Consider the following 57,671-nt stretch of genomic DNA (forward strand, 5'->3'; position numbering starts at 1 on the left):
GGCATCCTGGAGGTCCGCCAGGGCGACGGCACCTATGTGCGCGCCACCAGTGAAGTGTCCGGGGCGGTACGTCGGCTGTGCGGCCCCCAGCTGCGCGACGTACTCCAGGTGCGACGCTGCCTGGAGGTGGAAGGGGCGCGGCTGGCTGCCGCCGCCCGCACTGAGGAGGATCTGGCCGAGCTGCGCGCATTGTTGGATCGCCGCGACGGCCACCAGCAGGAGGGCAGCCACGACGAGTTCGTCCGGGCCGATACCGATTTTCATCTCGCGGTGGTCCGCTGCTCGCACAATCCGGTGCTGACCGAGTTGTACTGCGGGCTTACCGAAGTGCTCATGGCCAGTGTCGCCACAACAAGCGCAAAACCGGTGCAGGCAGACCAGATCCGGCACCGGGGCCTGGTAGAGGCGATCGCCGCGGCCGACGTCGACGCGGCCGGGCGTGAGGCGGGCGGATTCCTCGACGAGCTGCTCGAGCAGCTACCGCCCCGCTGAGCCGCTCAGTCGCGCCGAAGCCCCAAAACTCGGAGCAGCTCCGGTCGCCGCAGGATCAGGCCGACCCACACCAGCACGCCGACATAGACACCAGAGAGCACAAAGCCCGCCAGCGGCTTGTCCGCGTGCAGGTTGATCGTCACCGCCCCGCCCAGGTAGGCGGTCAGGCCCAGCGCACCCAGCACGGCGGTGCGTGGAATCAGGAAGACGACCAGGCATACCAGCAGCACCCAGCCGATCACTGCGGTCTTGTCGGGAGAAAAGCCGAGCGCCTCGGTGCCCTCCCGGGCAAACGACACACCCAGAATCTTCGGGATGGCATCGAACGCGAAGAACAGCCCCAGCACGGCGGTGATCACGGCGCCGGTGATCCACGCCCGGGAACGGCGCGGTGTGGCGGGGTCGGCGTTGCTACTCATCATGTACTCCCTGAGGTCAATGATTCACGGGCGTGCAGGAATATCACGGTATAGCCGAAAAGGATCACCGCGGTGGCCACCAGCATCATCAGTGCGACCGTGTAGTTGTTGTGCACCGGATCGTAGGTGGCGCCCATCACCAACGGTGGGAAATAGCCGCCCAAACCGCCGACCGCGGCCACGATCCCGGTAACCGAACCAATCGAGCCGGCCGGAACCCGCCGCGATACCCAAGCGAAAACCCCGCCGGTGCCGATACCGAGCGCGACAGCGAGCGGTATGAACGTCAACCCGGTCCACAGATCCGCCGGCGGGTGGAGTACAGCCATGACTGTCTGCGCCGCGATACCGGCCAGTGCGGCCAGCACCACGTACTTGGGCGCGATGTGGTCGGCCAATGTCCCGCCCAGCAAGCGGGCGAACACCGCCGCCATGGCGAACGCCGCGGTGCGTTCGCCGGCGTCGACCGCGGAGAAGTCGTAGATCGTCTTGATGTAGATGGGCAGGTAGTTGCAGAACGCGACGAACCCGCCGAACACCAGCGCGTAGAGAATCGACATCTCCCAGGTGACCCGTAATTTCGCGGCGGCCTTGAGTTTCGGCAGCGCACTGGCGGTGTTCGGCACGAATTGCGGGCCATTGCGCATCACCACGAAACACAGCAGTGCGGTGGCCGCCAAGGCCACCGCGACGATCAGATGGGTGGCGAACAGGCCGAACCACTTGACGAACCGCGGGGTGAAGAACGCCGACGCCGCGGTCCCGGCCATCCCCATCCCGAACACCCCGGTGGCGAATCCGCGACGCTCGGGGGCAAACCAGTTGTTGGCGAATGGGATTCCGATGGCGAACACGGTGCCGGCCACCCCGAGAAGGAACCCGGCACCCACCATCAGCGGGTAGGAGCCGATCTTCGCCGCGTAACCCACGACGAGCACCGGGACGATCGAGGCCAGCGAGACCCCGATGAACATGGTGCGGCCCCCGAAGCGGTCGGTCATCAGTCCGGTGCCGATTCGGCCCAGCGCCCCCACCAGGATCGGGGTGGCCACCATCAACGCCTGCTGGTTGGGGCTGAGCGACATCTGCGTGGCGTACTGCGTCGACAGCGGGCCGACCAGATTCCACGCCCAGAAGCAGATGATCGACGTCCAGGTGGCCAGGAGCAGCTGCACCAGCTGCTGGCTTCTAGTGCCCGGTTCGGCAGCGACGGTCATCCGGGTATGTAAGCACGGTGTCGGGAGACGGCGGGGTCATTCCGCTGCGAATTGCGCGTGCCAACTCGGGCTGACTGGCGGTCTCGGAGTTCCGCCAGATCAGGAGGATCCGCACTGGCCTTTCGCAACCTCATCAACTACATCGCCCGATCACTGCCGCGACACTTCAAACCGCTTAAAAAACGAAGCTCGGCCATATGAGAATCCCACCGAACTAATAAATCACCAGCTCCCTAGACACCCCCCTCTGCTGAAAGTCTTCAATTCCAGAAGCATGGGGCGACGATAGGATGTCCGTGCCGTACAAAATCTCCGAGTAATCATCATAATCGAAGTGAGCGCAAATCCCAACGAATTCACAGAGCTGAGAATGGATCTCATGGTCAGCATAATCGTCATCAATTCCGGGAATAGTCCACAAGGAATTATTGGCCCCTACCATCGTGAGTGGTATCGGATCACCATTGGTTATCAGTGTTATCGCAGGGATCCCTCCTATGCCCTCGCTTCGCACTGCCGATCCAAACGTAACTATCTGCTGCACGCTAGTCAGAAGAGGTAAGCCGTCATCACCTTTAGCAGCCGCAAGATTCTGCACATCCATCCCGCCTTGGCTATACCCCACCAACATAACAGGAGCGGTTCTGATATCAGGGAATTCCTCGAGGATACGATCTACTGCGATCTCATCGAGATCGCCTTTTACCGCCGGGATATTGTCTAATAATGTATTCGCATCCCAGTTGACCCAGTCGCTAAAATTTGTGCCCTTTACATAGATGACGTAACTGACAGCTCCGTTACGGTCGACTAATTGCTGCACCAGATACCCAGTTGAATCGTTAGGAATATCATGGAGTTTATCCCAAAATTGTTCCAGTGAGTACGAGGCAGCAGTGAGACCACCGCTTCCGTAGTCGCCGAGCGCTACAGTCCCGGGACCCGCACTGCTCGCAGATCCGCCCGCGCCAGCCGCACCTTCGCCAAATCCACCGTTCCCGCCGTCGCCGCCGTGGGCCGAACCCCAAGAATCACCGTTGTCAACGGTAGCGTTACCGCCGCGTCCACCATAACCTCGGTAATAACCACCGTTGCCGCCGTCGCCGCCGCGTGCGTTTCCTGCACCATTGGTGTACGCGTCACCCCCCGTACCACCGGTGCCGCCGGTCGGCTGGCCGTCGCGGTCATAGTCGCCATCTCCACCGTCTCCACCGCGACCCCCGACGGCGTCTCCAAGTGCATGTTCGTTGGTGATCGTGGCGTCTCCGCCGCGACCGCCGCGGCCATCTGTCCCCCCACGGCCGCCGTCGCCGCCTTGGGCTCCCCCTAATCCATTGGTCGTGGCGTTCCCGCCATAGCTGCCCCCGTAACCGCCGCTGGTGTCGCCGCCGTCGCCGCCGACAGCGTCGCGCACGTTATCGCTGTTATGGATCCCTGCACTTCCGCCGCCGCCACCTATATAACCGTTGCCTCCGTAGCCACCGATGGCAGCTCCGGTGCCGTAGGAACTAGCGCTACCGCCGTCGCCGGCCCTGCCCCCACCGCCGTAACCTCCAGTGCCGCCGATGGCATCGCCCACGCCGTAGGAGACGGCCACACCGCCGTGGCCGCCGCCAGTAAGGCCGTCTTGTCCGTCGGCACCGATAGCTCGCCCGGTCCCATAAGTTGTCGCACCGCCACCGCTACCACCGGAGCCGCCCCGCACCTGGCCGACGCCATAGTGACCCCCTTCACCGCCAACCGCGTCATGAGGATTGGCTGTGTTTGTAATCAGCGCTGCCCCGCCCAAGCCACCGGAACCGCCGTACTCGGCCGCTTCACCGCCGCCACCTGCACCGCCCCGGCCGGGAGCAACCTCCCCGATTCCTGAGGTGGATGCGTTACCGCCAAAACCACCGTCCCCTCCGCCGCTCCCCTCGATATTCGGGTTACCGTAACTGCCGTGACCGCCTTCGCCGCCTGTTGCAGTCGCCGCCGAGGTGCTGTTCGCGATAACCGCGTCTCCGCCACTGCCGCCGCTACCTGAAATTAACCGCCCATAGGCATCTACAGCGGTGGTCGCATTGCCGCCTGCACCGCCGCTTGCGTTACCAGACCCATATGTTGTCGCGTTCCCACCGCGGCCGCCGTCGAGTGTGTCCCGCTGGTAGAAATCGGTACCCCCAGTGCTGGCACCATCACCACCACGGCCACCATATGCATCATTGATATTGCCGGTATTCATTATCAATGCATTTCCACCGGCACCGGCCAGCAGTTTCTCGTGATAAACACCTAGCCATGACATATCTGACAACGCCACGCCACTGTAGGAACCGTCGCCACCGTTCCCGCCTGTCGCGGTGCCAAATCCCCACGTAATAGCCGATCCACCGTCGCCAGACGCGTATAATTCGTTTAGACCCAGGGTGGAGTCTGCATCTATTTCATGGGCACCGTAGGCGGGCGTTCCTCCATTGCCCCCAACGGCCGCTGCGGCGGAGTTACCGTTCATGACCCACGCAGACCCACCCTCGCCGGCGTACCCATTCCCGGCACCACCGAGAGCATTCCCAGTCCCGTATGTTACCGCACCGCCACCCGATCCGCCGTTAGAGCCGCCATCAGCACCCACCGCATCATTTGTATTCGAAAAATTTAATATCTGTGCCCAGCCTCCTGAGCCATCCGAATGGCCGGTCGGCGCCCAGCCACCATTTAACACGTCGTCTAAACTGGAGCCTCCCCTTCCGCCATTTCCAGGGTTCACCGCTCCCAAACCGGACGTAGTCGCGTCGCCGCCCGAACCGCCTGATCCACCCGCACCCTGGTAGCCTGCGCCGCCATCCCCGCCATTGCCGGCCTTGGCCGTAGCGGAGTTGGAAATTGAATTTGCATAAACTAGGTCGCGCACTTCTTGATATTTCTGAAGCTCTTGCTCATACGAAATATTGTCGTAGGGATTAGTTCGATAGAGTCTCCGGGAATCTACCGCTCCGATAGTCGCATCTCCACCACGACCACCGTCGCCGCCCACTCCAAAGTCACTGTCGCCACCGCTACCCCCAGCTCCGCCGGTAGCCGCCCCGAGCTGCCAGGCTTGTGCATCTCCACCAAAACCGCCGAGGCCACCGTTCCCCTCTGGCACATGGCTGCTACCACCCGCTCCACCGTTACCGCCGAGAACGGTACTCACAGTTCCAGCATCGTCGGATCGGTGGGAAACGCCGTTGCCGCCGTCGCCGCCCCAGCCGCCGTCGGGATGTTCGGCATATCCCTCGCCGCCGTCACCACCGCCGCCGCCGTTGCCCTCGTAGTAGCCGCCGTTCCCGCCAGCCCCGCCGTCGGCTCCGAGGCCACCATCGCCCCCGTTGCCCCCGTTGCCGATGAAATAGGCGTTGCCGCCGGCACCGCCATCGGCGCCGACCTGGGTGCTGTTCCAGCCGTCGCCACCGTTGCCGTAGATGAACCCGCCAGCACCGCCGTCGGGGTGTAGTTCCGTTCCGGTCGAGCCGTTGCAGACATAGCCGCAGACTTCGCCGCTGGCGGTCAAGCCGGCAACGTAGTTGTCGATGAATGCATCCCAGCTCTGTGGGTTTGACTCAGTCCAGCCCAGCGCGTAGGCACGATCATTGAGTGCGGCGATCTGGTCGCTGGTCAGATCGCGACCACCGAGAGCATGGATCTGCTGGTTGAACTCCGCGATGCGCTCCGCACTGAACGCGCCCGCCCCGCCGTCACCACCGCCGGGGTTATCACCACCGCCGGGATTGTCACCGCCACCGGGCGTGACACCGCCGCCGGCACCACCAGCACCGCCGACAGATCCGTCGTGTTGAGCACCGACACCACCGGGGGCGCCGGGCAGCGTTCCGACGTATCCGCTTGCACCACCGTGACCGCCGTCTCCTCCGACACCATTGCTACCACCGTCACCGCCGGACCCGCCCGAACCACCGGTGCCGCCGAGGCCGATGGAGCCGACTGCGGCGAAGATGCCGCCGGCACCGCCGGCGCCGGCGTTGCCTCCATTACCACCATTACCGCCGTTAGCGCCGTTGCCGTCATCGGTGGTGGCACTGGCGCCGGCTCCGCCAACGCCACCGGTGCCACCTGCGCCGCCTACGCCACCAGCACCGGCCAGCCAACTGCTGGCACCGCCGGAGCCACCGTTACCACCATTGCCGCCGGTGCCGCCCACTTGGCCGTCGGCGGCCGAGGATAGGCCCGCACCGCCACGCCCGCCGGCGCCGCCGGCGCCACCATTGCCGAACAACACGCCGATACCGGCACCGCCGGCGCCGCCATGGCCGCCGTCGAGGCCCGGCAGCCCGGCACCGCCCGCACCACCGTCGCCGCCGACACCCATCAGCCAGCCGCCGGCACCGCCATCACCGCCGTTCCCGCCATCAAGACCCGCACCACCGGCACCGCCGTTGCCGAACATGCTCAGCACCGAGCCGCCCACGCCACCAAACCCGTCAGCGCTGGTGCCGCCGGCGCCGCCGTCACCGAACCACAACCCACCGTTGCCGCCGGCAGCATCGGCCAACGTGCCGCCACTGATCCCATCGGCGCCATTGCCGATCAGATCCAAGCCGAACAGCAACTGCGGCAACGGGTTGATCAGGTTGTCGTCGACCCACGCCCCGAAATCACTGGTGATCCAGCTTTGCTGCAGATCATGGATCGGCAGGTAGATCCACGAGTTGAACAGATCGGTCAGGGGGTCGAGGTCCGTCGCCGGGGCCGCCGACGCATCAGCCGAACCCAGCAGGTCAAACCAGTCGAAGGCCTCGGCCTGCGCGGCGGGAGCAACCGCCACCGGGGCCACCCCGAACGCCAGAAATGCGCCAAGTGCACCAACGGCACCCGATGCTCGCGAACCCGCCTTACCCACCCGACCAGGACAACGCTGCCCGTGACGACGCCCCATCGAGATAACCCCTCCCCGAAATTTCTTAACTTCAACTGTGACCACCCTAGGCATTTTGCTACAATCCTGAGGAATTTACCACGGCTAATTCGGAAAAATGCGGACTATTGTCCCGGTCCCCAGTACTAGTGATTGCGGAAGGACCACTCCCTCGTGGGCTAGGTGTACTGACCTGATATGTAGGCACTCTTTGTCAAGAGGCAGGTGAAAGCCGCCCCGGTTTCATGCCGGGGCGGCTTTCGTTTGATCGGTGCCAGTCAGTCGGTACGACGGCGGTCGTTGGTCAACGACGGTGGTGTCAGACTGATATACGCGGGTTGGTTACCGCAAGACGATGGTTCGGCGCGAACGGTGGCTGCTCTCTAGGGACGGGCGTCACAACGGCATTGCGCGAATGCTGTTGCTGCTCATAGCTGTAACGCAGGTCTAGTTCGCCTACCTCGCCGCCGACCGGCTGGCTCCGATCAAGTTTGGTTAACCGACGCTCAGGTCAGCGTGGACAGCGACCAGCACCACCCGGCGAGTTGGCGGGCGACCGCGACGTTGGCCACGACATGGGGCTTCTTGCGTTCGTTAAACCGGCACCACTGCTGGTGCAGGCGCTGGTTTCCGGCATGACCTCGGGCCTTGAGCGCCGGGGCGACCTTGGCCCAGCGGGCGCGCATTGTCGAACCGGGATTTCGGTACGCGGTGCGGTGGTGCCAAGCCGATTCGATCAATAACCGGCGTACGTGGGCGTTGCCGGCTTTGGTGATCGAGCCCTGCACCCGGGAGGCGCCCGAGGAGTACTCAGTGGGCACCAGGCCGACGTAGGCGCCGATCGAGGACCCGGTGAACCGGGTCCAGCCACCGATCTCCACGCTGAGCGCCAGCCCGGTCAGCGCCGAGATGCCACGCAGGCAACCCAGCCGGTCGACCTGGTCAGCCCAGCGCGGTGAGGCCGCGACCATGACGATCTGCTCGTCAAGACGATCTCTGGCCGCGGTTGCCGACAGGACCGCGTCAAAGTGGTGGTCGAAGGCGGCCGTGGTGTGGGCATCATCGAATCGTTGCCGGCGCAGCCACGTTTCGTGCACACCGGTCCAGGCATGCCCACCCGAATACACCCGGCCCTGGCGCAGCAGCAGTTTCGAGAGCCGGTGTCGTACCCGCATCAAATCGGCACGGGCGTCCTCACGGGCCCGGACCAGATCGCGTACCGCCTCCACGTCGGCGTCGGGCACAGTCACCGAGGTGACCTCGCCCAACCGCAGCAGCCGGGTCAGATGCGCGGCATCAGGAGCGTCGGTTTTGACCCGATCCCCGGCCGGGCGGATCAACTTCGACGGTGCCGCGACCACGCAGTCGATCTCGGCGGCAGCCAACGCCCGGGCCAGTCCGAACCCGGTTGGCCCGGCCTCATAGGCCACCCGCACCGGACCTCGCAACCGGTGCAACCAATCCAGGATCTCGCCGTGATCAGGACACAACCGTGCCCGATCGACCCGACCCGTTTCTTCATCGACGGCATGCGCAACCACTGAAAGCGCGTGCACATCTAACCCGACGCTCGTACCGTTGAAACTCACCGGAGGCCTCCTGATCTGCAACTGTGGCTCTACCAGTGCGAGTGTTCACTCGTAACCGGCAACCCACTGAATCGCCCCGGTGAGTCCGGAGGCTCCACTTCTTGTGAAGGATGGAGTCATGTCAGAAGGTTCTCCGCGTAGGTACCCGGCCGAGTTGCGTTCTCGTGCGGTGCGCATGGTTGCCGAGGTCCGTCACGAGTATCCGTCGGAATGGGCAGCGATCGAGTCGGTGGCGTCCAAGCTGGGGATCGGGACGGCGCAGACGTTGTTGAGCTGGGTCCGCAAGGACCAGGTCGATGGGGGCAAGCGCCCTGGTGTCACCTCCGAGATGGCGGAGGAACTGCGGAGGCTTCGAGCCGAGAACCGGGAGCTCAAGCGGGCTAACGAGATTCTGAAGTCGGCGTCGACTTTTTTCGCGGCGGAGCTCGACCGCCGGCCTCGTTGATCTGCACCTATATCGACCAGAACAAGGATCGCTTCGGTGTCGAGCCGATCTGCCGGGTGCTGAGCGCGCACGGCGTCAAGATCGCACCGAGCACCTACTACGACGCCCATGCCCGGGGCCGCTCGGCCCGAGCTGCCGCCGACGAGGACCTCAAACCCCAGATCCGGCAGGTGTTTGAGCGCAACTACCGCGTTTACGGGGCCCGTAAAGTGTGGCTGGCCCTCAACCGTGACGGTGTGGCGGTGGCCCGCTGCACTGTGGAACGGCTGATGCGCGACATGGGCCTGCGCGGGGCGCACCGGGGCAAGGTGCGGCGCACGACCATCCCTGATCCGCAAGGCGTCAGGGCCCGTGATCTGGTCCTGCGCCAGTTCAACCCGCCCGCACCGAACCGGCTGTGGGTGGCCGACATGACCTACGTGTCGACCTGGTCAGGGTTCGTCTACGCCGCGTTCGTCATCGACACCTACTCCCGGCGGATCGTGGGGTGGCGCACCTCGACCACGATGACCAGCGCGTTGGTGCTTGATGCGATCGAGCACGCCATCTGGACTCGCCAGCGCGATGGGATCAGCGACCTGACCGGCCTGGTGCAACATCACGACAGAGGCAGTCAATACACCTCCATCGCCTACACCGAACGTCTGGCCGCAGCCGGAATCGACGCCTCAGTCGGCCGGGTCGGTGACAGTTACGACAATGCCGTCGCCGAAACCATCAACGGCCTCTACAAGACCGAACTGATCAAGCCCCGCGGCCCGTGGCGCACCATCGACCAGGTCGAAGTCGCCACCCTGGAATGGGTGGACTGGTTCAACCACCGCCGCATCAACAGCTACTGCGCCGACATGCCACCGGCCGAATATGAAGCCCTCTACTACAGTCAGCACCGAACCCAGAAAGTCACTGAGTTCTCAAACCCGTGAGCGTCCGGAAACTCCGGGGCGATTCACACGTCCGATTGCAGCCCGAGGCCTTCGGCCTCGAGTCAGCCCCCATACCAACTTGTTCAATGGCGGTCAGGTCATCGTGGTCTGCAGCCACGATGTCCCAGGTGCCGGTTCGGGATCGCCCGCCTTCATACCTGTCGCCCGTATGGGTTGGCTCTTAGACGGCTTGTGTCCCGAACCGGCGCCGTCGGCTGGGAGTGGCTGAAGAGAGGCCTGCAAAGCCGAAAGTTGGTGTGCCCTCCCGCTACTCATTGACCAATCGAGCGCAGGAGGAAGACCACCCCGTGACTGAAGCACCACCGCCCAGCGATCGCGTCGTGATCGCAGTCGACCCGCACAAGGCATCGTGGACCGCTGCTGCCCTGAACGCTTCGCTGCGACCGCTGGGCGTTATCCGCGTTGCCGTCAGCTCAGAGGGCTACCGGCAGCTAAGACGGTTCGCCCGGCGTTGGGACGATCCTGGCTGGGCCATTGAAGGCGCAGCCGGTCTGGGCGCCCCACTGACCCGACAGCTCAGCGTCGACGGCATCGAGGTGACCGATGTCCCAGCCAAGCTGGCTGCCCGGGTGCGGATGCTGTCCACCGGCCACGGCCGTAAAACCGACGAGGCCGATGCGGTCTCGGTGGGCATTGCTGCCCTGACCGCCAGCCGGCTCAACACCGCTTCGGTCGACGCAGCAGTCACCGCAATGCGGGCGCTGGTCGAACATCGTGACGACCTGGTCAAGACCCGCACGCAAACGATCAACCGGCTGCACGTGCTGCTCACCCACCTCAAACTCGCCGGCGCCTCGCGGGGTCTGACCGCCGACCGCGCCGCCGACATCTTGCGCCAGGTCCGACCACGCGACCCCGCGGCCAAGACGCTGCGCAGCCTGGCGGTCGACCTCGTCGCCGAGATCCGCCAGCTCGACAGGCGCATCGCGAAAGCCGGTCGCGACATCGAAGCCGCCGTCGAAACATCGGGTAGCGCCCTGACCCAGCTCTACGGCATCGGCACTCTCAACGCCGCCAAGATCCTGGCCCGCGTTGGCTCAGTGCATCGCTTCCGATCGGCAGCTGCGTTCGCTTCTTACACCGGCACTGCCCCGATCGAAGCCTCTTCGGGCGAAGTCACCCGGCATCGTCTCTCTCGCGCCGGGGATCGCCAGCTCAACTGCTGTCTGCACACCATGGCAATCACGCAAATTGCCCGCGACACCCCAGGGCGAACCTACTATCGAAAGAAACGAGCCGCCGGCAAGAGCCATCGAGAAGCGCTGCGCTGTCTCAAGCGACGCCTCTCCGACGCCGTATATCGCCAGCTCCTACACGACGCGACGAAACAAGCAGGGGCAAGCCCGGTGGGACATACGGGGGCGACTCTCGTGTCCAGCGCGGCTGGCTTACACCCCTTCGCCAGCACTTCGGACCAGTCACTCACCGGGCCAGCCAACCGCCACCCTACAACCGGTAAACCGGACGCTTGACACAGAGAGGCGCCGTCTAGGTCAGTGTGGCCAGACGCGGAGGTGGGATTCCGGCGCCAGATGCTGTTAACCACGCTCGCCTCCACCGGGGAGAGCCAGTCCCGAGGCCTGGAGTTTCCCAGCGTCCGGAACGACAATCCAGTCCGGCGCAGCCTGCGCTATTGAACGACTATTCGGCCTGGCCGATGCGCTTGGGGGTTCCGGCTGGCGAACTGATGCAGGCCCCCATGCACGCCGACCGACGTCGGCCGCAATGAGGCGATACTCCCCGCTAAATCAGAAGTCCCAGTCGTCGTCTTCGGTGATCACGGCCTTGCCGATCACATAGGACGAACCCGACCCGGAGAAGAAGTCGTGGTTCTCATCGCCGTTGGGTGACAGCGCCGACAGGATCGCCGGGTTGACATCGGTCTCGTCGCGCGGGAACAGCGCCTCGTAGCCCAGGTTCATCAGCGCCTTGTTGGCGTTGTAGCGCAAGAACTTCTTGACGTCCTCGGTCTGGCCCACCCCGTCGTAGAGATCCTGGGTGTATTCGACCTCGTTGTCGTAGAGCTCGAACAGCAACTCGTAGGTGTAATCCTTGAGCTCTTGCCGCTTCGCTTCGTCGACCATGGCCAGGCCACGCTGGTACTTGTAGCCGATGTAGTAGCCGTGCACGGCCTCGTCGCGGATGATCAGCCGGATCACGTCGGCGGTGTTGGTCAGCTTGCCCCGGCTCGACCAGTACATCGGCAGATAGAAGCCGGAGTAGAACAGGAAACTCTCCAGCAGGGTGGAGGCCACCTTGCGCTTCAGCGGCTCGTCGCCCCGGTAGTACCGCATGACGATGGCGGCTTTGCGCTGCAGGTTGGGGTTCTCCTCCGACCAGCGGAACGCCTCGTCGATCTCACTGGTCGAGCACAGAGTGGAGAAGATCTGACTGTAGCTCTTGGCGTGCACCGATTCCATGAACGCAATGTTGGTGTAGACCGCCTGCTCGTGCGGGGTCAGCGAGTCGGGAATCAGGCTGACCGCCCCGACCGTGCCCTGGATGGTGTCCAGCAACGTCAGGCCGGTGAATACCCGCATGGTGAGCTGCTTCTCGCTGTCGGTCAGGGTCCCCCACGACGGCAAGTCGTTGGAGACCGGCACCTTCTCCGGCAGCCAGAAATTGCCGGTCAGGCGGTCCCAGACCTCAGCGTCCTTGTCGTCTTGCACCCGGTTCCAGTTGATCGCCGAAGTGCGGTCGATCAGCTTCACATTTTCGGACACCAGAACCTCATTTCACCCGCCGAAATCTAGGCCTTTGACACTACCCCTGGGGGCCGACAACCCGCGCCAACACAAGAAGTTGTGGTCTGCGTGTCGTGTCAGCCCACGCCGGAAAATCGGTACTCGCCCGCCCGCAACGAGCGGGTGGACCGCCAATACTGCCAGGTCATCCCACTCCACAGCGTCCGGTTGACACCGTGCTCGTCGAGATACCAGCTATTGCAGCCGCCGGTGATCCACACCGAACCGGCGAGCTTGTCCTGCAACTCCGCGTTGTAGCGGTCCTGGGCCGCGCGGCTGGGGGCCAATGCCTGCGCACCGACCTTGTCGGTCACGGCGATCGCCTGCGCGACGTAGCGGATCTGCGACTCGATCATGAACACCACCGAGGTGTGGCCGAGCGCGGTGTTGGGACCGAGCAGGAAGAACAGATTGGGCATGTCGGCCACCGCGATACCGTGATGCGCGACCACTCCCTCACGGTTCCAGCGGTCCACCAGATCTTCGCCGTGCGGGCCCTTCACGTCGACGTAGGTATAGGAGTCGGTGACGTGAAAACCGGTGGCGCCCACGATGACGTCGACGGGTCGCTCGACGCCGTCGGCGGTGACGATTCCGGTGGGAGTGATCCGGGTGATCCGCTCGGTGATCAGCGTTGTCTTCGGGTCGGCTACCGCCTGATAGTAGTTGGGCGAGTACAGGATTCGTTTGCAGCCGGCGCGGTAGCTCGGGGTGAGCCGGCGACGCAGCTCCTTGTCGCGCACATTGCGCCTGATGTTCCACTTCGCCACCAGTTCGACGGCACGCAGCAGGCTGGGGCGCTTGGTCATCGCGTAGCCCAGGCCTTCCAGCCACCAGTAGATCCCCCAGCGCACCGCCCGCCGCAGCCCTGGAACCGTCGCGAACGCGGTGAGCAACGCCCGCGGGAAGGGTGAATTGGGCCGCGGCACCACCCACGGCGGGGTGCGCTGATACAGCTGCACCTGCGCGACATCGGCGTTGCGCACCAACTCCGGAACGATCTGGATGGCGCTGGCGCCGGTGCCGATCACCGCGACCTTCTTGCCGGCCAACTCGACGGTGTGATCCCACCGGGCGGAGTGAAACATCGCGCCCTCGAATCGCTCTATCCCCTCGATCTCGGGCAGGCGTGGGATGTGCAGCCCGCCGGCACCGGAGATGACGAACTGCGCGACGTACTCCTGCCCGGAGTCGGTGAAGACATGCCAGCGGTATTCGCCGTCGTCCCAATGCGCGCGCTCGACGCGTTCACCGAACCGGATGTGGCGGCGCAGCCCGTACTTGTCGGTGACGCCCTTGAGGTAGTCGAAGATCTCCGGCTGCGGCGAAAATAGCTTGCTCCAAGTGGCTTTCGGCTCGAAGGAGAACGAGTAGAGATGCGACGGTACGTCGCAGGCGCAGCCCGGGTAGGTGTTGTCCCGCCACGTCCCGCCGATTTCGTCAGCTTTTTCCAGGATAAGGAATTCCACGCCCTGCTTCCGCAGCGCGATGCCCATGCCCAGACCGGAGAACCCGGTGCCGATGATGAGTGCCCGAGTATGGATCGGTGCACGTTGGCCAGCATTCTCGATGGTGGGATCGGTCAGCGTCATCGCGCATGCCTCCCTTTAGGGGTATCGATGTTTCAGTGTGTTTCGCCGGACCTGAGTCCGTCAACGGCATGGCGCCTCGCCTACAGAGTGTCTTCGGCTTGACCCGAAATTTCTCCCGCATCGGCGATACGCTCACCCCCACCATCACTGTCGAGGCGGTCCTGTAGGTGATATCCGTGCGTCGCATCCAAACAGCCCTCGCCGCGGCCATCCTGGCCGTCTCAACCCTGACCGGCTCCGCCAGCGTGCCTACGACCAACCCCGTCGCCGCACCGTCAATCGCAGCGGCGCAGGTGATCCACCTCGAGACGATCACCCTCGTCAACGCCGAGACCAGCGACGTCACCACCCAGGTTTTTGGTGTGGCCGACTCCGACCTGTACAACCTGGACCAGTCCGACCTCGTCGCCCAACTCAGCGAGATCCGCGACCTCGGGGTCACCGATCTGCGCCTGGGCGTGCCGTGGCTCTACATCCAACCCACGGCCACCAGCTATGACTGGGCCCAGATGGACAACGTCATCAACACGGCGCATTCCATGGGCTTCACGATCACCGCCGCCATCACAGGCAACCCCGCCTGGGACGGCGCCCTCATCTCGGGCGCACCCGACCCGACCGCGTATGCGAATTTCGCCGCCGAGGTCGCCGAACGCTACGGCAGCGAGATCTCGGCCTACGAGATCTGGAACGAGCCCAACGGGGTGATCTTCTACTCCCCGGTCAGCGCCGAGACCTACACCGCCGTGCTGCAGGCGGCCTACACCGCGATCAAGTCGGTCGACCCCGACGCCACCGTGCTCGCGGGAGCGTTGGGCGCCACCACCACCATCGCCGGGCTCAGCGTCAGCCCCCAAGAGTTCCTGGAGCAGATGTACGCCAGCGGGGCCCACGGCTATTTCGACGCGGTGAGCTACCACCCCTACCACTACACGCTGCCGTTCTCCGCAGGCCTGGGTGTGACCAACTCACCCCTGGAGCAGGTCGAGGCACTGAATGCGATCATGGCCGCCAACGGTGACGGCGATCTGAAAATCTGGGCCACCGAGTACGGCAATGCCACCACCCCGGTGTTCGGTGTGAGCGAGACCGTGCAGGCCAATTTCCTCGAGGACTTCCTGGTCGCCTGGTCCAAGCTCCCGTTCGCCGGGCCGGCGTTCGTCTACAGCGCGCAAGACTTGGCGACCGGGGTGCTCAACCACGAGGCCAACTTCGGGCTATTCACCGACGACGGCACGCCGAAGCTGGCTGCTGAGGTGCTGGCCAACCTGATCGCCGCCAACGCCAACGGCGCCCTGCCGGGCTACACCGCCCCGCTGCTGCCCGATGCGGAGGTGGTCTATCTCCAGCTGGCCACGATGGTCGCGGGCGTGATCAATCAGGGGCTGATCATCCCCAACGCCATCATCGCGGCCATCTACGAAGTTTTGCCAGAACCGCTGCAGCAGGCGTTCACCGCACTGTCCGACTTCATCACGGCGACCACGACCCAATTCCTGGAGGCCACCAAACCACTGATCGTGGACACCATCAGCGTGTTGCTCGACCTCGACTTCTAAAGGTCCGCTCGGGTCAGCCGAACAGACCCGCCAATTCCGCCTGAATCTGGGACGTCGCGTGCATGATTCCGATCAACTCAAAGCCCGCCGCCAGCGACCCCAGCCCGGTGGCCGCGGCCAGTGGAAGGCCGATCGCATCGACGAGGTCCCCCTGGGAGAGCTCGGAGAAGAAGACCTGAGCCATGGCGGCGGGCAGGGTGGTAGTCAGTGCGGTGAGGATGTCCCCGGTCACCATCAACGCCCCGTTGATCGCGGAGAGCGAGCCGCCGAGTGCGTTGCCGATATCGACGAGGCTGGGCATCGTGAACGCCGCAATATCCACGCCCGTGTCGGGCCCAACGGCCGACGACTGCGAACCCAAGTCTTGGACGAAATCCTGCCAGCCCTGTTGCGCGCCGTTGACCAGCGCGGTCAAGACTTCCATGGGGTTGATATCCGGGAACAACCCCATCGTGGTGGGTACGTTTGCCGGCCCCGCGTCCCAGCCGTGTTCGATCTGCCCGTAGCCCAGGTTGACCAGCACCCGCAGGGACGGCTGTACCAGGTCGGCGATCGCGTTCCCGAATGGGCTGCCGCGGAACGGCTCCAGCAAGGGAAGGTTCCCGGTCGGGATCATCCAGTAGTTGGTCGCCGTACTCGCCGTCACGCCGTCGGGCAACTCACCGACATAGTCCACCGATCCCGGCAGCAGAATCGCGTTGGCGAGCTGGCCATCAGGTGTCATCGGCAGCATCGGGTACTGGTTGTGGGTATAGAGGATCCCAGCTACCGCATTGAGGTTGGAAAGCAGATTCAGTGAGTAGCGCGGAAAGTCGGCAAACCCGTCGTACTCCAGCGTGTAATTGTCGGTCGCCCAAGGACCATCCGGGGTTGCGCCGTTGAGGGTCAAGCCCAGTGAGGCGATGGGCACCGATCCACCGAACTCCGGCAGATTGAAGATCTGCATCAGCCCGCCGTTGGGGGTGTTGGGGTTGCCCAGGAACGTGAACGTCAGCTGATCCGCGTCGGGCCGTTGATCGGCGGGCAACGCGAGATACTGCCTCATCAGCAGCGTGTCGATCGAGGCGCTTTGCGAGTAGCCGTAGAGGTTGACCGCGTGACCCAAGTCGAACTGCTTGTCGACGGCGAGCTGCAGCATCGTCAATCCCTGCGCCATCGAAACGTCCAGCGGCAACGTCTTGACACCGGTAAACGGCTGCAGCCCCTCCGGGGTGAACAGGGCCTGCGGGGTGAACCCGGGATGCAACGGCTGAATGAAGCGTTCGTTGACCGCGTCGATGTAGTCCTGGTGGGGTATCGGAATGCCGCTGCCGCCGAACACGATCGAGCACCCGATCACGTCCACCGCCATGCACGCGTACGGGTCACCCGGCGGACCCCCGAACGGAAAGGTGGGCAACGCCGTCGGCGAGACCGCCCGCGCCGTGGTCACCTCGGACATCGCTGTCGCTTGCGTCGCCGGCACGACCAGTGCCGCTGCGGTGGCCGCCGACAGCAGTCCTGAACCCATCCGCCAGGCGTTATTGCGTTTCATTCAGCCTTTTATACGGCATTTATCAGGTTAGCGGGCTTGATTCAGGCGGATCGCTGATCAGGCGACCGGTTGCCGCCGGACTGCCGCTTGGATTGGCTGATCGGGGTCCATCGCGATGCCGAGGCTCTGAGCGGTGCCACTGACGACGCTGATCATGATCGTCGTCAAGTAATCCACGAAGGTGTCGCGGGGCATGCGTCGCGGGCTGTCCAGTTCCGGCCCCAACCACCAATCAGTGGCCGAGGTCGCGCTCCCGAAAGCCGCGAAGGCGGCCAGATCCAGCGCCCCGCGGTTGAGCTCCATGTCCTGCAGCTCGTTGTTGATCATCTCGGCCATCGCCAGGGTGATGGTCCGGCCTTCGTTGAGCGCCCGCATCCGCGACTCGGACTGCGCGCGCGCCCGTCCCTGGATGAAGAACCGCAGCACGTTGGGGTGCTCGTCGACCAGGGCGACGTACTCTTCGACGCTTCGCCGGACGATGTCGCGCAGCGAGTTGGTGGCCACATCGATGGAGGCGAAGATCGCTGTCCACAGGTCGTCACGCAGCCGAGCCCCGACCGCCTCGAACAGGTCGTCCTTGTCGGCGAAATGCCGGTAGATCTTGGGCTTGGCGGTGCCGGCTTCCTCGGCGATCTCGCGCACGCTCACTTCGGGCCCGAGCCGGTCGATGGACCGGAAGGCGGCGTCGACGATCTCGCGGCGAACCTTCTTGCGGTGTTCACGCCAACGCTCGCTGCGCGCGTCGACCTTCTGCCCACCGTTCTCGGCAGGCTTGGGTCTCGTCGTTCCGCGCACGTCAAGCACCTTACAGCGTTGCCGTCGCTGACCTGGGCAGACCGGCCGTCGGCTAACATCGCCGCTGTGGTGCAGCGATTCGACCTTGCAGTTGTAGGCGGAGGTCCAGCAGGGTCAGCGGCCGCCTGGCAAGCCAGGCAGGCCGGCGCGAGCGTCGTGGTCTTGGACAAGGCGGAGTTCCCGCGGGACAAGCCCTGCGGTGACGGATTGACCGCGCGCGCGGTCAGCTACCTGCAGAAAATGGGCCTGGCCGAGCAGGTGGCCAAGTTCCACCGGGTCAACCGGGTGAAGGTGTTCAGCCCGACCGAGTGGGAGCTGTCCTTTCCGCGCCGCCCCGGCATGCCCGACCATGGCTACGTCGCACGCCGCCCGGAGCTGGACACGTTGCTGCTCAAGCACGCCGAATCGGCCGGTGCCGAAGTCCGGCAGTCCGCCGAGGCAGCGGGCCCGGTGCTCGACGACACCGGCCGGGTGACCGGGGTGCTGCTCAAGAGTGGTGAGAAGGTGCTGGCCGATGCGGTGATCGCCGCGGACGGCGCCTACTCGCCGATCAAGCGGGCGCTCAAGCTCGACTCGGACTACAACGGCTACTCCGCGATCGCGATCCGCGCCGAAATGCCCGCCGTCCGGCCCGACGTCGACTCCCTCGACATCTACATGAAGCTGGCGTTTCAGGGTGACCAGCTGCCCGGCTACGGATGGGTGTTCCCGCTGGGCGGCGGCCGGGTCAACATCGGCTTGGGCTACGTCAACAGCTATAAGAACTGGCAGGCGATCAACGCCACGCACTTCCTCGGCGACTTTCTCGAGACGTTGCCCCGCGAGTGGGAACTGCCGTCGATCACCGAACTCAAGCAGTCCAAGACCGTGCGCGCGTGGCGCCTGCCGATGGGCTTCACCGCGTGGCCGCCGTGGCGGCCCGGGGTGCTGTTCACCGGTGACTCCTTGGGCGCGGGCCGGCCGACCTCGGGCGCCGGGATCTCCAAGGCGCTGGAGTCGGGACTGGCCGCCGGCGAGTGCGCCGTGGCGGCGCTGACCAACGGCGGGCCCGACGATTTCACCAACTACGCGCAGCGGATGGAAGCGGCCTGGGGTCGGGAGTACAAGCGCGGCCGGTTCTTTCACAAGCTGGCAGGTAAGCCAGCACTGGCCAACGCCGGACTCAAGCTGCTCGATAACGCGCGATTCCGCGATCTGATGCTCGCCCGGCTCTACAAGGGTCAGGAAGGGCCGGCGCACACACACTGAGGCCTCGTTCGCCCGACCAGACGTGGATGTGTTGCGTTACGGCGCCCGCCCCGGAACGCCCGGAGGTGCCCGCCGTCACTGCAGCGCGCCCGCTCGCTGTGTGACGCGGGCATAGATCGGCCCGGCGGCGACCGTCGTGAACGGCACCGCCACCGGGAATTCGTTGCTCAGCGAACTGATCTCGCGGTGCCGCACGCAGGTGGCCAGCGCCAGGGTGGCTTCCAACATGGCGAAGTGATCGCCGACGCATTTGCGTGGCCCGCCACCGAATGGCAGGTACTGCCATCGATTACGACCGGCAGAGTTCTGCGGACTGAACCGGTCCGGATCGAATTCCAGCGGGTGTTCCCACAGTGTCGGATCGCGGTGCAACGCGTAAATGCCGATCCCGACCATGGAGCCCGCCTGCACGCGGAAGCCGTCGACCGCGATATCGCGCACTGCGGTCCGGCCGTTGAGCGCGCCGGGCGGGCATAACCGCAGTGCTTCCTGCAGGACCTGGATGGTGTACGGCAGTCTGGCCACATCGCCAGGGCACAGGTCCGCGTCGAGTTCGGCGACCTCGGCGGCAACCCGGCGTTGCATGTCGGGATGATTTCCCAACGCCCACAACGCGTATGCCAACGTTGTCGCGGTGGTGTCGTGACCGGCCAGCATGAACACGATCAGCTCGTCGCAGATCTCCTGATCGGTCAATCCGCGACCCGTGTCCGGGTCGGTGGCAGCGATCAGCCCGCGCACCAGCGGTGCGTCCCTCTCGGGGTCGGCACGGCAGGCCTGCAGGATGTCGTTGGCGAGCCGGTGCAATGTGGCGCTGGCGGCCCGGGCACGGTGCCGCGCCGGGGTCGGCAACCAGCGCGGTGCGCGTGCCGGAGCAAACGTCCGCTCCGTGACGTACTCTTGCGCGATTCGCATCGGCGCACCCAGCGCTGCGGCCTGTTCGTCAAGGTCGGCGCCGAGCACCGAGCGCCCCAACGCCCGCAGCGTCAATCGGCGGCATTCGGCGTCCAAATCGACCGTTGAGCCATCATTCCAGCCGGCAGCGACTGTTTCGGCAGCCTGTCCCATATGTCCGGCGAAACCACGGACATGCTGCTTGGTGAACAGGGGCTGCAAGGTGCGCCGTCGCGGCAGCCACGCATCGTTGGGCAGATCGAAGAGGTTCGGCCCCATCAGGTGGCGTATCTCGTCGTGGGCCAGGGTGCGATCGACGTCGCCGCTGCTGAGCACGTCGTGCGCACCTTGCGGCGAGGTCACCACCACGATCGGGGGCGCGAGCCAGCGTGGCGCCAGTTCCAGCCGGGTCACCGGCCCGCCGGCATCGCGCAATATTTCGATTCCGGTACGCAGCTCCCGGAACTGCCGAACCTGCTGCCAATATGGCAATGGGTTCTTCGGCGCCAACGGCAGCGCGCGCACATCGGCGCCGACATCCCGCACGGTCATGGCGGTAGCCAACCAGGCCCGATCCGCCCTCGCCTCATCCAAACGGTTGAAGTTTTCGCCCGAAATCGTTTCACCATGCCGTGCCGCTGAGCTCAGCGCCGGCCGCGGCTCACCCGACCCGGCTTGCGGGTGGTTTTGCCCGCGGCCGCTCGGGCGGCCTGCTTGGCAAGGGTCTTCTCTCGTGCGCTGCGTTTCGGGGCCGGCTGAGACTGTCCTCGCGACGAGCCGGGTTTGCGGCCGCGCACAATGCCGACAAACTCTTCAACCAGCGCCGTCTGCGGACCTTCGGCGAAGGCGAGCGACACCGGGCAGGTGGGTGCATCGCTGATCGGACGGTAGGCAAGGTCCTTGCGGTGATGCAGCCGCGCCAACGACTGCGGAACGATCAGCGCACCCAGCCCAGCAGCGACGAGTTCTATTGCGTCCTTGGTGGTTTCAGGGCGATGGTCGATCGGCTTGCCGGGCGCATCCGCCCAGCCGACGACATCGTCCAGTGGGAGCAGTAGCGGCTCGTCAGCGAGATCCGCCGAGGTGATCTCATCGACGGCATTGAAGACGTGGTCCTTGGGCACCACGGCCACCGTGGTCTCCTCGTAGAGCGGAATGACAGCCAGCCCAGCGGTGTCGGCCAACGGCCGCAGCAGCGCCACATCGACGGTTCCCGCCCGCACCGCGGCCGCCGCGTCGGCGGCTTCAAGGGTGTGCAGCAGCAGCGGAACGTCTGGATGCCGCTGTCCCCAGACTCGTGCCCACTTCGCGGGCGTCCCGCCGGGGACGTACCCGAGGGTGAGGGAAGGCGGATTCACCGCATCAGGCTACCGATAGGCTGGCGCCATGAGCAGGCCGAACGCACAGTCCATGAAACCCGCCACGGCGGCCAAGAAGCTGGACGTGTACCTGCCCGCCACACCCGCGGAGTTCCAGGAGAACTCGATCACCCGCACCGAGCTCGCCGCCCTGCAGGCCGAACCGCCGCAGTGGCTCAAGGACCTGCGCAAGAACGGGCCGCACCCGAAGAACTTGGTGGCAGCCAAGCTCGGCATCTCGATCTCCGGTCTCACCCGCAGCGGTACGGACAACGCGTTGACCACCGAGCAGATCGTCGCGCTGCTCGAGGAGAAGCCGGAGTGGCTGGTCGCCGAGCGTGAGAGCTACCAGGAAGTCCTGCGCGAGCAGCGGCGCATCAAGGCGTTGCACGCCGACCAAGCTCGCGAGGGCTGATTCAAGCGTGAATTTGGCTGTCCTCGGGCCGATCCGCGTCCTGCGGGACGACGCGCCGGTTGACCTGGGAACGCCCCGGCAGCGGGCCGTGATCGCAGCACTCGCCTTGGCGCAGGGCGAGCGAGTCTCGGTCGAGACGCTCGCCCAACGGGTGTGGGGCGAATTACCGCCCGCCTCCGCGACGGCGACCCTGCACAGCTACATCGGCAAGTTACGCCGCAACCTGGAACCTGGGCGCGGTCCTCGCCAGACGGCGACGGTACTGGTTCGGGAACATTCTGGCTACGCGCTGCGCATCCCGGCCATCGAACGCGACGACGTCGCGCTCCAACAGGTGGTGACGGCTGCACGCGCCACATTGACCGAACTCGTCGACCTCGATCGTCCGTCCGCGGCTGGACCCGCCGCCGACCGGATCGCGCGGGTTGCGACAGGCCTCGATGAACGGCTGTCGTCCTGGCGCGGCGAGCCCTATCCGGAGCTCGGCGACGACCCGAACGCTGTCGCCGAGCGAGTGCGGCTCGCCGACCTACGGGCCGCTGCCCGGGAACTGCGGATCGTGGCCAGCCTCGCGGTCGGTGAACACGACGAGGTGGTGGGTGAGCTCGCCGCCCTGTGCGCCGAGAATCCGCTGCACGAACGTTGGTGGTCGCTGTGGGCGGTCGCCCTCTTCCGCTGCGGGCGGCTGCCCGAATCGCTCGCCGCGCTACAGACCCTGCGGGCCGAGCTGGCCGATGAGCTGGGGCTCGATCCCAGCGAAGCAGTCCGCACCCTACAGAGCGCGATCCTGCGCCGCGATCCTTCGCTCGGGTGGCCGGCGCCGTCGTCCGACTCGACGACTCGCCGGCCGCCTGCCATCACCACACCGCCGAGCACTGCGCGGACGCCACGCCCGGCCCCCTTCGCCCGACCACGCTGGCCGCTGGTGGGACGTGCCCCGGAACGGCGCCGGCTCCGAGCCGAGGCGGAGGCTGCCGCGGCGGGCGCGACCGGTGTCACCGTCGTGGTGGGCGAACCCGGCGCAGGGAAGACCCGGCTGCTGGTCGCGTTCGCGGAGGACGCCGTGGCGCTGGGCTTCCGAATCGGGGTTGGGCGCTGCCGGGACACTGACCAACCGGAACTGTGGCCGCTGGCGGAGGCGCTGGCCGAGATTTCGGACCGCCCGACAACAATGCTCTACGAGGAGCTGACCGCCGGTTCCGAGTTCGCGCTGCGGGATCTGGCCGTGCGACTGGCCGCGGAATCCGCCCTGGCGGTGCCGACGGCCCTGGTCATCGAGGACTTGCACTGGGCCGGGCCGGTGGTGATCCGGACGCTGACGGCGCTGATCGAGCGGCTCACCGATCAACGGCTCCTGCTGGTCACGACCGCCCGGCCGGACCCAGCAGAAGATTCCGAATTGCAACGGTTCCTGCGCGCCACCGCGCGCGGGGAGGGTAGCCGGATCGAGTTGGGCCCGCTTCCGATCGACGCGGTGGAGCCGCTCGCGGAAGCAGTGGCCGGATCCGCCATCGGCGATGACCGTGCGTCCGCGCTGTGGAACCGGACCGGCGGGAACACGCTGTACCTGGTGGAACTGCTGCAGAGCGCGGGCGCACCCAGCGGCACCCTCGCGGACGTGGTGCTGGAGCGAGTCGGGGCCCTGCCCGCCGAGACCGTCGAGGCCTTGCACGCGGCCAGTGTGCTCGGAACGGCTTTTCGGACCGAGGATCTCGCCGGAATCACGAACACGGACCCTGGGCGCGCGATGGAGCTCGTGGAGCCCGCGCGCCGGGCCGGGATCGTGGCCGACACGGGAGCCGGATTCCGGTTCGGCCACGTGATCGTGCAGGAAGTGATCTACCGAGCGTTGGCCGGAAGTATGCGCACCGACCTGCACCGACGCGCCGCGGAAGTCGCCGCGCAGGGCGATCTGAACCGGGCTGACGTTCGGGCATCGGTGCAGCACCACCTGCGCTGCGCCGCCCCCGCGGACCCCGGTACCGGCTGGCGCACGCTGGTCGAGGTCGCGCAGTACGCGCGGGCCGGCTCCCACTACGACGAAGAGGCGGCGCATCTGGTCCTGGCGCTGGACCTCCAACGGACCGACCGCACGGCGTCCGCCCGGGAACGGTACGAACTGCTCATGCTGGCCACCGACGCGCACCGCTGGTCGGGTGACTGGCAGGGTGTCTCGGACTGTGTGGACGCCGCGACGCTGCTGGTCGGCCGGCTCGGCGATCCGGCCGACCGGAGCACCACCGCGGAGCTGGCGGCGCGCACCCTGTCCGCCAATCTCGACGGCGCCCTGTGGCAGGTCAGGCCCTATGGCGAGGTGCACGCCCCGGTGGTCGACGCGCTCACCGAAGTGCTACCGCAGCTGCCGCCCCACCGGACCGCGGTGCGCAGTCGGGCGCTGCTGACGCTGGCTATGGAGTTGTTCTATTCCGGAGAGGTGGATCGGATCGACGCCCTGGTCGCCGAGGCCCTGGATGTGGCGCGCCCGATCGACGATCCGCGGGTCCGGGTGTCGGTGCAGCTGGGCGCCTACGTGGCACGCTTCCGGCCGGATGCGGCGGCCGACCGAGCCGAATACCTGCGCCTCGCCCGCGCCGATTCCGACCTGTTGGGTGATCCGCGGCTGGAGATGATGGTCGCGACGCTGGCCACCGGCTTGGCCAACGAGTTCGGCGATGCAGATGCGGTGTGGTCCGGTATCCGGGCGCTCACCAGCCGGCTGCGTTCGGCCGGGCTCGGTACCGCCGAGGTGGTTCTGCACACGGTCGCCGGGCCCTGGCACGCGATGGCCGGCGACGACGCGGCCGCATTCGCGTCGGTACAGCGCCTGTACGAGCTGGCCGTAGAAGTGCGAACCCCCAACGTTGTCGAGGCGGCCCAGGTCGTGGCCGCGCTGGCGTGCCTGCACGCGGACCGCGCAGCCGAGGTGGTGCCGATTCTGGACGGGTTCCTCCGGGATAGCCGCATCCCGGCCGCGTCGACGGTGGCGCTGATGCTGCTGCGCGCCGGAGAGCGGGAGCGGGCGGCCGCCTTCGTCGCGGCTCATCCCCTGCCCGTCGAACGCCACACCTACCTCGGAGCGGTGTTTGCCGCGATGAGTTGCGAGATCGCGCTGGAACTCGCGCGCCGCGATCTGGCCACGGACGCCTTCGGATACCTGCGGGCCTATTCGGGGCGGATGGCAAGCGCGGGAACCGCCGCGGCGATCGGCCCGGTGGACCTGTTCCTGGCCTACGGGGCAGCGGTCACCGGGGATGCCGCGGCGGCCGCCGCGTATGCCGACGCAGCGGCCGACCAGGCCCGCCGCTGGCGGTTGCCGCGCATCGAGGCGCGGATCGCCGAAATGCGGCAGCGGCACGGTTTCTGACGGGTTGGCTCAGCGCACCAGGCTCGTACCCACCGTCGTGCCCGCCGGCACCGCCACGAACGCGGCGACGTCCAGACGCTGGAAACGACGGCGCCCCATTCGCAGCATCGCCCGGAGCGGCAACGGAGCCTCGGCGAGCAGTTCGGAGGCCATCGGATCCGGGAGGTCCTTGAAGGCCCAGGGCAGCATCTGCGTGAGTTCGCGGGGGCTCATGCCGCCCCGCAGTTTCGTACGCTCGAGGTGGTCCCACTCCTCGCCCCCGATCCGCGCCTGCAGCACCACATTCGCATCGCGTTCCTCGTGCGACAGGTGACCGGTGAGGCAGGCGTAGGCCCAGTCGACGGCTGCGGTCAGTGTCTCCCGATCGGGCGTGCCGGCGCCGATCGTCATCGCCTCCAGGCCGGCTCGGACCCGGAGCAGCAGCGGGTCAATCTGATCGTGTTCGGTGTCCATGGCGTCCAGGACGGCGAGTGCGTGCGCGTCGCCATCGGCCTCGGCGCGTTCGCGCAGCAGCGGCCAAAGCACTGTGTCCTCCTTGCGATGGTGATCGTGCAACACGGTGGACAGCAGGTCCCACCGGGCCAACAGAGCGCGCCAGGTGCGCCCGTCAGAAACCGGAGTGCGGCGCACGGCGACGCAGAAGTGCGTGAGGTCACGCCGGAATCCGTGATGCATCACGTACATCATCCGCAGGTCGGCCGGCCCTTCGGGGGCAGCGGCCTGGCCGGGCAACAACACGGTCACAGTGACTCCTCTTCGTCCGGGGCGCCCGTCCGGGCATCCTCGTCCCGCACCGTGGCAGGGCGCACTGGTAGTCCACTGGTGGCTGACTTGCGCACGTGCCGATGACATGCCACGGGTCTTCCCTCCCGTCGCCGCTTTCCGCTTCCGGCAAATATGGGGTAATCACCTGATGTGCCGGGCCGGGCCGATCGTGCACCGTAAACCGTGGTTGTGGACGCGCACGGCGACACTGACATCGGGAGGCTTCGATGAGGACCGCCGCCCGCGCCTTATCTGGCCTGGCCGCGGTGACGACGTTGGTCGGCAACGGTATTGCCACGGGTTTGCCGCCCGCAATACCTGCGGCGTGCGATCTCCTCAGCTCATCGATGGCTCGGGAGTTCGCCGGCACCGACGCCGAGCGCCAACTGTGGCTGGACGCCGATCCGCCAGTACCGCTGGGTGATAGCGCCTGCCAGTACTCCGGGAGCGCGGGCACCGTCTTCGTATCGCTCAATCCGATGCCGACGAATCCCGACGCCCCGATAAACCATTTCAGTGTGGTGCGACCGGAGAACGCGATCCCCGATCTTGGCTATCAGGCGTACTGGTTCGGCGCCGGCCAAAGCCTCGTGGTGGTCAAGGAGGGTCTACTACTGCAGATCAAGGTCTCCGACAATGCGAACCCCGCGGGCGCACAACCGGATCAGGACCACAAGAACAGGGATATCGCGCTCGCGAACCAGATCGTTCCCGAACTGAGCTGACGCCAAGGGGTACGCCATGACAAGGACTCGCAGCGCCGTAGTCGCACTGTGCGCCACGGGCAGCGCCGCCATAGTTTTCGGGCCGCCACCGCTGGCCCATGCCACCAACTACTACAGCTTCCAGTCCCCTTCCGGGAACATCGCCTGCGAGATGATCGGCGCGGATGACGGTACCGGCGCGGCGGTGTGCAAACTCAAAGAACACACCTGGTCAGCACCGGCGGAGACGGGCGGCGACTGCGAATTCGCCGGGACCGACGTCAAACTCTTCCAGGGCCACCCGGCGTGCCTCGGCGTGTGGCCCAGCCAGATCTTCCTGCAGCAGCAGAACGGAGGCCTCCCGACGCTCGAATACGGGCAGACACACAGCGTCGGCGCGATCTCCTGCGGTAGCACCGATTCGGGGATGCGTTGCACCGACACCAGCACCGGCCACTACTTCGACGTGTCGCTCGAGTCGTATCAGTTGGGCTAACCGCCCCTCAGGAGAAGTCACCGTGATTCGCGCACTGCTGCTTGCTGTTTCAATGAGTGACGGCACGCCGAACGTAAGTAGTTCAAGCCATACCGGCCAGAATCAGCACTTACGCGCAGTCAGCAGCAGATACTCCCAATCCATCGAGCCGCCCCGCAGTGCGCGATCGGCCAGCGCCGCGATGTCGGCGTCCAGTGCGGCCACGCGATCGGGGGCTTCGGCGACCCCCCGGTAGGCGGCGATGGTCGGCCCGTAGTTCGCCTTGAAGTATTCGCGAAACGCGGCGCCGTCGGCGAAGGCGGAGACCGTCAGCCCGCGGCGCTCGGTCGCAACATCGGTGACCTGCTCGCCCAGCAGTGCACGCACATAGGGCTCGCTGCCCCATAACGGCGGCGCAGACACCCCGGCTGGCGGCGCAGGCACGTACGGCTTCATCGTGGCGAACAGCTGTCCGATGAAACCCTCTGGCGTCCAACTGATCACACCGATACGGCCACCGGGGCGGCAGACGCGGATAAGTTCGTCGGCAGCCGACTGGTGGTGCGGCGCGAACATCACGCCGATACAGGACATCACCACGTCGAACTCATCGTCGTCGAACGGCAACGCCTCGGCATTGGCCTCGCGCCAGTCCAGCAAGAAGCCCCGCTCGGCACTTTGCGCGCGTCCGCGGTGCAGCAATTGCGGGCACAGGTCGCTGGCCACGACGTGGGCCCCGGTGGACGCCGCAGGGATGGCCGCATTGCCGGTTCCCGCAGCCACATCCAGCACCCGGTCCTGCGGCCCGATCCCACAGGCCGTCACGAGTACCGGCCCCAACGGTGTCACCACATCGGTGGCGATCGCCGCGTAGTCGCCTAGCGCCCACAGCGCACGGTGCTTGGCCTCAATGTCGTTCACTACAGCGTTCATCCGTTCTGTCCCCTCTCGCACCCCGGTGAGCCCATCGTCGGTCCGGCCGGCGCAGGCATCCAGTTCCAGATCTGTACTGCGCAGGCCGGCTGCGAGACCATAGATTCGGGCGATCCACGAAAGGCACGCAGATGGCGGGATACGACCAGTTCTGTCCCATGGCCAAGGCCATGGAGCTGCTCGACGAACGTTGGACATTGCTGGTGGTTCGGGAACTGCTGCTCGGCAGCACCCACTTCAACGATCTGCGCCGCGGTGTGCCCAAGATGTCGCCGGCGCTGCTGTCCAAGCGACTCAAGTCACTCGCCCGCGCCGGTGTCATCGAGCGCACCGAAATCGACGGCCGTGCAACGTATTCCCTTACCCGATGTGGGCAGGATCTGGCCGGTGCCGTGGAGGCGCTCACCGCGTGGGGGGTGCGCTGGATCAGCGATCTCGGCGACGCCGACCTCGACCCCCACCTGTTGTTCTGGGATATCCGCCGCACCATTCCGGTCGGTGACTGGCCGCGGTCGCGCACCACGCTGGAGTTCATTCTGGACGGAGTGGCGGCCAAGGCCTCCCGGTGGTGGCTGGTGGTCGCCAACGGTGAAGCCGAGGTGTGCGACTTCGACCCCGGTTACGAGGTAACCGGGACTGTTGAGACCAGCCTGCGGGTCCTGACCCGGATCTGGCGTGGCGACGTCGGCTGGTCACACGCCATGCACGACGGCAGTGTCGCCTTGTCGGGGCCCACCGATGTGCGTCGAGCCATCCCCACCTGGCTCGGGCAGGGCAGAGCGGCCTCGGTCCCCCGGCCGGCTTGACTGATCGCTCAGGGCAGGTTGAGCTGCCAGGACACCCCGAATCGGTCGTTAACCCAGGCGAACGCGGTGGAGAAGCCGTAGTCACCGAGCGGCATCAAAGTGGCGCCGCCCTCCCCCAACTCGGCCACCAGCCGTTCGAGCTCCGCGCGGTCGGCGACGTCCACGAACAGCGAGCTCGACGGGGTGAAGTCGAAGCCGTGCTTAACCGCACTGTCGCTGACCAGCACTCGCAGCCCGGCCAGGTCGAGCTCGGCCAACATGATGCCGGTAGCCGGCTCGGGGTGCGGGGTCGACGACACCACCGAAGCACCCGGGAACGCGGCCAGGTACATCTCGATCGCGGCGGCGGCAGTCCCGCCCTGGAACATCAGAAACGGCCTGATCCGGGTCACGGCGCCCAGCCTAGATACTTCGGATGGCCGATCAACACAGGTAGTGTTCGGCGGCATCGACCAGACGGCTGACGCTTCCGCGATCCAAGCCGTCGTGGCGGTTTACGCCCAACTTGCGTGCTGCCCTGCTGACGACTTGAGCAGCCTCGCCACGCGACTGCGGGGTCGTCTTTCCGTCCGTCCCCTTGCGCAGGACGTGGCACGCTTCATAACCCAATTGCAGCGCCTGGTTATCCCTTAACCGGACCCTCACCGTGCTGTGGACCTCGTTGAGGAAGCTGGTGGCGTCGGCGTGCGCGGTGCCAACTGCCAGCGAGGGCAGGGCCGAGAGAAGGACGGCTGCCAGCATGATCCGCGAGTACCTGGCTTTGATCTGGGCCATGTGACGCTGGCCTGACCCCGATCGGTTGATCCATGGTTTATGAGAGTCTTGCGGCCCACGTTGTGGGCAGGAAGGCTCGACAAGATCATGACGACGAGGAAACGGCACAGCCCCGAGCAGGTTGTGCGCAAGCTGATGGCCGCCGACAGGCTGCTGGCCGAGGGCAAGGACACCGCGGAGGTCTGCCGTGAACTCGGGGTCTCCGAGGCCACCTATCACCGGTGGCGCAACCAGTTCGGCGGGTTAAAAGCCGAGGACGCCAAGAAGCTCAAGGACCTCGAACGCGAGAACGCCACCCTCAAGCGCCTGTTGGCCGATGCCGAGTTGGAGAAGGACGCGCTGCGGGAGATCGCCAAGGGAAACTTCTAGGCCCGGAACGCCGGCGGGCAGCCGTTCGTCACCTCCAGCGTGTGCTGGGGGTCAGCGAACGGTTCGCCTGCCGCGTCACCGGGCAACACCGCGCCACCCAACGCCACGAACCCACGTCGGCGACACCCGAGGATCCCGACGCCGCCCTGCGGGACTGGCTACGCGCCTACGCCAAGACCCATCCCCGTCGTGGTTTCCGGCCGGCCTACCACGATGCCCGCGGCGAAGGCTGGATCGTCAATCACAAGAAGATCCAACGCCTGTGGCGCGAGGAAGGCCTGCGGGTCCCGCAGCGCCGCAAGCGCAAACGCCACGGCACCTCTACCGCCCCGCCAGCGGTCGTCGCGGATGCTCCCGACCGGGTGTGGGCCGTCGACTTCCAGTTCGACGTCACCACCGACGGGCGGCCGATCAAGATCGTGTCGATCATCGACGAACACACCCGCGAATGCCTCGGCGACATGGTCGAGCGCAGCATCACCGGCGATCACCTGATCGGCGAGCTCGACCGTGCGGCCGCCGAACGCGGAACTTATCCCGCGGTGCTGCGCTGTGACAATGGACCTGAATTAGCCTGCGGCGCAATGGCTGATTGGGCCGACGGACAGGTCGGGCTGCACTTCATCCCGCCCGGCGAGCCTTGGCGCAACGGCTACGTCGAGTCGTTCAACTCCCGCATCCGCGACGAATGCCTCAACATCAACAGCTTCTGGTCGCTGGCCCAGGCCCGTGTCGTAATCGGCGACTGGAAGCACGAGTACAACCACCATCGGCGGCATTCATCGCTGGGCTACCTACCGCCTGCCCGCTATGCTGCCGCCTGTACCCACCGATGAACGACTCTCGTTCGCCGTGGACCAGTTCACGGGGTCCGGCCAACGCCTTTCCCCGGCCTACCTCGCAAAAGTGAATGCCGAAACTGGTTCGTTCAGGATTTTCACATTCAGCATAAACGGGTGGCGACGGGCGTGGCCGCAAGACTCGACGTTTATCGGCCGAGCGTTCCAAAAGCTTCAACTCCCGCGACGCCCCTGTCGTGGGATACGAGCCGGTCACTTGCCCCTTCGAAAGTAACTAATCAGATGGCGGTGGCAGCTGCGCCTGCTCATGAAGGCAGCACGGGCACGTGTCGCTAAAGACGCCCTTGTTCGTGTGATAGCGCGTATGGGCGCTGCGTCGACTAGACGGCATTGGACGACCCTTCCTCGCCGCTGACATCTTGGCGCGGGTCTCTTTGCTCGCGGTTCTCCCAAAATTTGGGTTTCCGGCGAGCTTGGCCTTCGCCTCCGCCGACATTGCGTGGCCGAAGCTGGGGTGGTCAGCACCAAACTTCCGGTAGTTCGGATTGTCAGGGCCGACGTTCGTGCCCTTACGTGCTGCTGACCACTTCGCCCGTTGCTCCGCAGAATGCTCCCGTTGATAGAACGGATTCTCCTCGCCGAAGCGGCTAGGAACCTTACGACCGGTCGATCGGATCCTCGCTGCCTCCCGCATCTCCGCGGTCCATTCCACTCCCGTCGGTCCAAGTCCACCAGCCGCAATATTCAGCAAAGGATGCCCCTCATGCCGAAGGAGGGCTATCCAAGCGATCTCGGCCTCACCGAGCTCATCGAGGTCATCCGCCCAATCCAGCTGATCCACGATCACGCTGTCGCGATCCTGCTTACGCAACCAGTCGTAGAACGGGGTCTTCCTCCCGGCAGCGGCTTCCTTCAAATGCTGACAAAGCCGTACTTGCGCCCTTTTCGTCGTGAGGCCGACATAGCGGTACCGCGAATCCGATCGCAGCCTGACCCCGTAGATCAGGCCTCCGCCCGGCGATCCGAGGGGCACCGAGTCCCGGCCTTCAGCGACCAGCCGTCACAGCATGCAGCTGACGCAATTTTCCACCTGCGTGCCTTCCAGCGCCATCTGCCGCAGGCGGATGTAGTACAACGTCTTGATTCCCTTGCGCCAGGCGTAGATCTGAGCCCTGTTCACGTCACGAGTGGTCGCGGTGTCCTTGAAGAACAGCGTCAGGCTCAACCCCTGGTCCACGTGCTGGGTGGCCGCGGCGTAGGTGTCGATGACCTTCTCGTAGCCGATCTCGTAGGCGTCCTGGTAGTACTCGAGGTTGTCGTTGGTCATGTACGGCGCCGGGTAGTAGACCCGCCCGATCTTGCCTTCCTTGCGGATCTCGACCCTCGACACGATCGGGTGGATCGACGACGTCGAGTGGTTGATATAGGAGATCGACCCGGTCGGCGGAACGGCCTGCAGGTTCTGGTTGTAGATCCCGTGGGTCTGCACCGATTCCTTGAGCCGGCGCCAGTCGTCCTGGCCCGGGATCCGGATGCCCGCCTCGGCGAACAGCTCACGCACCCGCTCGGTCTTGGGCTCCCACACCTGCTCGGTGTACTTGTCGAAGAACTCCCCGGAGGAGTACTTGGAGTCCTCGAAGCCTACGAATGACGTACCCCGTTCCAGGGCAAGGCGATTCGATGCGCGCAGTGCGTGATACAGCACCGTGTAGAAGTAGATGTTGGTGAAGTCGATGCCCTCTTCGGAACCGTAGAAGATCCGCTCCCGGGCCAGGTACCCGTGCAGGTTCATCTGGCCCAGCCCGATGGCGTGCGACTGGTTGTTGCCCTGCTCGATCGACGGCACCGACCAGATGTGGGTCTGATCCGACACCGCGGTCAGCGCCCGAATGGCGACCTCGATGGTCTGGCCGAAGTCGGGTGAGTCCATTGCCTTGGCGATGTTGAGCGAGCCGAGGTTGCAGGAGATGTCCTTGCCCACCTTGGAGTAGGACAGGTCGTCGTTGAACTCCGAGGCGGTGGAGACCTGCAGGATCTCCGAGCACAGGTTCGAGTGGGTGATCTTGCCTGCGATGGGATTGGCGCGATTGACCGTGTCTTCGAACATGACGTAGGGGTAGCCCGATTCGAACTGCAGCTCAGCCAACGTCTGGAAGAACTCGCGCGCCTTGATCTTGGTCTTGCGGATGGCCGCGTTGTCGACCATCTCGTAGTACTTCTCGCTGACGGAGATGTCGGCGAATGGGACCCCGTAGAACTTCTCGACGTCGTAGGGCGAGAACAGGTACATGTCCTCGTTCTTCTTCGCCAGCTCGAAGGTGATGTCGGGGATCACCACGCCCAGGCTCAGCGTCTTGATCCGGATCTTCTCGTCGGCGTTCTCCCGCTTGGTGTCCAGGAAGCGGTAGATGTCGGGGTGGTGAGCGTGCAGGTACACCGCACCGGCACCCTGACGGGCGCCGAGCTGGTTGGCGTAGGAGAACGAGTCCTCCAGCAGCTTCATGATCGGGATGACCCCGGAAGACTGGTTCTCGATGTTCTTGATCGGGGCGCCGTGCTCACGAATGTTGCTGAGCAGCAACGCCACTCCCCCGCCACGCTTGGACAGCTGCAGGGCGGAGTTGATCGATCGGCCGATCGACTCCATGTTGTCTTCGATGCGCAGCAAAAAGCAGCTGACCGCCTCGCCGCGCTGCTTCTTGCCGGAGTTCAAAAACGTCGGGGTGGCGGGCTGGAAGCGGCCGTCGATGATCTCCTCGACGAGTTGCTCGGCCAGCTTGGTGTCACCGGCGGCCAGGGTCAGCGCCACCATGCACACCCGGTCCTCGAACCGCTCCAGGTAGCGCTTGCCGTCGAAGGTTTTCAGGGTGTAGGAGGTGTAGTACTTGAACGCACCCAGGAAGGTCGGGAACCGAAACTTCTTGGCATAGGCCCGATCCAGGAGCGACTTGACGAAGTTGCGCGAGTACTGGTCGAGCACCTCGCGCTCGTAGTACTCCTTCTGGATCAGGTAGTCGAGCTTCTCATCCTGATTGTGGAAGAACACCGTGTTCTGGTTGACGTGCTCCAAGAAGTACTGGCGAGCGGCCAGCACATCCATGTCGAACTGGATCTTGCCGTCGGCGTCGTACAGATTGAGCATCGCGTTGAGCGCGTGGAAGTCCAGCTCGCCCACCGGAGCGCTGCGGGTGGTTGCGGTTACCTGCTCTGCAGTTGCAGCGGTTGGTGGCATGCCTCGTCCTTCCAGAAATCAGCCAAGCCCGCGCGGACGGCTTGTACGTCCTCGTCGGTTCCCATCAATTCGAATCGATACAGGTACGGCACCCCGCACTTGCGGGACACCACGTTGCCCGCGTAGCAGAACTCCGCACCGAAGTTGGTGTTGCCGGCCGCGATCACGCCGCGCAGCAGCCCCCGGTTGTGTTCGTTGTTCAAAAAAGCGATGACCTGCTTCGGCACGTAGCCGCCGTCATCCATATCGGGCTGCTGACGTCCGCCGCCGTAGGTCGGCAGGACCAATACATAAGGGTGGTCGACCTCGATGCGTCCGTGCAGCGGGATCCGGATGGCCGGCACTCCCAGCTTCTGCACGAAGCGGTGGGTGTTCTCCGACACCGAAGAGAAATACACCAGGCTGCATTCCGAATCCGCAGACATGGCGCCCCCCCTTCAGCTCTCAGTCAGACTCCACCCGTACCCGACCCGACGACCGGCCTCTACGCGCTCAGCGCGGTCTGCGACAGCGCCTTGATGCGGTCCGGCCGGAAACCCGACCAGTGCTCGTCACCGGCGACCACGACCGGGGCCTGCAGGTAACCCAGCGCCATGACGTAGTCACGGGCGTCGGGGTCCAGCGAGATGTCGACCTTCTCGTAAGCGATGCCCTCCCGGTCCAACGCCTTGTAGGTGGCGTTGCACTGCACGCACGCGGGCTTGGTGTAGACAGTGATGCTCATGGCGGCAGGCTCCTCAGCGAATCGTCGACAAACAACGGATGACGGATCGGGCACTACGTTTCAACGGGCCGCCAGGACATTCCGTTCTCCAGCTCCGCAGCCGTGGCAGAGCACCCAATAGGTGCCGGTTGCCGCGGCCCGAATAACTGGAAGATCCCGGGCCTGTCGGTCCCCCGAACACTACACCTAGTGGTCATCCCTCGGGGTCAATACTAGATGTTCTGAACGACATTGTTGAAATTCGCTGGTCGTAAGCCTGCGACACCGTTCGCGTCGGCGTGTCGCAGCTCACATTCGAACGTCTCTCTGCTCATAACCGCAGGTCTATCACTCGGCACCGACAAGTGAGTCGGACAAGCGGCCACCGACCGCCGGCCAGCAAAGCTTTCCGGCCCGCGGCTCAGCGCATCCCGGCAGGTACCGACTCCGACGGATTCGCGGCATTGAGCGGAGCCGGACGCTTGCTGTGGCGCCGCAGACGATCGCCCATGACACCCAGCAGCACCGGGACCAGCGAGACTGCGATGACCGCCAGCAGAACCAGGTCAAGGTGAGTGCGGACGAACCCGATGCCGCCCAGCAGATACCCCAGCAAAGGAACGCCCGCGCCCCAGGCCACGGAGCCGGCGATGCTGTAGGCGGTGAAGGTGCGGTGGCGCATTCCGGATGCCCCGGCCAGCACCGGCGTCAGGGTCCGCGCCACTGCCACAAAGCGCGCCAAAAAGACGGTGGCCTTGCCGTGGGTGGCGAAGTAGCGCTGGGCCCGTTCCACCTGTTGATGGCCGAGCCGTCGGGCGGCCCGCGTCTCCAGCACAGCCGGCCCCGCCTTGGCCCCGAGGAGATAGCCGCACTGGTCACCGGCGATCGCGGCGGCCGGCACGGTCAAGATCAGCAGCCACAAGGGAACCGCCGGGTGAACTTGAGCGGCCAGCACTCCCGCGGTGAACAGCAGCGAGTCGCCGGGCAGGAAGAAGCCCACCAGAAGACCCGTCTCGACGAACACCACCGCCAGCACGCCCAACAGACCGAACGTGGCGATCAAGGTGTCTGGGTTGGTAGTAATTCCGGTCATGGCGCCAGCTTGTCCGCCAGGCGCTGTGGGAGCGCTGAGAACGCGGCGGGGCGGGTGGTCGAGCTCTGCTGTACTGGTGTCGTGCGGATATTGCTGGTCGAAGACGAGGCTCGGCTGGCGCAGACCGTGTGTCGTGGGCTGGCGGCCGAGGGCTTCGTCGTCGATGTCGAACACGATGGCGCAGACGGCCTGGCCGCCGCGGCCACCGGCGACTACGACGTGATCGTGCTGGACATCATGCTGCCCGGCCTCAGCGGCTACCAGGTGGTCCGCGAGCTGCGGGCGCAGCAGGTGTGGACGCCGGTGCTCATGTTGTCGGCTAAGGACGGCGAGTACGACATGGCCGATGCCTTCGATATCGGCGCCGACGACTACCTGACCAAACCGTTCTCGTTCGTCGTGCTGGTGGCGCGGCTGCGCGCGCTGCTGCGCCGAGGCGCACCGGCACGTCCGACGGTGCTCACTGCGGGCACCCTGGCACTGGATCCGGCTCGCCGCCGGGTGACCCGCGGCGACACGGTGATCACGTTGACGCCGCGAGAATTCGGGCTGCTGCAGTTCTTGATGCGACACCCGGATGACGTCGTCACCAAGGCCGACATCTTGCGGTCGGTATGGGACACGAACTACACCGGCGACGAAAACGTCGTCGAGGTCTACGTCGGGTACCTGCGCCGCAAGATCGACGCACCGTTCGGACTGGCCACCATCGAGACGGTGCGCGGCGCCGGCTACCGCCTGCGCTCCGACATCGACTCTTGATCGGGGAAACCCTGCCGCGGCAGTGCGACGGTGAACACCGCACCACCGCCGGCCGCATCGTCCACGGCCACGGTTCCGCGGTGGGCACGCACCACCTCTGCGACGATCGCCAGGCCGAGTCCGGTGCCGCCCGATGTTCGGGCACGGGCCGCGTCGAGTCGGACGAACCGTTCGAAGATCCGGCTCCGTTCGGCCACCGGGATCCCCGGACCGTCGTCGGCGATCGTGATGACCACGCCGTCGGAGGCCGGACGGCAGCTCAGCGTCACCGTGCTGCGCGCATACCGTGCCGCGTTGTCGACCAGGTTGCGAATCACCCGGGTCAGGGCGGCGCGGTCGCCGGTGACCCGGCAGGCCCGGATATCGGTCGCGACGCTGACCGAGCCGCGGCCGCCGAGTCGGTTCGCCTCGGCCGCCAACAGATCGTCGACGTCGACGTCCTCCCCCCGCAATCCCAGTGCCCCTTCGTCGGAGCGGGCCAGCAGCAACAGGTCCTCGAGAAGTCGGCTCATCCGGTGTGATTCCGGAAGAAGTGATTCGTCGATCAGTGCCCGGTCCATCAGTTCGGGCCGGGCACTGGCCAACTCCAGCGCGGTGGTTATGGTGGCCAGCGGGCTGCGCAATTCATGCGAGACGTCGCTGACCAGACGCAGCTGGGCGGCCCTGCCGTGCTCCAGGCGAGACAACATGGCGTTCATCGTCGTTGCCAGTTCGGCGATCTCGTCATGGGTTCGGGGAACCGGCACCCGCTCGGTCAGATCAGCACTCGAGATCGACGCCACCCGGGTGCGGATCGCTTCCACCGGCCGCAGTGCGGCGCCCACCAGGCGGAAAGTTCCCGCTGCCACCAGCACGATCAGAATCGGCGCGCCCACCGCCAGCAGCACACCCACCACCGTCACGATCTCCTCGACCGGTTCGCGGTCCACCCCCACCAGCACGGTGACCGGCGCTCCGCCGGCGGCAGCCCCTCGAGCCGATACCCAATATTCCTCGCCGGTGGCGGATTCGACGCGGCCTACATAACGCGCTTGACCGTCGGCGAGGACTACCGCGGTCAGCGGCGTCCGGGGCGCGCCGTTGGAGGCGGCCCGAATCACGCCCGACGCGCCGACGACCTGTACGACGGCGATGTGCCCATCGGTGGCCAGTAACGCCGACTCCAGGTCGTCGAAGTCACCCGAGCGCAGCTGAGTGGCGATGTGTTCGGCACGAAGGCTAGCCGCGGTCTCGGCGGTCGATTCCAGCGACCGATACAGCACCAACAGGAGCAGACCGCCCGCGATCGCGAGGCAGACTGTCATCACCGCCGCGGCGGCAAGCGCCGATCGGGTCCGAACTCCGCTGTATAGCGAGCGAATCCGCTTGATGACGGCCCGCATCCGGTGCGTGTTGCCTCTCACCCCGCCTCCCGGTTCATCGCATGTCGACACAGCATGCCCGTCATCGTCGCCCGCCGCCGCTGTGATGGCACTGAGGCCGCGAGTTTGCTCACGACGCCCACCACGTCGGAGGCAGCCGCTACCCTGCCGGGCATGCTGTCGACGCTGGCCGTACGGGGTTACCGCTCGCTGCGCGAGCTGGTGCTGCCGTTGAGACCGCTCACGGTCGTGACCGGGGCCAACGGCACCGGCAAGTCCTCGCTGTACCGGGCGCTGCGACTGTTGGCCGACTGCGGGCGTGGCGAGGTGATCGGCTCGCTGGCTCGCGAGGGCGGCCTGGAATCGGTGCTGTGGGCCGGCCCCCAACAGCTCGGCGAAGCGCGCCGCAGCGGAACCGCCCAGGGCAGCGTGCGCACCCGAGTGGTCTCGCTGGAGATGGGCTTCGCCTCCGATGATTTCGGCTACCTGGTCGATCTGGGACTGCCACAGGACCCCGCGCAGGCGTCGGCGTTCTCCCACGATCCGGAGATCAAACGCGAGATCGTGTTCGCCGGGCCGGTGCCGCGGCGCGGCGCCACCCTGGTGAGCCGCACCCGGGCTTTCGCGCAGGCCAGCACGGACTCCGGTGTCGAAGAACTGTCACGGACCCTGCCCACCTATCGCAGCGTGCTCGCCGAATTCGCCCACCCCGGCGCGCATCCGGAACTGGCCGCGGTCCGCGACCGGCTACGGGACTGGCGCTTCTACGACGGCTTCCGGGTCGATGCCGGCGCACCGGTGCGACGACCGCAGGTCGGTACGCGCACGGCGGTACTCGCCGGCGACGGCGTCGATCTGGCTGCGGCGGTACAGACCATCATCGAGTCCGGTGACGACGAGCTGGACCGTGCGATCGCGGCCGCATTCGACGGCGCGACGTTGTCGGTCAGCTCGCACGACGGCATGTTCGACGTGCAGTTGCGCCAACGGGGCATGCTGCGGCCGTTGCGTGCCGCCGAACTGTCCGACGGCACCTTGCGCTTCCTGCTGTGGGCCGCCGCCCTGCTGAGCCCGCAGCCGCCGTCGCTGATGGTGCTCAACGAGCCGGAGACGTCCCTGCATCCCGACTTGGTGGCGCCGCTGGCCGAGCTCATCCGGGCCGCCGCCACCCGAACCCAGGTCGTGGTGGTCACCCACGCGCGCACCATGCCCGAGCTGCTCGCCGCTGTGCCTGTCGCCGACGCCGATCGCCACGACACCGCAGAGATCGAGGTCTACAAAGACTTCGGCGAGACGCGGGTCGCCGGTCTGGGCCTGCTCAACACCCCGCCGTGGGACTGGGGCAGCCGGTGACCTGCCTGGCGCCTCAGGAGCTGCGCAACGAATCCCGCGACGGCCGCAGCGCCCGGCTGAACAGCACGTTGGCCTGACGCATGGCCACGCTGTAGGGCAGCCAGGCCAGCCGCTTGAACGCGTACAGCGCCCGGATGTCACCCGAGGTGTAGACCAGGTAGCGGTTGCGCGCCACCCCGGCCAGGATCTTGTCGGCCGCCTTCTCCGGCGACACGGCATGGCCGGCAAAACGGCCCACCCACTTCTCCACGTGCGGGTCCTCGCGGTCCACGCCGGCGATCTCGACGGTGTTGACCAGACCGGTCTTGACCGCGCCGGGAACCACCACCGACACCCCGATCTTGTGCCGGGCCAGGTCGAAGCGCAGCACCTCCGACACTCCGCGCAGGCCGTACTTGCTGGCGGAATAGGCCGCGTGCCAGGGCAAGGCGACGATTCCGGCTGCCGAGGACACATTCACCAGGCGCCCGCCGCGGCCGGCGGCGACCATCTGCGGCAGGAACGATTCGATGACGTGGATCGGGCCCATCAGGTTGATGTCGACCATCTTTCGCCACTGTTGGTGGCTCAACCGGTCGACTGTCCCCCACGCCGACACTCCGGCAATGTTCATCACGACGTCCATCGACTCGTGGCGCTCATGGATGTCGGCAGCGAAGGCGGCGACGTCGTCGTAGTCGGCGATGTCGACCACCCGGTGCTCGGGTACCAGCGCGCCCAGAGCGCGTGCGTCGGCGACGGTTTCGGCCAGACCCTCGGCGTTGCGGTCGGTCAGGTACAGCTCGGCACCCAGCTCAGCCAGCCGCAATGCGGTGGCCCGTCCGATGCCGCTTGCCGCTCCGGTGATGAAGCACCGTTTGCCCCGGTAGTACTGCGCTACGCGTGTCATGGGTGCAGACGATACCGGCGGTACCGCGCACCGACGATGCAATCCCCCGCTGTGCCGATGGCGGCGACCCGCTAGGTCTTGCCGCCGCCCCACAGCGCGTTGCGCCACAACACCTCGAGAACCGGCACGCCACGACTCACATCACCGCTGGGCCCCACAAAGGCACTGTCTCCGGAAAGCATGTAGGCCGTGGTGGCGCCCAGGGTCCGCACCAGCGCAGGAATGTCGTCGCTGATCGGGTTCGCGGTCCCCGCGGCGAGCTCGTCGTTGACCACGCCGACGATCTGGTCGATCACCGCATCGATCTGAGCGTCGAGCAGCTCCCGGATCTCAGCGTCGCTGTTGCGCGCCATGTTGCATGCCGACATCACCGGATCGTTGTGGGCGTAGACCGCGGCCGCGCTGCCCACCATGCGCCGGGCGAATGCCTCCGTTGATTCGTCGGCGCCCCGCGGTGCGAAGTAGTGCGTCAGCTCTTCGAGCTCGTGCGTGGCTTCCGTCAGGATGTGGGCGAGCACGGCGTACTTGGAGTCGAAGTAGAAATAGAACCCCGAGCGCGCCACTCCGGCCCGGTCGCTGATGGTGCTGACCGAAAGTTCCGCGAAGGGTTTCTCCTCCAGCAGTTCCCGAACCGCCTGAACAATCGCCTGACGTTGCTTGTCGCCCCGCCGCAACGGCAGATCGTCGGCGGACCGCCCACCCTCGTCAACCTCGCTATTCACCTTTGCACCTTGCACCACGCCGCGCCGGAATCAAACTTGACAGGCGTCAAACTTACTCCAAGGATTAGGGCCAAGTGACGGTTACCACAACCAGTCCGGGCATTTAGAGGAGCGTCTGTGACCACCATCAGCACCCCGCGTTACCTGCTCGACCAGGCGAAACGCCGGTTCATCCCGACCGTGAACACCATCCCCGGGATGGGATTGCTGGAGAAGCGGCTGATGACGGTCGACTGGCCACAACGGACGCTGGCCGCGCCGCCGCCGGGCAGTGGTCTGAAGCCCATCGTCGGCGACTCGGGACTGCCATTGCTGGGTCACATCGTCGAGATGTTCCGCCAGGGACCCGACTTCCCGCTGCACCTGTACAACACCCGGGGCCCGATCACGTTCGCCGATTCGCCCATCCTGCCGTCGATCGTCGCGCTAGGACCCGACGCCACCCAGACGATCTTCACCAACAAGAACAAGGATTACTCGCAGAAGGGCTGGCTCCCGGTGATCGGGCCGTTCTTCAACCGCGGTCTGATGATGCTGGACTTCGACGAGCACATGGGCCATCGGCGAATCATGCAGTCCGCCTTCACCCGGCCCCGACTGGCCAGCTACGTCGAGGACATCGATCGGGTGGCCTCAGCGATCGTGGCCGACTGGCCGACCGACGACAACCGCTTTCTGCTGTACCCGGCGATGAAGGAACTGACCCTCGACGTCGCCTCGGTGGTGTTCATGGGCCACGAACCGGGCAGTGACCACCAGCTGGTCACCAAGGTCAACCGCGCCTTCGAGCAGACCACCCGGGCCGGCGGCGCGATCATCCGCACAAGCCTGCCGCCATTCAAGTGGTGGCAGGGTCTGCAGGGCCGCAAGCTGCTCGAGGACTACTTCGTGGAGCGGGTCAAAGAGCGTCGTAAGGCCGAGGGCACCGACATGCTGACCGTCCTGTGTCACACCGCCGACGAGGACGGCAACAGCTTCTCCGACGCCGACATCGTCAACCACATGATCTTCTTGATGATGGCCGCCCACGACACCACCACCTCGACGGTGACCACGATGATCTACCACCTGGCCGCACACCCGGAGTGGCAGGACCGGGCCCGCGACGAGTCACAGCGACTCGGCGACAGCCCGCTGGACATCGAGTCGCTGGAGAAGCTGGAGACCCTCGACCTGGTCATGGACGAATCGCTGCGACTGGTGACGCCGCTGCCGTTCAACATGCGCCAGACCGTGCGCGACACCGATCTGCTGGGCCATTACGTTCCGGCCGGCACCAACGTGGTCACCTGGCCGGGCATGAACCACTGGCTGCCCGAGCTGTACACCAACCCGCGCCAGTTCGACCCGGAGCGCTTCCTCGAGCCGCGGTCCGAGCACAAGAAGCACCGCTACGCCTGGGCGCCGTTCGGCGGCGGCGCGCACAAGTGCATCGGGATGGTGTTCGGCCGCCTCGAGGTCAAGACGGTGCTGCATCGGTTGCTGCGCCAGTACCGGATTGAGCTGGCCCATCCCGACTACCAGCCGCGCTGGGACTACGGCGGCATGCCGATCCCGATGGACGGTATGCCGATCGTTTTGCGCCGGCTCTAGTCCACGCTGCGAGCAGACACAGAATCGCACCACTGGCCGCTCCGGCGTGCGATTCCGTGTCTGCTCACGCCTGGCACATCGCCTCCTGACACGCCCTCGCTGCTCGGCTCGGAACCCCGCGCCACGCCACGCCGGATCCAACCTTGACAGTCGTCAAGTTTGATCCAAGGATTGGCGATCAAGTGACGGGCGCCACAGCCCGCCTGGGCCGTTAAAGGAGTGTCTGTGGCCACGATCAGCACCCCGCAGTACCTGATCGACCAGGCCAAACGCCGGTTCACCCCGTCGTTCAACAACTTCCCGGGTATGGCCGCGCTGGAAAAACGGCTGTTGAACATGGAGTTCCCCGAGAAGAAACTCGCCGAGCCGCCCCCGGGCAGTGGACTCAAGCCGGTCCTCGGCGATTCCGGGCTGCCGATCCTGGGGCACATGGTCGAGGTGCTGCGCGGCGGGCCCGATTACCTGATGCACATGTACCAGACCCAGGGCCCGGTGCTGTTCGGCGATTCGCCCGTCTTGCCGGCCGTCGCGGCACTGGGACCCGATGCGACGCAGGTCATCTACTCCAACCGCAACAAGGACTACTCGCAACAGGGCTGGGTCCCGGTGATCGGGCCGTTCTTCAATCGGGGCCTGATGCTGCTGGATTTCGAGGAACACATGTTCCATCGGAGGATCATGCAAGAGGCGTTCGTACGGCCGCGCCTCGCCGGCTACGTCGAGCAGATCGACCGGGTCGCCTCCCAGGTGATTGCCAACGACTGGGTCACCGATGACGCGCGCTTCCTGCTTCACCCGGCGATGAAGGAGCTCACCCTCGACATCGCCGCGCTGGTGTTCATGGGACACGAACCCGGCACCGACCATGAGCTGGTCACGAAGGTCAACAAGGCGTTCACCACGACAACCCGGGCCGGCAACGCACTGATCCGAACCAGCGTGCCGCCCTTTACCTGGTGGCGTGGCCTCAAGGCGCGTGAGCTCTTGGAGACCTACTTCACCGCCCGGGTCCGGGAGCATCGAGGCAAGGAAGGCAACGACCTCCTCACCGCGCTGTGCTACGCCGAGGACGAGGACGGCAACCGGTTCTCCGACACCGACATCGTCAACCACATGATCTTTCTGATGATGGCCGCCCACGACACGTCGACGTCCACGGCCACATCAATGGCCTATAACCTCGCGGGCAACCCAGACTGGCAGCAACGCTGCCGCGACGAATCGACTCGCCTGGGCGACGGGCCGCTCGACATCGAATCTCTGGAGAAGCTGGAATCGCTCGATTTGGTGATGGACGAATCGATCCGCCTGGTGACACCGGTGCAGTGGGCAATGCGCCAGACGGTCCGCGACACCGATCTACTGGGCTACTACATCCCCAAGGGCACCAATGTCATCGCCTACCCCGGAGTGAACCATCGCCTTCCCGAATTGTGGACGAACCCAATGAAATTCGACCCAGAACGGTTCACCGAACCGCGTAACGAGCACAAACAGCACCGCTACGCGTTCAATCCGTTCGGCGGCGGCGCGCACAAGTGCATTGGAATGACGTTCGGCCGCCTCGAAGTCAAGGCGATCTTGCACCGGCTGCTGCGCCGGTACCGGCTGGAGTTGCCGCACCCCGGCTACCAAACACGCTGGGACTACGGCGGCATGCCCATTCCGATGGACGGGATGCCGATCGTCTTACGCCGGCTTTAGGCCTGGTCAGCCCGCCGTCAACAGCCGATTCACACACGTGACGATGGCATCCACGGCCGAGGCGCCGGCGTCGGGCGCGAAGCCCACCGCCCACGCTGCCGCCCGGCCGTTGGACCCGTGGATGAACGTCGCGATCTCGGTGCCGCAGACGAGCTGATGAAATCCTAGGATTTCCAACGTGATTCCACGTTCGTACAGCATCTCGGTCAGTGCGGCCAGCGGGCCGTGCGCCGCTGCGGTGCACGTGCCGGTCCGGTCTCCGAGGGCGATCGTCGCCTGGTAGGTGCGGCCCTGGAGCCCCAGCCGGGTCGCCGGCCGATCGGCGTCCAGGCAGCGCCAGCGGCCCAGCCGCAACGGGCCGGCACAGCGCCCGTAGCTGGCCACGAAACCGTCCCACGTGAGCTGGGCGCCCGGGTCACGCAGTTCACGTGGGAGTCGGGTGTCGAATCGGTCTGCGAAGGATGTGTTGGCCATGGTGCGGTCTTTTCTGCTCGAGGAGAGCGACCGACGGGAGTAGCTTCCGACCCACAGCGGGGGGTCGGTCTGGATCAGACCCCGCTGCGGGTGCCGGCTACTACAACTAGATAACGCATGATGTCCCCCAGGCTAGTAGCGCCTCCGCTGGGCGCGCAACGCATTTTATGGACTGGCGTCGAGATCGATATCAATTCAAGATGCGGCGAGCCACGTTGGTGGTCACCAGGTCCAGCAGTTCGTCGCTGCGGCCGGCCAGGATGGTCCGGATCGCGTAGAGCGAGAAGCCTTTGGCCTGTTCAGCGGTGATCGCCGGTGGGATCGACAGTTCCTGGCGGGCGGTGACGACATCGACGACGGCTGGTCCGTCGTAGGCCAGCGCCTCGGTCAGGGCCGCTTCCAAATCGGCCGGCCGCTCCACCCGGCGCCCGAACATGCCCAGCGCCGTGGCGACGGCGCCGAAGTCGGGATTGTCCAACTCGGTACCGAAGTTGACGATGCCGGCGGCCTTCATCTCCAGTTCGACGAAGTTCAGCGACGAATTGTTGAACACGATCACCTTGACCGGCAAACGATTCTGCGTCAGGGTCAGCAACTCGCCGAACAGCATCGCCAGACCACCGTCGCCGGCCAATGCGACAACCTGTCGCTTCCGGTCGATGGACTGCGCGCCGATCGCGTGTGGCAGCGCGCATGCCATGGTGCCGTGGTTGAACGACCCGATCAATCGCCGTCGTCCGTTCATGGTGACGTAGCGCGCCGCCCATACCACCGGGGACCCGACGTCGACGGTGAACACCGCGTCATCTGAGGCCAACCGATTAGCTACCGCAGCAACATATTCGGGGCGTATCGGAGTGCGGTCTCGATCGTTGGACGCCAGCGAGTCGAGCCGCTGGCGGGTCTTGCGGTAGTGCTTCAGCGACCTTTCCAGGTGGCTGCGGTCGTTCTTACTCGCCAGCAATGGCTGTAACGCGGCGACCGTGTCGGCAACCGTGCCGAGCAGTCCCAGATCGATCGGGGTGCGTCGGCCCAGGTTTCGACCGCGAATGTCGACTTGAATGATCTGCGCACGATCGGGATAGAACTGCTGGTAGGGAAAGTCGGTGCCGAGCATCAGCAACACGTCGGCTTCCCGGATCGCCTTGTATCCGGACGCAAAACCGAGCAGTCCCGTCATACCTACGTCGTAGGGATTGTCGTACTCGATGTACTCCTTGCCGCGTAACGCGTGCACGATCGGCGCTGCCAAAGTGTGCGCCAGCTCCATCACCTGGTCATGGGCCCCGGCAACCCCCGCACCGGCCAAAATGGTGACGTTGGCGGCTGAGTTGAGCATGGCCGCCGCTGCCCGCAACCCCTGCTCGTCGGGTCGGCAGACCGATCCTGTGGGTCGCACCGGGCGCGTCCCCCAGGCGGTCTCGTCGAGACGGTGGCCGAAGATCTCGCCCGGAACCACCACGACGGCGACGCCGTTCTCCTCGACCGCCGCACGCATAGCCAGCTCCAGGATGCGCGGCGCCTGCTCGGGGGTGCTGACCAGCTCGCAGTAGACGCTGCACTCGCGAAACAGGTTCTGCGGATGGGTTTCTTGGAAGTAGTCGGAGCCGACCTCGGCCAGCGGGATATGGGCGGCGATCGCCAGCACCGGCACCCGGCTGCGCTGCGCGTCGAACAGCCCGTTGATCAGGTGCAGGTTGCCCGGTCCGCAACTACCGGCACACACCGCCAAACCCCCGCGCAGCGCCGCCTCCGCGGCGGCCGCGAACGCAGCGGTCTCCTCGTGGCGCACCTGTTCCCAGCCGACGTCGCCGGCGCGGCGGATCGCGTCGGTAAGCCCGTTAAGGCTGTCGCCGGGTATCCCAAAGATGCGCTGCACCCCGCTGCTCTTGAGGACGGTAATGACATGGTCTGCGACGGTTGCCATTTCGCGTCCTCCTCACCACGTTCCAGGGTGCGCAGAATGCCAGCACAGCCGGCGTGTCACTGTGCAAACACGCTCCCCCGCGAGCTGGAGGTGCCCCCAGCTCGCGTCATGGGGAACGCTACTTGATCAGCGGGTCGCGGGGCATCCCCAGAATTCGCTCGGCGATCTGGTTGCGCGTCACCTCCGAGGTGCCGCCGGCGATCGCGATACCGCGCGCCCCCATCACCATCCGGCCGGCCATTGCGCCCGGCCCGTCATCAAGGGCGACGTCCGGACCCAGCAGCGCCGCGCCGATGGCCGCACCATCGCCCATGTGCTCGGCGAGCTTGAGTTTGGTGACGTTGCCCTCGGGTCCGGGGCCGGCGCCGGCGATGCTGCGCGCCACCCGGCGCAGGTTCAGCAGCCGCAACGCGTGCTCGTCGGCGACGAACCGGCCGATCCGCGCCGCGGCGTCGGCTACGGAATTCCGGTGCTGCTGAGCCAGTGCGATCAGCCGCTGGTCGACCCCGGCGGTGTAGGAGCCACCACCGCCGATGCTGACCCGCTCATTGCCCAAAGTCGCGCGGGCCACCTTCCAGCCCTCGTTGACCTCGCCGACGACGTCCTCATCGGGAACGAAGACGTCGTTGAAGAACACCTCGTTGAACTCCGACCCGCCGGTGATCTGGCGCAACGGCCGCACTTCGACGCCGGGCGCCTTCATGTCGACGATCACCATGGTGATGCCGGCGTGCTTGGGGACGTCGAAGTCGGTGCGCACCGTGGCCAGGCCGCGCCGGCACAGGTGCGCACCGGAGGTCCACACCTTCTGGCCGCTGATCTTCCAGCCACCCTCGACCCGGGTCGCCTTGGTCTTGACCGCGGCGGCATCCGATCCGGCGGCGGGCTCGGAGAACAGCTGGCACCAGATCTCTTCCTGGCGCAGCGCCTTCTCCACGAATCGCTCGATCTGCCAGTCGGTGCCCTGCTGAATCAGCGTCAGGATCACCCAGCCGGTGATCGAGTAGTCGGGCCGCTGGATTCCGGCGGCACTGAATTCCTGCTCGATCACCAGCTGCTCGACGGCGTCGGCCGCCCGGCCCCACGGCTTGGGCCAGTGCGGCATGACGTAGCCGGTCGCGATCAGCTTGTCCAGCTGGTCTTCGGTGGCCAACGCCGCGATTTCGGCGGCGTCGGCGTGGATCCGGGTGCGCAGCTCCTCGGCCTCGGGCGGCAGGTCCAGGCTGTTGGCCCGGGTGATACCGGCCGAGGCGCTCTCGAAGACGGACAGGGCCGGTGCGTCGCCGCCGAACAAGGCCTGCACTGTCAGGGCCCGGCGCAGCTGCAGGTGCGCGTCGTGCTCCCAGGTGTAGCCGATACCGCCGTGCACCTGGATGTTGAGCTCGGCGTTGCGCACGTAGGCGGGGAACGCCAGCGTGGCGGCTACCGCGGCGGCCAGCCGGAAGGCGTACTCGTCCTCGCCATCAGCCCGAGCGGCATCCCAGACCGCGGCGATTGCCGATTCGGCGGCGACCAGCATGTTGGCGCAGTGGTGCTTGATGGCCTGGAAAGTGGCGATGGTGCGGCCGAACTGTTCGCGCACCTTGGCGTACTCGACCGCCGAGTCCGTGCAGTCGGTCGCGCCGCCGACCGCTTCGGCGGCCAGCAGCACCCGGGCGCGCGCCAGCGCGGACTCGCGCCCGCCGGCCAGGATGTCGTCGGCGCTGACGCCGACACCGGTCAGCGTCACGCGCCCGGACCGGCGGGTCGGGTCGAGGTTGCCGGGCACGTCGACATTGACCCCGGCGCGGTCGCGTTCGAGCACCAGTACGTCCTCGCCGGCGGCCACCAGCAGCACATCGGCCAGGCCCGCGCCCAGCACCACCCCGGCGTCACCGGAGGCCACTCCGCCGTCCAGGACCAGGCCTCCCGGGCCACCGGCCAGTCCGACCCCGGCGGTCACCGAACCGTCGATCAGTCCGGGCAGCAGGCGGGCCTGCTGCTCGGGGGTGCCGGCGGCGGCGATCACCGCTGAGGCGATGACGGTCGGAACGAACGGACCCGGGGCAACTGCGCGACCCAGCTCCTCGATCACCACCACAAGTTCGGGCAGCCCGAAACCGGAGCCGCCGTGCTCCTCGCCGATATGCAGGCCCAGCCAGCCCAGGGAGGCCAGTTCATTCCAGAACGGGGGCCGAGTCTCCTCGGCGGCGTCCAGCAGCGTACGCGCCGCCGAGCGGGCCTTCTGTGCGGTCAAGAATCCGCGGGCCACCTCGGCAAGTTCGCGGTGGTCGTCGGTCAATCCAATGCCCATGGGGAATCTCCTGGCTTTCGTTTACTTGGGGGCGAACCGCTGCCCGGCGTCGAGCCGCAGGCATTGTCCGTTAAGCATCGGGTTGTCGACGACAGCGGCAACCAACTTGGCGAACTCCTCGGGCCGGCCGAGGCGCTTGGGGAACGCGGCGTCCTTGGTCAAGGCGCTGGCGAACTCCTCGGGAATGCCCTTGGTCAGGCCGGTGGCGAACAGGCTCGGCGCGATCGCCAGTGCCCGGATGCCCACCGAACCGAGGTCGCGAGCCATGGTCAGGGCCATACCGGCGACGCCCGCCTTGGCGGCGGTGTAGGCAACCTGGCCGATCTGGCCTTCGAAGGCCGCGATCGACGCCGTGTTGATGATGACGCCGCGCTCCTCATCTTCGGGCTCGTTGGTGCTCATGTGCGCGGCGGCCAGCCGGCTGATGTTGAACGTGGCGATCAGGTTCAGGTCGATCACCGCACGGAAGGACTCCAAATCGTGCGGTCCGGACTTGGACAGGGTGCGCTTGGCGATACCCCCGCCGGCCGTGGTGACGATGACGTGCAGCCCGCCCAGGCCCTCGACCGCCGCGGCCAGAGTCTTCTCGGTGGCGTCGAAGTCGGTGATGTCCACCGGGTAGAAGGCACCACCGAAGCCGTCCGCGACCTGCTTGCCCTCCGAGCCTTCCCGGTCGAGCACCGCGACGTCCGCCCCGCCGGCAGCCAGCAGCTCCGCGGTGGCGCGGCCCATTCCGGAGGCGCCGCCGACGATGATGACCTTCTTACCGTTGATGTCCATGCAGACTCCTTCGCCGCCGTTACTGGAAATCTAGTAGTTGAGAATCTAGGACAAGTTATCGTTCCGCTCGGAAACCGCTGCCCCTCGGGCATCAGAGAAGGCCCCCAGGAGGTACCCGTGGCCGCACCGACGGCGCCAGAGGTAGTCGAGCGACACGACGGGCCGGTGACCTATGTGCACACCGATCCCGAGCTGCCCGCGGTGGCGGTCATCGACCGCTCCCCCATCTCAGCACGGCACAAGATGGTGTTCGGTGCGCTGGCGGTCGCGGGGGCGGTGGCATGGGCATCGATCGCATTCGCCCGCGGCGAGGCGGTGAACGCGGTGTGGTTCGTGATCGCCGCGGTGTGCACCTACGTCATCGGATTCCGTTTCTACGCACGGTTTATCGAGCGCAAGATCGTGCAACCGCGCGACGACCACGCCACGCCCGCGGAGATCTTCGAGGACGGCACCGACTATCTGCCGACCGATCGGCGGGTGCTCTTCGGCCACCACTTCGCGGCAATCGCCGGCGCAGGCCCGCTGGTCGGTCCGGTGCTGGCCACGCAGATGGGCTACCTGCCGGGGACCATCTGGATCATCATCGGCGCGGTGATCGCCGGCTGTGTGCAGGACTACCTGGTGCTGTGGTGCTCAGTGCGCCGACGGGGTCGCTCCTTGGGACAGATGGCCCGCGAGGAGTTGGGCGTCGTCGGCGGTGCGGCCGCGATCATCGGCGTGCTGGTCATCATGGTGATTCTGATCGCGGTACTGGCACTGATCGTGGTGCGGGCGTTGGCGGTCAGCCCCTGGGGCGTGTTCTCCATCGCGATGACCATTCCGATCGCCCTGTTCATGGGGTTCTATCTGCGGTTCCTGCGGCCAGGCCGGGTGTCCGAGGTGTCCCTGATCGGAATCGTCGCGTTGCTGGGTGCTGTCGCAGCAGGCAAGTGGGTCGCCGAAACCTCTTGGGGTGTCGCATGGTTCACGTTGTCCCCGGTGACATTGTCCTGGTGCATCATCGGTTACGGTTTCGCCGCCTCGGTGCTGCCGGTGTGGTTGCTGCTGGCGCCACGCGACTATCTGTCGACGTTCATGAAGGTCGGCACCATCATCCTGCTGGCCATCGGCATCCTGGTTGCGCGGCCACTGATGGCCGCACCGGCCGTCTCGGAGTTCGCCCGCACCGGCGAAGGACCGGTGTTCGCCGGGTCGCTGTTCCCGTTCCTGTTCATCACGATCGCGTGCGGCGCGCTGTCGGGATTCCATTCGCTGATCGCCTCGGGCACCACCCCGAAACTGCTCGAAAAAGAGAGCCAGATGCGGCTGATCGGCTATGGCGGCATGCTCACCGAATCCTTCGTGGCGGTGATGGCGCTGATCACCGCATCGATCCTGGACCAGCACCTGTTCTTCACCCTCAATGCGCCGGTCGCCGCGACCGGCGGCACCGCCTCGAGCGCCGCCGCTTACGTCAACGGGCTCGGGCTCGGCGGGACCCCGGTGACCGCCGAGCAGATCACCGAGGCCGCCACCGCGGTCGGGGAACAGTCGATCGTGTCTCGCACCGGCGGGGCCCCCACCCTGGCGCTGGGAATGGCCGACGTTTTGGGGCGGGTGTTCGGCGGACCGGGCCTCAAGGCCTTCTGGTACCACTTCGCGATCATGTTCGAGGCGCTGTTCATCCTGACCACCGTCGACGCCGGCACCCGGGTGGCCCGATTCATGCTCTCGGACGCGCTGAGCAACCTCGGCGGACCGCTGCGCCGGCTGTCCAACCCGAGTTGGCGGATCGGGGCGTGGGTGTGCAGTCTGGCCGTGGTCGCCGGGTGGGGTTCGATCCTGTTGATGGGCGTCACCGATCCGCTCGGCGGGATCAACACCCTTTTCCCGTTATTCGGTATCGCCAACCAGTTGCTGGCCGCGATCGCGCTGACGGTGGTGACGGTGATCGTGATCAAGAAGGGCCGCGGGACCTCCGGCCTGAAATGGGCGCTCATCCCAGGCATTCCGCTGCTGTGGGATCTGACGGTCACCATGACCGCCTCATGGCAGAAGATCTTCTCCGGCGATCCGCGGGTGGGCTACTGGACGCAACACTTCGCCTATCGAGCCGCCGAGCGGGCCGGCGAGACGTCGTTCGGATCGGCAGCCAATCCGGCGCAGTTGCACGACGTCGTCCGCAACACGTTCATCCAGGGAACTTTGTCGATTGTGTTCGCCTCGCTGGTGGCGGTGGTGGTCGTGGCCGCAATTGTGGTGTCGCTACGGGCGATTCGCGGAGCGGCGTCGACCTTCGAGCCGCCGCCGGTGCCATCGAAGCGATTCGCGCCTGCCGGGCTGATCCCCACCGCGGCCGAACGAAAGGTGCAGGAGCAATGGAACGCCCGCTGCGCGGATTAGCGCGGGCCGCTCGCCACGTCGGCTGGTACTGGGCATCGCTGTTGGGCGACAACCACTACCGCCGCTACCTGGAGTACCGCCGGCGCGCTCATCCCGGCGAACCGGTGCTCTCCGAGCGCGACTATTGGCGGCACCGTCACGACAGCGATCCCGGGGTGCGCTGTTGCTGACACGCTGCCGGCGGGCCGTGTCCAAACCTTAATGAAGCCTTGACCGACTCGTGGGCATGTGCGCGAGGTTTATCGCCGCAAATCTCCCTACCATCAACGGCGTTAACCCAAGTTACAAGATCGGGAAGGTATGCCGACGATGTGGACATCGGTGCGCTCAGCAATGGTAGTGATCGGGGTCGCGGTCACAACGCTCGTGACGCCGCCCGGAATTAGTTCGGCCGCGGCCAGCCAGCCACCCGGCGCGGGGATCGCATCGATCCAGCCGGCGTCGGGTGCTCTCGTCGGCGTGGCGCACCCCGTCGTGGTGACCTTCTCCGCACCGGTGATCGACCGCCGGGCCGCCGAGCGCACCATCGCGGTGCGGTCCACCCCGCCGATGACCGGAACGTTTGACTGGGTCGACGACACCGAGGTGCAGTGGATTCCCGACCACTACTGGCCCTCGCACAGCGCCGTGGCACTGTCGGTGGGCAAGCTCTCGGTCGACTTCAGCACGGGCGCAAAGGTGGTGGGCGTCGCCAGCATCTCGGCGCACACCTTCACCGTGACCGTCGACGGCGACGGCGACGAGGCCGGCCCGCTGCCCACGCCGCACCACCGTCCGCACTGGGGCGAAGACGGCGTCATGCCCGCCACTATGGGCAAGACCGAATACGAGACGCCGACGGGCAACTACACCGTGTTGGGCAAGGACCGCAAGGTCGTGATGGACTCCAGCAGCGTGGGGATCCCGATCGATTCCGCCGAGGGCTACCGCTTCGAGGTCGAGCAGGCGGTACGTATCACCCGCCGCGGGCTCTACATCCACTCCGCACCCTGGGCGCTGCGCTCCCTGGGGCTGGAGAACGTCAGCCACGGCTGTGTCGGCCTGAGCCCCACCGATGCCGAGTGGTACTTCGACCGGGTCAACATCGGCGACCCGGTGATCATCAAGGAGTGACGCGGGCCGCTGGGACGTCCGCTAGGACGTCCCAGCGTTGCCGAATTCCACCGGCATAGCGTCGATCCCGTTGATCCAGGGCAGCACTGACCGTGATGGGCGATCCAGCTGGTGGATGTCGGGAATGATGTCTGCCAGCGCACCGAAGATCAGGTTGATCTGCATGCGGGCGAGGTTGGCCCCGATGCAGTAGTGCGCTCCGGGAGCCCCAAAACCCAGGTGCGGGTTGGGGCTTCGCAGGATGTCGAACCTGAACGGGTTGTCGAACACCTCGTCGTCGTAGTTGGCCGAGCCGTAGAACATGCCGACCCGCTGTCCCTTGCGGATCTGCACTCCGCCGAGTTCGACATCGCGTAACGCGGTGCGCTGGAAGGAGATGACCGGCGTCGCCCAGCGGACCACTTCTTCGGCCATCGTGGTGGGGCGTTCGTCGACGAACAGCCGCCATTGGTCGGGGTGGTCGAAAAACGCCAGCATCCCCTGCGAGGTGGCGTTGCGGGTGGTCTCGTTGCCGGCCACCATCAGCATCATCACGTAGTAACCGAATTCCAACGCGGTGAGCTCTTCACCGTCGATGGTCGCCGTTACCAGGGCCGTCGCGATGTCGTCGCGCGGACGGGCCTTGCGGTCTTCGGCCATCTGATAGGCGTAGCCCAACAATTCGGCGGAGGCTTGAATCCCGTCAGCTCCGGCCTCCGCGTCGCCGTTACCGCCGCCCACCAGCCGGTTGCTCCAGTCGAAGACCTGCTGGCGCTCGTCTGCTGGGACACCGATCAGCTCGCAGATGGTCGCCAACGGCAGCTGCGAGGCCACCTCGGTGACGAAGTCCCCGGTGTTGTGCTCGGCGGCGGCGGTGACGATCTCTCGGGCTTGGCGGTCCAGCGAATCCCGCATGCCCGCAACCACGCGGGGCGTGAAACCCCGTGACACGATCCGGCGCAGCTTGGCGTGCTTGGGTCCGTCGAGAAACAGCATGATGTTGTCACGACTGGCGTCGTGGAGCTCTTGATTGTCCGTGGTGTTCGTCCGGATCAGCGACGTGTTCTCGTGCGAGGAGAACACCTCGTCCTGCAAGGACACCGCCCGCACATCGGCGTGCTTGGTGACGACCCAGTAGCCCTCGTCCGGATAACCGGACGCGCCGAAGGGCTGGGCGTTCCACCAGATCGGCTCGGTTTTGCGCAGTAGGGCGAACTCCTCGTGCGGGATGCGCTCGCCGATGAGCGCCGGGTCGGTGAAGTCGAACCCCTCCGGCAGCAGGTGCTGTGTCTCGGTCATCGTGCTCCCTCTCGCTCTACCAGCGGTTGCCACGCCAAACCTGCACCGGCGCTGTTGATGTAGCCGCCCGAGGGGGCGGCGAAATGCGATCCGAGCAGCAGCGCCCGCTCGTCGACGACGCGGCGCAGCAGGTCCCGTCGGCTGGCACGGGCAGCGCTCGGGTCGGCGTCGGGCCGGGCACTGATCTCGGGGTCGACGATCTGGACCGGATGGTGTACAACGTCGCCGCTGATGTAGGCGACCGCGCCGGCGGATTCGATGCGCACCGATACGTGGCCAGGGGTGTGACCGGCGGTGGCGACGAGCCGGACCGTCTCGGTCAGCCGATGATCGGGCCGCACCAGGCGGAGCTTGCCGTGCTGCGCCAGCGGCGCGACGCATTCGGGGGCCACCCGGTCCTCACCGGTGAATTCGCTCCAGTGCGCGTGCTCGGCCGCGGTCACCAGGTAGTCGGCGCCGGCGAACCTCGGCACCCACTGCCCGCCCTGCTCGACGGTGTTGCCACCGGCGTGATCGCGGTGCAGATGCGTGCAGACCACCGCCGTGATGTCGCCGGGACCAAATCCGGTAGCCGCCAACGACTCCTCGAAGCGGTCCGGGATGTTGCGCGTCCGCAGGAAGCTTTCGGCGAAGCAGGTGTCGACCAGCACGCACGAGGTCCCGGACGCGATCAGATAGGACTGGATCGCCATCAAGATGTTGCCCGAGGCGTCGCGATAGTCCGCCAGCGAGTCGTCCGCGAAACGCTCGGCTGCCGCCGCGAAAAGCAGGGCGGGTGGGATCGGGATGACCGCCTGCAGCACCGCGTGGATGTCAACGTCGCCGACAGTCCAGTGCTGCACCCCATGGTCCCCTTCTCGCAGCGCGATCGTATGACACGAATCATTTGGAAGTGAGCGATTCGAGGAACCGGGGCTGTGCGGCCTGATCTGGCACACTCGACCCGTGGCAGCTCCCACCGTTCGCTTTCGGCGGCTCGCCGAACAGGTCGCCGATGAACTTCGTCGGCGCATTCTGGCCGGCGAGCTGACCGACGATCATGTGCTCCCCAAAGAGGACGAACTCCTGGTCGAGTTCGCCATCAGCAAGCCGTCGCTGCGTGAGGCCATGCGTATCCTCGAGGCCGAGGGGCTGCTCACCGTGCGCCGCGGCAAACGGGGCGGCGCGCTGATTCATCGACCCACCCCAGCAAACGTCGCCTACACCATGGGCCTGGTGCTGGGCTCACAACAGGTCAGCCTCGCCGACGTCGGGACCGCACTGCTGCAGGTCGAACCGGCCTGCGCGGCACTGTGCGCGGGGCGGCCGGACCGTAAGAGCACGGTGGTGCCCATTCTGCGTCGGCTACACGAGGAATCGGTGGCCGCGGTCGACGCCCTGGAGAAGGCCACCTCCGCCAGCCGCCGCTACCACGAAGCGCTCGTCACCCACTGCGGCAACACCACCATGCTCGTCATGGCGGGCGCGCTCGAAGCCCTGTGGTCCGCTCACGAGCAAAGCTGGTCCAGCCAGGTCACCGACCATTCGACGGTGCCCGTTCCCGAGCGCCGCGCAGTCTTGGAAGACCACCGTCAGGTGATCGACGCCATCGATGTCGGCGACGCCCAGCGAGCTCGGGACCTCGCCGCCGCCCACCTTCTGCACGCCCAGCACTACCCGGGCCGCTCGGGGATCGTCGACCCCGCCATGGTCCGTCCCCGGGGGCTGTCCAGCGCCGGGGACCCCGAGCTCTGAGGAACTCGCCGATTCCGTTGACGGGTCCCCTTATTTCCATATGATTTGTTCATGACGGAGTCCGTCGGCGTCCAGTACGCCCGTCTCGGCGGCTCAGCGGTCTGGTCGCCGTCGGTGGTTCCGCCGATCGGCGTCGAGCTGAGCAATGCCCAGGCGCTGGCCATCGCGTTTCGCCATCTCGCCGACATCGGCTTCGCCGAGAACATGGCGGGCCACATCACCTGGCAGCGCACCGGCCAGACCGACATGCTGGTCAATCCGTGGGGCCTGTGGTGGGCCGAACTCACCGCCTCGGACATCTGCACCGTCGACGAGGACGCTCGCGTCATCGCCGGCCGCTGGGATGTCACCCCCGCCATCCATATCCACACCGAACTGCACCGCGCCCGCCCCGACGCACGCGTGGTGATCCACAACCACCCCTACTACGTGAGCCTGTTGGCGTCGCTGCAGACGCTGCCCGAGCTGGTCCACCAGACCGGCTCGCTGTTCCTCGACGACCTGTGCTTCGTCGAGGACTACGACGGCGAGGTGGACACCGCTGCGCGGGCCCGGGATCTGGTCGAGCGCATGGGCAACGCAAACCTGACGATCCTGGCCTCCCACGGGGTGATCGCGACCGGGCGCACCCTGGCCGAGGCGGTCTATCGGTCGGCCACCATCGAGCGGGTGTGCAAGCTGGCCTACCACGTCATGCTGACCGGCCGGACGCCCACGCCGATGAAGCGCTCCGACATGGCCGGGATGCAGGCCTCGTTGATCGAACGTGCCGCCGACGTGTACTGGGCCGGCGCGGCCCGCATGACCATCAAGGCCGACCGGCATGTGCTCGACTGATCGCCACGGCGACCCGCCTGGCCCGAAGACTGAGGTTCATTGGTGAAATCGATCGACGAGCTCAGCTCTGACCTGAGCTTCACCACTGCCAAGGCCGGAGCGGAACGCACCGTGACCTTCCTACCCGAACCGCCGCGCGCGCAACGGCGCTACACGGTGATCTCGGTCGACGACCACATCGTCGAACCCCCGGACACCTTCCTCGGTCGAGTCCCCCGCAAACTGGCCGACCGGGCGCCGCGGGTGGTCGAGACCGAGACCGGCGGCCAGACCTGGATGTATGACGGCCAATCGCTGCCCAACGTC

General features: G+C 66.1%; 49 protein-coding genes and 1 other annotated feature (2 of these 50 running past the window's edge). Of the genes, 21 read left to right on the forward strand and 28 right to left on the reverse strand.

What is annotated here, in order from left to right:
- Positions 1-492, forward strand: the 3' portion of a protein-coding gene (locus RCP37_RS14535) for a FadR/GntR family transcriptional regulator (protein ID WP_308483763.1). It extends 183 nt beyond the left edge of the window; the window shows 492 of its 675 coding nt (coding positions 184-675); its start codon lies beyond the left edge, outside the window; its stop codon occupies positions 490-492.
- 5 nt (positions 493-497) lie between these two features.
- Here RCP37_RS14535 and RCP37_RS14540 read toward each other — a convergent pair whose 3' ends face one another.
- The 4 genes from RCP37_RS14540 to RCP37_RS14555 all read right to left on the reverse strand — a co-directional run bounded on the left by RCP37_RS14540 (position 498) and on the right by RCP37_RS14555 (position 8,611).
- On the reverse strand, positions 498-911 hold the full coding sequence (locus RCP37_RS14540; RefSeq protein WP_308483764.1) for a DoxX family protein: 414 nt from the start codon (positions 909-911) through the stop codon (positions 498-500).
- Positions 911-2,128, reverse strand: coding sequence for an MFS transporter (locus tag RCP37_RS14545; RefSeq protein ID WP_308483765.1), 1,218 nt, complete (start codon positions 2,126-2,128; stop codon positions 911-913). The genes RCP37_RS14540 and RCP37_RS14545 overlap by 1 nt, the downstream gene beginning before the upstream one ends.
- Before the next feature lie 214 nt (positions 2,129-2,342).
- Entirely contained in the window at positions 2,343-6,932 is a 4,590-nt protein-coding gene (locus RCP37_RS14550) for a PGRS repeat-containing protein (RefSeq protein WP_308483766.1), read from the reverse strand.
- A gap of 596 nt (positions 6,933-7,528) precedes the next feature.
- Entirely contained in the window at positions 7,529-8,611 is a 1,083-nt protein-coding gene (locus RCP37_RS14555; RefSeq protein ID WP_308483767.1) for an IS110 family RNA-guided transposase, read from the reverse strand.
- Between the two features lie 118 nt (positions 8,612-8,729).
- On the opposite strand from RCP37_RS14555, the gene RCP37_RS14560 reads away from it, so the two are divergent.
- Positions 8,730-9,982, forward strand: a protein-coding gene (locus tag RCP37_RS14560; RefSeq protein WP_308483768.1) for an IS3 family transposase whose coding sequence is annotated in 2 segments (ribosomal slippage) — positions 8,730-9,018 and positions 9,018-9,982 — 1,254 coding nt in all. Because the reading frame shifts where the segments join, the coding sequence is not laid out codon by codon here.
- Positions 9,017-9,145, forward strand: a sequence feature (AL1L pseudoknot). (Overlaps the previous gene by 129 nt.)
- A gap of 308 nt (positions 9,983-10,290) precedes the next feature.
- Positions 10,291-11,475, forward strand: coding sequence for an IS110 family RNA-guided transposase (locus RCP37_RS14565; RefSeq protein ID WP_308483769.1), 1,185 nt, complete (start codon positions 10,291-10,293; stop codon positions 11,473-11,475).
- Positions 11,476-11,751: 276 nt separating this feature from the next.
- Here the strand turns inward: RCP37_RS14565 and nrdF are convergent, their stop codons facing one another.
- Positions 11,752-12,726 (reverse strand): class 1b ribonucleoside-diphosphate reductase subunit beta, encoded by a 975-nt coding sequence (gene nrdF, locus RCP37_RS14570; protein ID WP_308483770.1) that lies wholly within the window; start codon positions 12,724-12,726, stop codon positions 11,752-11,754.
- Positions 12,727-12,824: 98 nt separating this feature from the next.
- Positions 12,825-14,339, reverse strand: coding sequence for a flavin-containing monooxygenase (locus RCP37_RS14575; RefSeq protein WP_308483771.1), 1,515 nt, complete (start codon positions 14,337-14,339; stop codon positions 12,825-12,827).
- 176 nt (positions 14,340-14,515) lie between these two features.
- On the opposite strand from RCP37_RS14575, the gene RCP37_RS14580 reads away from it, so the two are divergent.
- The gene (locus RCP37_RS14580) at positions 14,516-15,898 is read left to right on the forward strand and encodes a cellulase family glycosylhydrolase (RefSeq protein WP_308483772.1); all 1,383 of its coding nucleotides are present in this window, start codon (positions 14,516-14,518) and stop codon (positions 15,896-15,898) included.
- A gap of 13 nt (positions 15,899-15,911) precedes the next feature.
- Here the strand turns inward: RCP37_RS14580 and RCP37_RS14585 are convergent, their stop codons facing one another.
- Together RCP37_RS14585 and RCP37_RS14590 are read right to left on the reverse strand one after the other, a co-directional pair.
- On the reverse strand, positions 15,912-17,432 hold the full coding sequence (locus RCP37_RS14585; protein ID WP_308483773.1) for a PE-PPE domain-containing protein: 1,521 nt from the start codon (positions 17,430-17,432) through the stop codon (positions 15,912-15,914).
- A gap of 57 nt (positions 17,433-17,489) precedes the next feature.
- Entirely contained in the window at positions 17,490-18,227 is a 738-nt protein-coding gene (locus RCP37_RS14590) for a TetR/AcrR family transcriptional regulator (protein WP_308483774.1), read from the reverse strand.
- Between the two features lie 66 nt (positions 18,228-18,293).
- On the opposite strand from RCP37_RS14590, the gene RCP37_RS14595 reads away from it, so the two are divergent.
- The gene (locus RCP37_RS14595; protein ID WP_308483775.1) at positions 18,294-19,475 is read left to right on the forward strand and encodes an NAD(P)/FAD-dependent oxidoreductase; all 1,182 of its coding nucleotides are present in this window, start codon (positions 18,294-18,296) and stop codon (positions 19,473-19,475) included.
- Between the two features lie 75 nt (positions 19,476-19,550).
- Here RCP37_RS14595 and RCP37_RS14600 read toward each other — a convergent pair whose 3' ends face one another.
- Together RCP37_RS14600 and RCP37_RS14605 are read right to left on the reverse strand one after the other, a co-directional pair.
- The gene (locus tag RCP37_RS14600) at positions 19,551-20,921 is read right to left on the reverse strand and encodes a cytochrome P450 (RefSeq protein WP_308483776.1); all 1,371 of its coding nucleotides are present in this window, start codon (positions 20,919-20,921) and stop codon (positions 19,551-19,553) included.
- 92 nt (positions 20,922-21,013) lie between these two features.
- Positions 21,014-21,727, reverse strand: coding sequence for a LysR family substrate-binding domain-containing protein (locus tag RCP37_RS14605; RefSeq protein WP_308483777.1), 714 nt, complete (start codon positions 21,725-21,727; stop codon positions 21,014-21,016).
- A 28-nt stretch (positions 21,728-21,755) separates the two neighbouring features.
- Here RCP37_RS14605 and RCP37_RS14610 point away from each other — a divergent pair, with 28 nt between their 5' ends.
- Both RCP37_RS14610 and RCP37_RS14615 read left to right on the forward strand, forming a co-directional pair.
- Positions 21,756-22,142, forward strand: a complete 387-nt coding sequence (locus RCP37_RS14610) for a DUF5997 family protein (protein ID WP_308483778.1) — start codon at positions 21,756-21,758, stop codon at positions 22,140-22,142.
- A gap of 7 nt (positions 22,143-22,149) precedes the next feature.
- Positions 22,150-25,506, forward strand: a complete 3,357-nt coding sequence (locus tag RCP37_RS14615) for an ATP-binding protein (RefSeq protein ID WP_308483779.1) — start codon at positions 22,150-22,152, stop codon at positions 25,504-25,506.
- Between the two features lie 9 nt (positions 25,507-25,515).
- Here RCP37_RS14615 and RCP37_RS14620 read toward each other — a convergent pair whose 3' ends face one another.
- Entirely contained in the window at positions 25,516-26,250 is a 735-nt protein-coding gene (locus RCP37_RS14620; protein WP_308483780.1) for a hemerythrin domain-containing protein, read from the reverse strand.
- 248 nt (positions 26,251-26,498) lie between these two features.
- On the opposite strand from RCP37_RS14620, the gene RCP37_RS14625 reads away from it, so the two are divergent.
- Entirely contained in the window at positions 26,499-26,996 is a 498-nt protein-coding gene (locus RCP37_RS14625) for a hypothetical protein (protein ID WP_308483781.1), read from the forward strand.
- Between the two features lie 16 nt (positions 26,997-27,012).
- Positions 27,013-27,471: a hypothetical protein gene (locus RCP37_RS14630; protein WP_308483782.1), complete on the forward strand. Its 459-nt coding sequence runs from the start codon at positions 27,013-27,015 to the stop codon at positions 27,469-27,471.
- A gap of 102 nt (positions 27,472-27,573) precedes the next feature.
- On the opposite strand, the gene RCP37_RS14635 is transcribed toward RCP37_RS14630, so the two are convergent.
- Entirely contained in the window at positions 27,574-28,383 is an 810-nt protein-coding gene (locus RCP37_RS14635; RefSeq protein WP_308483783.1) for a class I SAM-dependent methyltransferase, read from the reverse strand.
- A 131-nt stretch (positions 28,384-28,514) separates the two neighbouring features.
- Between RCP37_RS14635 and RCP37_RS14640 the strand changes: the two genes are divergently transcribed.
- Positions 28,515-29,189: a winged helix-turn-helix transcriptional regulator gene (locus RCP37_RS14640; protein ID WP_308483784.1), complete on the forward strand. Its 675-nt coding sequence runs from the start codon at positions 28,515-28,517 to the stop codon at positions 29,187-29,189.
- Between the two features lie 8 nt (positions 29,190-29,197).
- On the opposite strand, the gene RCP37_RS14645 is transcribed toward RCP37_RS14640, so the two are convergent.
- Both RCP37_RS14645 and RCP37_RS14650 read right to left on the reverse strand, forming a co-directional pair.
- Positions 29,198-29,581 (reverse strand): VOC family protein, encoded by a 384-nt coding sequence (locus RCP37_RS14645; RefSeq protein WP_082108257.1) that lies wholly within the window; start codon positions 29,579-29,581, stop codon positions 29,198-29,200.
- Positions 29,582-29,612: 31 nt separating this feature from the next.
- Complete coding sequence (locus RCP37_RS14650; protein ID WP_308483785.1) at positions 29,613-29,963, reverse strand: DUF732 domain-containing protein; 351 nt, start codon at positions 29,961-29,963, stop codon at positions 29,613-29,615.
- Positions 29,964-30,050: 87 nt separating this feature from the next.
- Between RCP37_RS14650 and RCP37_RS14655 the strand changes: the two genes are divergently transcribed.
- Positions 30,051-31,168 (forward strand): IS3 family transposase gene (locus RCP37_RS14655; RefSeq protein WP_308483786.1). Its coding sequence is split into 2 segments (ribosomal slippage): positions 30,051-30,318 and positions 30,318-31,168, totalling 1,119 coding nucleotides; the frame shifts between segments, so codons are not numbered across the junction.
- 238 nt (positions 31,169-31,406) lie between these two features.
- Here the strand turns inward: RCP37_RS14655 and RCP37_RS14660 are convergent.
- The 5 genes from RCP37_RS14660 to RCP37_RS14680 all read right to left on the reverse strand — a co-directional run bounded on the left by RCP37_RS14660 (position 31,407) and on the right by RCP37_RS14680 (position 36,160).
- Positions 31,407-32,165, reverse strand: coding sequence for an NUMOD3 domain-containing DNA-binding protein (locus tag RCP37_RS14660; RefSeq protein ID WP_308483787.1), 759 nt, complete (start codon positions 32,163-32,165; stop codon positions 31,407-31,409).
- 27 nt (positions 32,166-32,192) lie between these two features.
- The gene (gene nrdE, locus RCP37_RS14665; protein ID WP_308483788.1) at positions 32,193-34,364 is read right to left on the reverse strand and encodes a class 1b ribonucleoside-diphosphate reductase subunit alpha; all 2,172 of its coding nucleotides are present in this window, start codon (positions 34,362-34,364) and stop codon (positions 32,193-32,195) included.
- Positions 34,331-34,789 carry a class Ib ribonucleoside-diphosphate reductase assembly flavoprotein NrdI gene (gene nrdI / locus RCP37_RS14670; RefSeq protein WP_065153705.1) on the reverse strand — a complete coding sequence of 153 codons (459 nt, stop codon included), beginning with the start codon at positions 34,787-34,789 and terminating at the stop codon, positions 34,331-34,333. Before nrdI ends, nrdE begins: the two co-directional genes overlap by 34 nt.
- A 59-nt stretch (positions 34,790-34,848) precedes the next feature.
- Positions 34,849-35,088, reverse strand: a complete 240-nt coding sequence (locus RCP37_RS14675) for a redoxin NrdH (protein ID WP_224972171.1) — start codon at positions 35,086-35,088, stop codon at positions 34,849-34,851.
- Positions 35,089-35,488: 400 nt separating this feature from the next.
- Positions 35,489-36,160, reverse strand: a complete 672-nt coding sequence (locus RCP37_RS14680) for a DedA family protein (protein WP_308483789.1) — start codon at positions 36,158-36,160, stop codon at positions 35,489-35,491.
- 81 nt (positions 36,161-36,241) lie between these two features.
- Between RCP37_RS14680 and RCP37_RS14685 the strand changes: the two genes are divergently transcribed.
- Complete coding sequence (locus tag RCP37_RS14685; protein WP_308483790.1) at positions 36,242-36,922, forward strand: response regulator transcription factor; 681 nt, start codon at positions 36,242-36,244, stop codon at positions 36,920-36,922.
- Here RCP37_RS14685 and RCP37_RS14690 read toward each other — a convergent pair.
- Positions 36,892-38,304, reverse strand: a complete 1,413-nt coding sequence (locus tag RCP37_RS14690) for a sensor histidine kinase (protein WP_373693190.1) — start codon at positions 38,302-38,304, stop codon at positions 36,892-36,894. The two genes, RCP37_RS14685 and RCP37_RS14690, sit on opposite strands and share 31 nt — an antisense overlap.
- Before the next feature lie 153 nt (positions 38,305-38,457).
- Here RCP37_RS14690 and RCP37_RS14695 point away from each other — a divergent pair, with 153 nt between their 5' ends.
- Positions 38,458-39,636: an AAA family ATPase gene (locus RCP37_RS14695; RefSeq protein ID WP_308483792.1), complete on the forward strand. Its 1,179-nt coding sequence runs from the start codon at positions 38,458-38,460 to the stop codon at positions 39,634-39,636.
- Positions 39,637-39,649: 13 nt separating this feature from the next.
- On the opposite strand, the gene RCP37_RS14700 is transcribed toward RCP37_RS14695, so the two are convergent.
- Both RCP37_RS14700 and RCP37_RS14705 read right to left on the reverse strand, forming a co-directional pair.
- Positions 39,650-40,525, reverse strand: a complete 876-nt coding sequence (locus RCP37_RS14700; RefSeq protein ID WP_308483793.1) for an SDR family oxidoreductase — start codon at positions 40,523-40,525, stop codon at positions 39,650-39,652.
- Between the two features lie 71 nt (positions 40,526-40,596).
- A complete protein-coding gene (locus RCP37_RS14705) occupies positions 40,597-41,247 on the reverse strand; it encodes a TetR/AcrR family transcriptional regulator (protein ID WP_308483794.1) in 651 nt (216 codons plus the stop codon).
- A 117-nt stretch (positions 41,248-41,364) separates the two neighbouring features.
- On the opposite strand from RCP37_RS14705, the gene RCP37_RS14710 reads away from it, so the two are divergent.
- Positions 41,365-42,840 (forward strand): cytochrome P450, encoded by a 1,476-nt coding sequence (locus RCP37_RS14710; protein ID WP_308483795.1) that lies wholly within the window; start codon positions 41,365-41,367, stop codon positions 42,838-42,840.
- A 225-nt stretch (positions 42,841-43,065) separates the two neighbouring features.
- Positions 43,066-44,544, forward strand: a complete 1,479-nt coding sequence (locus RCP37_RS14715) for a cytochrome P450 (RefSeq protein WP_308483796.1) — start codon at positions 43,066-43,068, stop codon at positions 44,542-44,544.
- 6 nt (positions 44,545-44,550) lie between these two features.
- On the opposite strand, the gene RCP37_RS14720 is transcribed toward RCP37_RS14715, so the two are convergent.
- The 4 genes from RCP37_RS14720 to RCP37_RS14735 all read right to left on the reverse strand — a co-directional run bounded on the left by RCP37_RS14720 (position 44,551) and on the right by RCP37_RS14735 (position 50,018).
- On the reverse strand, positions 44,551-45,018 hold the full coding sequence (locus tag RCP37_RS14720) for a 2-isopropylmalate synthase (RefSeq protein WP_308483797.1): 468 nt from the start codon (positions 45,016-45,018) through the stop codon (positions 44,551-44,553).
- 190 nt (positions 45,019-45,208) lie between these two features.
- Positions 45,209-46,945, reverse strand: coding sequence for a ubiquinone-dependent pyruvate dehydrogenase (gene poxB, locus RCP37_RS14725; RefSeq protein ID WP_308483798.1), 1,737 nt, complete (start codon positions 46,943-46,945; stop codon positions 45,209-45,211).
- Positions 46,946-47,063: 118 nt separating this feature from the next.
- On the reverse strand, positions 47,064-49,238 hold the full coding sequence (locus RCP37_RS14730; RefSeq protein ID WP_308483799.1) for an acyl-CoA dehydrogenase family protein: 2,175 nt from the start codon (positions 49,236-49,238) through the stop codon (positions 47,064-47,066).
- A gap of 21 nt (positions 49,239-49,259) precedes the next feature.
- Positions 49,260-50,018 carry an SDR family NAD(P)-dependent oxidoreductase gene (locus RCP37_RS14735; protein WP_308483800.1) on the reverse strand — a complete coding sequence of 253 codons (759 nt, stop codon included), beginning with the start codon at positions 50,016-50,018 and terminating at the stop codon, positions 49,260-49,262.
- A 117-nt stretch (positions 50,019-50,135) separates the two neighbouring features.
- Here RCP37_RS14735 and RCP37_RS14740 point away from each other — a divergent pair, with 117 nt between their 5' ends.
- From RCP37_RS14740 to RCP37_RS14750, 3 genes are all read left to right on the forward strand, one after another.
- Positions 50,136-52,403 (forward strand): carbon starvation CstA family protein, encoded by a 2,268-nt coding sequence (locus RCP37_RS14740; RefSeq protein ID WP_308483801.1) that lies wholly within the window; start codon positions 50,136-50,138, stop codon positions 52,401-52,403.
- Complete coding sequence (locus tag RCP37_RS14745) at positions 52,379-52,573, forward strand: YbdD/YjiX family protein (protein ID WP_308483802.1); 195 nt, start codon at positions 52,379-52,381, stop codon at positions 52,571-52,573. The genes RCP37_RS14740 and RCP37_RS14745 overlap by 25 nt, the downstream gene beginning before the upstream one ends.
- 139 nt (positions 52,574-52,712) lie before the next feature.
- Positions 52,713-53,516, forward strand: coding sequence for a L,D-transpeptidase (locus RCP37_RS14750; protein ID WP_308483803.1), 804 nt, complete (start codon positions 52,713-52,715; stop codon positions 53,514-53,516).
- Between the two features lie 21 nt (positions 53,517-53,537).
- Here the strand turns inward: RCP37_RS14750 and RCP37_RS14755 are convergent, their stop codons facing one another.
- Both RCP37_RS14755 and RCP37_RS14760 read right to left on the reverse strand, forming a co-directional pair.
- Positions 53,538-54,794, reverse strand: a complete 1,257-nt coding sequence (locus RCP37_RS14755) for a cytochrome P450 (RefSeq protein ID WP_308483804.1) — start codon at positions 54,792-54,794, stop codon at positions 53,538-53,540.
- On the reverse strand, positions 54,791-55,636 hold the full coding sequence (locus tag RCP37_RS14760; protein ID WP_308483805.1) for an MBL fold metallo-hydrolase: 846 nt from the start codon (positions 55,634-55,636) through the stop codon (positions 54,791-54,793). Before RCP37_RS14760 ends, RCP37_RS14755 begins: the two co-directional genes overlap by 4 nt.
- Positions 55,637-55,739: 103 nt before the next feature.
- Between RCP37_RS14760 and RCP37_RS14765 the strand changes: the two genes are divergently transcribed.
- The 3 genes in view from RCP37_RS14765 to RCP37_RS14775 are tightly spaced (at most 51 nt apart) and all read left to right on the forward strand, a layout consistent with a single transcriptional unit that may run on beyond the window.
- Entirely contained in the window at positions 55,740-56,528 is a 789-nt protein-coding gene (locus RCP37_RS14765; protein WP_308483806.1) for a FadR/GntR family transcriptional regulator, read from the forward strand.
- 51 nt (positions 56,529-56,579) lie between these two features.
- The gene (locus RCP37_RS14770) at positions 56,580-57,365 is read left to right on the forward strand and encodes a class II aldolase/adducin family protein (protein WP_308483807.1); all 786 of its coding nucleotides are present in this window, start codon (positions 56,580-56,582) and stop codon (positions 57,363-57,365) included.
- Between the two features lie 42 nt (positions 57,366-57,407).
- Positions 57,408-57,671, forward strand: the beginning of a protein-coding gene (locus RCP37_RS14775) for an amidohydrolase family protein (protein ID WP_308483808.1). The gene runs 1,005 nt beyond the window's last position; only the first 264 of its 1,269 coding nucleotides appear in the window; it begins with the start codon at positions 57,408-57,410; its stop codon lies off the right edge, out of view.

Source organism: Mycolicibacter sp. MU0102, assembly GCF_963378105.1.
Classification (GTDB): Bacteria; Actinomycetota; Actinomycetes; order Mycobacteriales; family Mycobacteriaceae; genus Mycobacterium; species Mycobacterium holstebronense.

Coding starts and splice junctions, on each gene's coding strand:
- RCP37_RS14540 (WP_308483764.1), bottom strand. CDS start 911: ATGAGTAGCAACGCCGACCCCGCCACACCGCGCCGTTCCCGGGCGTGG.
- RCP37_RS14545 (WP_308483765.1), bottom strand. CDS start 2,128: ATGACCGTCGCTGCCGAACCGGGCACTAGAAGCCAGCAGCTGGTGCAG.
- RCP37_RS14575 (WP_308483771.1), bottom strand. CDS start 14,339: ATGACGCTGACCGATCCCACCATCGAGAATGCTGGCCAACGTGCACCG.
- RCP37_RS14585 (WP_308483773.1), bottom strand. CDS start 17,432: ATGAAACGCAATAACGCCTGGCGGATGGGTTCAGGACTGCTGTCGGCG.
- RCP37_RS14600 (WP_308483776.1), bottom strand. CDS start 20,921: ATGACCGTGCGGGATGTCGGCGCCGATGTGCGCGCGCTGCCGTTGGCG.
- RCP37_RS14610 (WP_308483778.1), top strand. CDS start 21,756: ATGAGCAGGCCGAACGCACAGTCCATGAAACCCGCCACGGCGGCCAAG.
- RCP37_RS14625 (WP_308483781.1), top strand. CDS start 26,499: ATGAGGACCGCCGCCCGCGCCTTATCTGGCCTGGCCGCGGTGACGACG.
- RCP37_RS14630 (WP_308483782.1), top strand. CDS start 27,013: ATGACAAGGACTCGCAGCGCCGTAGTCGCACTGTGCGCCACGGGCAGC.
- RCP37_RS14635 (WP_308483783.1), bottom strand. CDS start 28,383: ATGAACGCTGTAGTGAACGACATTGAGGCCAAGCACCGTGCGCTGTGG.
- RCP37_RS14640 (WP_308483784.1), top strand. CDS start 28,515: ATGGCGGGATACGACCAGTTCTGTCCCATGGCCAAGGCCATGGAGCTG.
- RCP37_RS14650 (WP_308483785.1), bottom strand. CDS start 29,963: ATGGCCCAGATCAAAGCCAGGTACTCGCGGATCATGCTGGCAGCCGTC.
- nrdE (WP_308483788.1), bottom strand. CDS start 34,364: ATGCCACCAACCGCTGCAACTGCAGAGCAGGTAACCGCAACCACCCGC.
- nrdI (WP_065153705.1), bottom strand. CDS start 34,789: ATGTCTGCGGATTCGGAATGCAGCCTGGTGTATTTCTCTTCGGTGTCG.
- RCP37_RS14675 (WP_224972171.1), bottom strand. CDS start 35,088: ATGAGCATCACTGTCTACACCAAGCCCGCGTGCGTGCAGTGCAACGCC.
- RCP37_RS14680 (WP_308483789.1), bottom strand. CDS start 36,160: ATGACCGGAATTACTACCAACCCAGACACCTTGATCGCCACGTTCGGT.
- RCP37_RS14690 (WP_373693190.1), bottom strand. CDS start 38,304: ATGCGGGCCGTCATCAAGCGGATTCGCTCGCTATACAGCGGAGTTCGG.
- RCP37_RS14695 (WP_308483792.1), top strand. CDS start 38,458: ATGCTGTCGACGCTGGCCGTACGGGGTTACCGCTCGCTGCGCGAGCTG.
- RCP37_RS14700 (WP_308483793.1), bottom strand. CDS start 40,525: ATGACACGCGTAGCGCAGTACTACCGGGGCAAACGGTGCTTCATCACC.
- RCP37_RS14720 (WP_308483797.1), bottom strand. CDS start 45,018: ATGGCCAACACATCCTTCGCAGACCGATTCGACACCCGACTCCCACGT.
- poxB (WP_308483798.1), bottom strand. CDS start 46,945: ATGGCAACCGTCGCAGACCATGTCATTACCGTCCTCAAGAGCAGCGGG.
- RCP37_RS14730 (WP_308483799.1), bottom strand. CDS start 49,238: ATGGGCATTGGATTGACCGACGACCACCGCGAACTTGCCGAGGTGGCC.
- RCP37_RS14735 (WP_308483800.1), bottom strand. CDS start 50,018: ATGGACATCAACGGTAAGAAGGTCATCATCGTCGGCGGCGCCTCCGGA.
- RCP37_RS14745 (WP_308483802.1), top strand. CDS start 52,379: ATGGAACGCCCGCTGCGCGGATTAGCGCGGGCCGCTCGCCACGTCGGC.
- RCP37_RS14750 (WP_308483803.1), top strand. CDS start 52,713: ATGTGGACATCGGTGCGCTCAGCAATGGTAGTGATCGGGGTCGCGGTC.
- RCP37_RS14755 (WP_308483804.1), bottom strand. CDS start 54,794: ATGACCGAGACACAGCACCTGCTGCCGGAGGGGTTCGACTTCACCGAC.
- RCP37_RS14770 (WP_308483807.1), top strand. CDS start 56,580: ATGACGGAGTCCGTCGGCGTCCAGTACGCCCGTCTCGGCGGCTCAGCG.